General features: G+C 51.8%; 36 protein-coding genes and 2 pseudogenes (1 of these 38 only partly in view). 6 read left to right on the top strand and 32 right to left on the bottom strand.

Annotation, left to right across the window (positions count from 1 at the left end):
• Positions 1 to 416: 416 nt before the first annotated feature.
• The 7 genes from LKD71_RS01180 to LKD71_RS01150 form a co-directional block, all read right to left on the bottom strand.
• Positions 417 to 2,447 carry an LTA synthase family protein gene (locus LKD71_RS01180; protein WP_227614032.1) on the bottom strand — a complete coding sequence of 677 codons (2,031 nt, stop codon included), beginning with the start codon at positions 2,445 to 2,447 and terminating at the stop codon, positions 417 to 419.
• Positions 2,448 to 2,457: 10 nt separating this feature from the next.
• Entirely contained in the window at positions 2,458 to 3,918 is a 1,461-nt protein-coding gene (locus LKD71_RS01175; RefSeq protein ID WP_227614031.1) for a glycoside hydrolase family 32 protein, read from the bottom strand.
• Positions 3,919 to 4,004: 86 nt separating this feature from the next.
• Positions 4,005 to 5,576 (bottom strand): DUF3794 and LysM peptidoglycan-binding domain-containing protein, encoded by a 1,572-nt coding sequence (locus LKD71_RS01170; protein WP_227614030.1) that lies wholly within the window; start codon positions 5,574 to 5,576, stop codon positions 4,005 to 4,007.
• Between the two features lie 88 nt (positions 5,577 to 5,664).
• Positions 5,665 to 6,078, bottom strand: a complete 414-nt coding sequence (locus LKD71_RS01165) for a protease complex subunit PrcB family protein (protein ID WP_178046452.1) — start codon at positions 6,076 to 6,078, stop codon at positions 5,665 to 5,667.
• Positions 6,079 to 6,171: 93 nt separating this feature from the next.
• The gene (locus LKD71_RS01160) at positions 6,172 to 6,942 is read right to left on the bottom strand and encodes an aminotransferase class IV (protein ID WP_227614029.1); all 771 of its coding nucleotides are present in this window, start codon (positions 6,940 to 6,942) and stop codon (positions 6,172 to 6,174) included.
• A 5-nt stretch (positions 6,943 to 6,947) separates the two neighbouring features.
• Positions 6,948 to 8,528: an aminodeoxychorismate synthase component I gene (gene pabB / locus LKD71_RS01155; protein WP_227614028.1), complete on the bottom strand. Its 1,581-nt coding sequence runs from the start codon at positions 8,526 to 8,528 to the stop codon at positions 6,948 to 6,950.
• Complete coding sequence (locus tag LKD71_RS01150; RefSeq protein ID WP_227614027.1) at positions 8,506 to 9,108, bottom strand: anthranilate synthase component II; 603 nt, start codon at positions 9,106 to 9,108, stop codon at positions 8,506 to 8,508. The genes pabB and LKD71_RS01150 overlap by 23 nt, the downstream gene beginning before the upstream one ends.
• Positions 9,109 to 9,474: 366 nt before the next feature.
• Between LKD71_RS01150 and LKD71_RS01145 the strand changes: the two genes are divergently transcribed.
• The 3 genes from LKD71_RS01145 to LKD71_RS01135 all read left to right on the top strand — a co-directional run bounded on the left by LKD71_RS01145 (position 9,475) and on the right by LKD71_RS01135 (position 12,468).
• A complete protein-coding gene (locus tag LKD71_RS01145; RefSeq protein ID WP_178046448.1) occupies positions 9,475 to 10,215 on the top strand; it encodes a lysophospholipid acyltransferase family protein in 741 nt (246 codons plus the stop codon).
• 128 nt (positions 10,216 to 10,343) lie between these two features.
• Positions 10,344 to 11,036 (top strand): response regulator transcription factor, encoded by a 693-nt coding sequence (locus LKD71_RS01140; RefSeq protein WP_227614026.1) that lies wholly within the window; start codon positions 10,344 to 10,346, stop codon positions 11,034 to 11,036.
• Complete coding sequence (locus tag LKD71_RS01135; protein WP_227614025.1) at positions 11,029 to 12,468, top strand: HAMP domain-containing sensor histidine kinase; 1,440 nt, start codon at positions 11,029 to 11,031, stop codon at positions 12,466 to 12,468. Before LKD71_RS01140 ends, LKD71_RS01135 begins: the two co-directional genes overlap by 8 nt.
• A 59-nt stretch (positions 12,469 to 12,527) precedes the next feature.
• Here the strand turns inward: LKD71_RS01135 and LKD71_RS01130 are convergent, their stop codons facing one another.
• From LKD71_RS01130 to LKD71_RS01110, 5 genes are all read right to left on the bottom strand, one after another.
• Entirely contained in the window at positions 12,528 to 13,898 is a 1,371-nt protein-coding gene (locus LKD71_RS01130; RefSeq protein WP_227614024.1) for a UDP-N-acetylmuramoyl-tripeptide--D-alanyl-D-alanine ligase, read from the bottom strand.
• Between the two features lie 19 nt (positions 13,899 to 13,917).
• Complete coding sequence (locus tag LKD71_RS01125) at positions 13,918 to 14,955, bottom strand: D-alanine--D-alanine ligase family protein (RefSeq protein ID WP_227614023.1); 1,038 nt, start codon at positions 14,953 to 14,955, stop codon at positions 13,918 to 13,920.
• Positions 14,956 to 15,033: 78 nt separating this feature from the next.
• Entirely contained in the window at positions 15,034 to 16,638 is a 1,605-nt protein-coding gene (locus LKD71_RS01120; RefSeq protein ID WP_178046443.1) for a L,D-transpeptidase family protein, read from the bottom strand.
• Positions 16,639 to 16,841: 203 nt separating this feature from the next.
• Positions 16,842 to 18,128 (bottom strand): PLP-dependent aminotransferase family protein, encoded by a 1,287-nt coding sequence (locus LKD71_RS01115; protein ID WP_178046442.1) that lies wholly within the window; start codon positions 18,126 to 18,128, stop codon positions 16,842 to 16,844.
• 207 nt (positions 18,129 to 18,335) lie between these two features.
• The gene (locus tag LKD71_RS01110; protein ID WP_227614022.1) at positions 18,336 to 18,794 is read right to left on the bottom strand and encodes a hypothetical protein; all 459 of its coding nucleotides are present in this window, start codon (positions 18,792 to 18,794) and stop codon (positions 18,336 to 18,338) included.
• A gap of 237 nt (positions 18,795 to 19,031) precedes the next feature.
• On the opposite strand from LKD71_RS01110, the gene LKD71_RS01105 reads away from it, so the two are divergent.
• Positions 19,032 to 19,898, top strand: a complete 867-nt coding sequence (locus tag LKD71_RS01105) for a YitT family protein (RefSeq protein ID WP_227614021.1) — start codon at positions 19,032 to 19,034, stop codon at positions 19,896 to 19,898.
• A gap of 66 nt (positions 19,899 to 19,964) precedes the next feature.
• On the opposite strand, the gene LKD71_RS01100 is transcribed toward LKD71_RS01105, so the two are convergent.
• The 5 genes from LKD71_RS01100 to LKD71_RS01080 form a co-directional block, all read right to left on the bottom strand.
• Complete coding sequence (locus LKD71_RS01100) at positions 19,965 to 20,405, bottom strand: MarR family winged helix-turn-helix transcriptional regulator (RefSeq protein WP_227614020.1); 441 nt, start codon at positions 20,403 to 20,405, stop codon at positions 19,965 to 19,967.
• Positions 20,406 to 20,488: 83 nt separating this feature from the next.
• The gene (locus LKD71_RS01095) at positions 20,489 to 20,941 is read right to left on the bottom strand and encodes a cytidine deaminase (protein ID WP_227614019.1); all 453 of its coding nucleotides are present in this window, start codon (positions 20,939 to 20,941) and stop codon (positions 20,489 to 20,491) included.
• A 21-nt stretch (positions 20,942 to 20,962) separates the two neighbouring features.
• Positions 20,963 to 21,922 (bottom strand): serine O-acetyltransferase EpsC, encoded by a 960-nt coding sequence (gene epsC / locus LKD71_RS01090; RefSeq protein WP_178045542.1) that lies wholly within the window; start codon positions 21,920 to 21,922, stop codon positions 20,963 to 20,965.
• A gap of 137 nt (positions 21,923 to 22,059) precedes the next feature.
• Positions 22,060 to 22,749 (bottom strand): response regulator transcription factor, encoded by a 690-nt coding sequence (locus LKD71_RS01085; protein ID WP_227614018.1) that lies wholly within the window; start codon positions 22,747 to 22,749, stop codon positions 22,060 to 22,062.
• Positions 22,742 to 24,235 (bottom strand): sensor histidine kinase, encoded by a 1,494-nt coding sequence (locus tag LKD71_RS01080; RefSeq protein ID WP_227614017.1) that lies wholly within the window; start codon positions 24,233 to 24,235, stop codon positions 22,742 to 22,744. Before LKD71_RS01080 ends, LKD71_RS01085 begins: the two co-directional genes overlap by 8 nt.
• A 163-nt stretch (positions 24,236 to 24,398) precedes the next feature.
• On the opposite strand from LKD71_RS01080, the gene LKD71_RS01075 reads away from it, so the two are divergent.
• A complete protein-coding gene (locus LKD71_RS01075) occupies positions 24,399 to 24,593 on the top strand; it encodes a hypothetical protein (protein WP_227614016.1) in 195 nt (64 codons plus the stop codon).
• Here LKD71_RS01075 and LKD71_RS01070 read toward each other — a convergent pair.
• From LKD71_RS01070 to LKD71_RS18645, 10 genes and pseudogenes are all read right to left on the bottom strand, one after another.
• Positions 24,590 to 27,544, bottom strand: a complete 2,955-nt coding sequence (locus tag LKD71_RS01070) for a glycoside hydrolase family 2 TIM barrel-domain containing protein (RefSeq protein WP_227614015.1) — start codon at positions 27,542 to 27,544, stop codon at positions 24,590 to 24,592. The genes LKD71_RS01075 and LKD71_RS01070 overlap by 4 nt on opposite strands.
• Before the next feature lie 12 nt (positions 27,545 to 27,556).
• Positions 27,557 to 28,759: a Gfo/Idh/MocA family protein gene (locus tag LKD71_RS01065; protein WP_227614014.1), complete on the bottom strand. Its 1,203-nt coding sequence runs from the start codon at positions 28,757 to 28,759 to the stop codon at positions 27,557 to 27,559.
• Positions 28,760 to 28,860: 101 nt separating this feature from the next.
• A complete protein-coding gene (locus LKD71_RS01060) occupies positions 28,861 to 30,534 on the bottom strand; it encodes a right-handed parallel beta-helix repeat-containing protein (RefSeq protein WP_227614013.1) in 1,674 nt (557 codons plus the stop codon).
• 70 nt (positions 30,535 to 30,604) lie between these two features.
• Positions 30,605 to 31,531 (bottom strand): carbohydrate ABC transporter permease, encoded by a 927-nt coding sequence (locus LKD71_RS01055; protein WP_227614012.1) that lies wholly within the window; start codon positions 31,529 to 31,531, stop codon positions 30,605 to 30,607.
• Between the two features lie 15 nt (positions 31,532 to 31,546).
• The gene (locus LKD71_RS01050; RefSeq protein ID WP_227614011.1) at positions 31,547 to 32,485 is read right to left on the bottom strand and encodes an ABC transporter permease; all 939 of its coding nucleotides are present in this window, start codon (positions 32,483 to 32,485) and stop codon (positions 31,547 to 31,549) included.
• Positions 32,486 to 32,506: 21 nt separating this feature from the next.
• Positions 32,507 to 34,111 carry an extracellular solute-binding protein gene (locus tag LKD71_RS01045; protein WP_227614010.1) on the bottom strand — a complete coding sequence of 535 codons (1,605 nt, stop codon included), beginning with the start codon at positions 34,109 to 34,111 and terminating at the stop codon, positions 32,507 to 32,509.
• A 405-nt stretch (positions 34,112 to 34,516) separates the two neighbouring features.
• A complete protein-coding gene (locus LKD71_RS01040; protein ID WP_227614009.1) occupies positions 34,517 to 36,457 on the bottom strand; it encodes an AraC family transcriptional regulator in 1,941 nt (646 codons plus the stop codon).
• An 86-nt stretch (positions 36,458 to 36,543) separates the two neighbouring features.
• Positions 36,544 to 36,894: an Hpt domain-containing protein gene (locus tag LKD71_RS01035; RefSeq protein WP_227614008.1), complete on the bottom strand. Its 351-nt coding sequence runs from the start codon at positions 36,892 to 36,894 to the stop codon at positions 36,544 to 36,546.
• A gap of 20 nt (positions 36,895 to 36,914) precedes the next feature.
• Positions 36,915 to 38,243, bottom strand: a pseudogene (locus LKD71_RS18650) (response regulator); the annotation flags it as partial.
• A 552-nt stretch (positions 38,244 to 38,795) separates the two neighbouring features.
• A pseudogene (locus LKD71_RS18645) lies at positions 38,796 to 41,105 on the bottom strand (EAL domain-containing protein); the annotation flags it as partial.
• Positions 41,106 to 41,440: 335 nt separating this feature from the next.
• Between LKD71_RS18645 and LKD71_RS01025 the strand changes: the two are divergent.
• Positions 41,441 to 42,838 (top strand): alpha-L-fucosidase, encoded by a 1,398-nt coding sequence (locus LKD71_RS01025; protein ID WP_227614006.1) that lies wholly within the window; start codon positions 41,441 to 41,443, stop codon positions 42,836 to 42,838.
• Between the two features lie 183 nt (positions 42,839 to 43,021).
• Here LKD71_RS01025 and LKD71_RS01020 read toward each other — a convergent pair whose 3' ends face one another.
• The 5 genes from LKD71_RS01020 to LKD71_RS01000 form a co-directional block, all read right to left on the bottom strand.
• Positions 43,022 to 45,757, bottom strand: a complete 2,736-nt coding sequence (locus LKD71_RS01020) for an alpha-mannosidase (RefSeq protein WP_227614005.1) — start codon at positions 45,755 to 45,757, stop codon at positions 43,022 to 43,024.
• Between the two features lie 332 nt (positions 45,758 to 46,089).
• On the bottom strand, positions 46,090 to 46,710 hold the full coding sequence (locus tag LKD71_RS01015; RefSeq protein WP_178046890.1) for an AAA family ATPase: 621 nt from the start codon (positions 46,708 to 46,710) through the stop codon (positions 46,090 to 46,092).
• A gap of 321 nt (positions 46,711 to 47,031) precedes the next feature.
• On the bottom strand, positions 47,032 to 47,217 hold the full coding sequence (locus LKD71_RS01010) for a hypothetical protein (RefSeq protein WP_227614004.1): 186 nt from the start codon (positions 47,215 to 47,217) through the stop codon (positions 47,032 to 47,034).
• Positions 47,218 to 47,553: 336 nt separating this feature from the next.
• On the bottom strand, positions 47,554 to 48,918 hold the full coding sequence (locus LKD71_RS01005; protein ID WP_227614003.1) for a GH1 family beta-glucosidase: 1,365 nt from the start codon (positions 48,916 to 48,918) through the stop codon (positions 47,554 to 47,556).
• Between the two features lie 84 nt (positions 48,919 to 49,002).
• Positions 49,003 to 49,542, bottom strand: partial view of a beta-mannosidase gene (locus tag LKD71_RS01000; protein WP_227614002.1) — the final stretch only. It continues 1,896 nt past the right edge of the window; only the last 540 of its 2,436 coding nucleotides appear in the window; the start codon falls outside the window, past its right edge; its stop codon occupies positions 49,003 to 49,005.

Genomic DNA, 49,542 nt, shown 5'->3' with positions numbered 1-49,542 from the left:
TGCGGGAGCTGCTTTGCAGCGGAGCAATTCGTAGGCATCAGTTGGGGGCAAAAGACCTTTTGACCCCAACATCATATGATACCAGTGTCAAAAGGTCAAAAAGCTGTTCGTGCTTGCACGATAAGGCTTTTGAACTTGGGACACGCCAAATATGAGAAAGTAGCGATTTACGCAGTAAATCAACGGATTTCGAATATTTGGAGGATTGCGGAAGCTGCGTAGCAGCGTAGCAATCCGGGTATCAAATGAGTGTCAAAAGACCTTTTGACACTCATATCATTATATTCTATATGATACACCAGACAAATTCAAGACTTTCATCTCCAAGAAAATGACATTTTTCGGTCCAAAAACGAAAGATTTTTCAAAAAAATGACTTCCGAAAGCCTTTTCGCTTCGAAAGTCACTTTTTTGCCTTATTTCTTTTCCTCTGTTTCCTCAGAAGCCGCCACATACCGGTACGGTACCGTCGTGCTCAGTTCTGCCTGAGAAACCGTAATCAGGGTGCCGTCCTCTGGTGCCGCCTCGGGAACCACCAGAGTCTCAGGATCCAGGTAAAGGGTGTCCATTTTTTCATCTCCCATATGGACCACACTGTAGCGCGTGAAGTTTTCGCCCCGAACCTTCATGACATGGTCGTAGGTCACGTTCACAGCATCCAGCTGCACCGGCGACAGGCCCATCGTCATATTTGAGGGGTAATAGGGATTCTCGCCGCCATAGCAGATCTGATCTCCGTAGAGAATGTCATACTCCAGCTCCTTTAATTTTGCCAGGTAATCTTCTTCTGTCAGACTCCCCTCCGCCATCTGCTTCTGGCCGTTCTGGTGATAGGCGTTCACAACTCCGTCCGTGATGCCGAGAGCGGAAAGCACCTCAGCCCCCACCTCATAGGCCTCCCGGTCTCCGCCGTCAAAAGTGAGGCCCGTGTTGTTCCAGATGAAATAGCAGGTGTCATAGATCGTTCCGGATTTCAGCATATCATCGGTAAGATCCAGGCTCGGGCAGTGATCCCCGTACATAATGAGGATCGTGGGCTCCCGCCGTTTCCGGAGCATGTTCCAGAGATCTCCCACAAACTGGTCCACTTCGTAGATCTGATTCGCGTAATAATTGATCTGGTTCAGATAATTCTCGTCCTCTATCACACTGCTGGTGGCAGTCACATGATGCTCGTATTCGACATCCGGCTCGGAAGGATAACTTCCATGAGACTGCACAGCAACCGCGAAAACGAAATCTTTTTCCGCTGTGGCGCTTAAGGCCTTCTCAATCTCACCTGTCAGCACGGAATCCTTGGAGCATTCCATCGCAGTGTAATCCTCGGGCCACATATACTCCACAGAATCAAACACGTCAAAGCCCAGATTCGGGTAAACCAGATTCCGCTCATAAAAGCTTCCCTCATGGTCGTGGATCGCATAGGCTTTGTAACCGTAGGATTTCAGGTTGTAGGCCAGAGATTCGCAGGTTTTTTCCTTCAAAACCGTTTTGTAGGGGTACTCGCCGATGCCAAAATCATCGATGTTCATGCCGGTGAGCATCTCAAACTCTGAGTTTACGGTTCCCGCGCCGATGACCGGTACACTTAAGAAACCGGAAGCGCATCTCTCGGAAAGCTGCGTGAAATTCGGCAGGGGATTTTCGGAAAATTCAAGGTCTTTCAAACGGTTCACATCGAAGAAGGATTCCAGCTGAACGACCACAATATTCGGCCGGTTGGAATCAAACACTTCCCCGTCTCCCAGAGCTTCGTCCGTCAGCCCCTCGATGGCCTCGGTGGAATACTCCTCCGGCCGGCTGATGCCCACGTCGATGAGGCTGGCGCCAAAGCAGTAAAGGAAACCATTTCTCTTATAGGACTGGGAAAGTTCCCGGAATTTCGTCTCCAGAAGCTCCGTCTTCTGTCCGACAAAAATGAGTCCCCAGGCAGCCAGGAAGGTGCAGAGAATCGCCGTCACGGAATACGGAAGTTTCGGTCTTTTTTTCACCGCCGGAATACGGAAAGCCAGCACCGCCAGCACGACGATGACCAGTACCAGAAGGGCCACCAGGGCAGCCAGGACCAGAAGGCTTAAATATTTCGAGGCCACGTTTACGCCATCCTTCAGGAGCAGAAGATCGCTGCTGGTAAAAGGCGTCACCCGGAAGATCAGGATCACACCGTTGATGATTCCCAGAGTCAGCCAGAAAAGCGTAAACAGAACCAGAAGGCTCTTCTGTTTCCTAAACAGCAGAGCCAGGGAATAGCTACAGCCCACGATCAGCGCATTGACCAGAAAGGAGTAGGGGTGCTGAAAAAGGAACAGAATCCCGGCGATCAGGGAATGGCGGCAGATGCTCTCGACGACCAGCACTGTCACCACCGCATGGAGCGGAAGCAGGATCGCCGGATTTTCCGGCAGACGCACCTTTTTAAAAGGCAACTTTTTATGTAATTTTTTCATAACAGGTATCTTATTTTTCCTCCAAAACAATCTCTTTGGCAGTCACATCCATGACGGCCTCGCCGTCGCTTTCAAAGAAGATGCCTTCCGCCTCGTTTTCCGTATAGATGAGGGCTGAAAAGACCTTCGCTCCGCCCTCAGCAAAAATCTCCACCGTATAACGGTCCATCAGAATCCGAAGAGAAAGTTCCTCCTCCGCTTTCACCGCCATACTCCGGTTGTGGACGATATTCCAGTGAACGCCGGAGTAAGTCCGGTCAAAAGTAAGAACCTCCGCTTTCCGGTCGTAGGTGATCGTACTGTAATGCTTCTCTCCCGCCGCCAGGTAAAGCGTCCATTTATCGTAAGCTTTTCCCTTTACCGTGACAGAAAGATCGATCATTCTGCCCTGTATACAGGTCAGCGCCTGTTTTTTCCCGATGGAAACGTCTGTATACACGGCTTTTTCCTTCAGGTAATTTTCCAGTTCCCGTACCGGGCGCTGGCAGAGACGGCCATTTTCCAGAAACAGCTCTCTCGGGATGCTTAAGATGCCGCACCAGGGGAAGCCCTCCGGCAGGAAAGCCTTCTCGCAGGACTGCATCCAACCGATGATAACTCTTCGGCCATCCGCCGTTTCCATGGTCTGGGGCGCGTAGAAATCCAGACCGTAATCAAGGCTTCTGGCTGTCTCCCGTTCAAACTTCATTGTTTTCGGATCATAGGTCCCGGTGAGGACAATGCAGTTATTTCCCGGGTGAAATTCCAGGCCTTCCGCCTCCATTCCAATGGGAGAAACTGTCAGAATCCACTTATCTCCCAGCGGGAAGAAATCCGGGCACTCCCACATGATGCCGAGCTTCCCGTAACTCTTGTCCAGAATCGTCTCGAACTTCCAGTTCCTAAGATCCACGGAGCTGAAAAGAGCTGCCTCTCCGCCGTTTTCCTCCGCACAGCAGCCGACAATCACATAGTAAAGATTTCCGTCCTTCCAGACCTTGGGGTCTCTGAAATTCCTCTGATCGTAGCCTTCCGGCAGAAGGGAGGCCGGAATCACCGGATTTTCCGGAGCTTTCTCGTAATTCAGGCCGTCTCCCACAGCCAGGCACTGGGTCTGATGTTCCTCGCCGCCGATAATTTTCACGCCCGTGTAGAGCAGATACTGCTTTCCGTCTTTTACAATGGCGCTTCCGGAGAAAACGCCGAAATCGTCATAGTCCTGATCCGGAGCCATGGCTGCGGGCAGATACTCCCAATGGAGAAAATCGCTGCTCTTCGCATGACCCCAGTGCATGCTGTTCCACCGGGTTTCGTAGGGGTAATACTGGAAAAAGAGATGATGCTCTCCTTTATAATCGGAAAAACCGTTGGGATCGTTCATCCAGCCCACGGGATTCGTAAAATGAACCGCCGGCCGGGGAACACCGCCCTCCTTTGCTTTCTCCAGGGCACGTTTTTCCTGTTGTCTCGCCTTCTCTAATAATGTACTCATATGCCTTTTCCTCCACACAAACGGCAGCGCCTCCTTACCGGACGCGCCGCCCATTGATACCAATATAATGGAAGTTCTTCTCAGAGTCAAGACCTCTGAACAGGGATATTTTTCAGAATGATGAGACGGGTTCCCGGCATGGCTTCCTCTGTCTCCAGATGGTTCCACTCACGGATTTTTTCCGGCGTCGTGAGGCAGGAGCGCGCGATGTCCCAGAGCGTGTCGCCCTCCTGGACAAGATACCCCACAATACCCGGCATTTCCTGGATTCTGGCGAGATCCAGCTCTTTTTCCTGAACGTCTGTCAGGAAAAAGCCCTTCTCCTCCCGGGCCACGAAAGCATTGAGACTGACCCCGGCCTTCACCTCGATCTCCTCGCTGTCGATCATGGCGGCGGAGAGCTGTTCCAGACCGGCGTGGAGGCTGAAGCGACAGTTTCCTCCGGCGTTTTCCACCTCGATCAGATGAGAAAAAGGCACATCTCCTTCCATGACCGCGAAGGGCATACTGTCGTCGGAAGTCACATAGAGAATCGAGACCTCCACGGCTCCCTCCACCTGGATGCCCTGATCCGTCATCCAGGCTTCATCAATCCGGACCTCCCCCTTACTGTGGCAGAACTGAAGCATCCGCGGGGCCTCCGGATTCATCCGGATCCGGTCAACTGCCCGGCATTTGGAGAAATTTCGGATGGCCAAGCTCTCGTAGGCCTCCTCCCGGCAGACCGGAAGCAGCTCCTTTTCCGGGGTGTAGACATCTTTTAAAATCTCCACCGTGTCTTCCTCGTAGAGGCGGATGTTAACGTTCAGGACCGCCTCCGCCTGGATGTTCCGCTCTTCCCCGTCGTAGTCGGGAACAGCCTCCAGATGAACGCTCAGAAGCGAAACCTCCACATCCGGAAGCTGCCTCGGACTCGCGCCGGAGCACTCCAGACTCTGCTGGAAGGGAAGCGAAGCCTCCATCCACTCCCGGGACTTTTTCTCCCCGTCCGCCTCATAGAGAAGGAAGAGGAAAAGTTCGCCCCTGATATCCAGAGACCCTTCCTGAACCCGCACATCCGCGCCCCGAAGCTCCACGCTGTCCCACAGAATCTCGCCGATGTTGGGCTTGCTGGATGGAAGGGAAAGTTCCTCCTTCACCCGGATGATGTCTTTGTTCCGGACTGCCAGGGAAATGGGCGTCACCCGCGTGCTTCTCGTGCTGATCGAGGCTTCCCCGTGAAGCTCGACTCCCGCCTGCACATCGTAGAGCTCTTCCAGCTCCGCCTCAAAGGAAATCAGGGCCTGCACACTGAATTTCCTAGAATTGATAAGCCTTACTTTGAGATCCTCCAGCTCCTGCCGCACATCCACACTGTCGCCGGCCGCCGCCCCGGGAAGCAGTAATTTTTCTTCAAAGGGAAATTCCGCCTGGATCCGACAGAGCCTCCGCTCATCTCCTTCGGACACATACAGGATATGTACCTCCAGAGTTCCGGAAAGCTGCACCTGGCCTTCCGTGGTCCGTACCTCCTCCAGCTTCACCTCGCCCCGCTTCTGGATCAGCCCCGCGGCATCCGGCTTTTTGTCGGGAATGTTGAAATCCTCCGAGAGGGTCATCCGGTTCTCCCCGTACGCCTTCCGGCGGCTCATATGAATGTTTTTCTTCAAAAGTTCCACAAAAAAACCTCCCCTGCATCTAACGTGCTCCGGAAAATGCTCTCCGGAAACCGTTACAGTTTATGCAGAAAAGGTTTTTCCTATGACCTCAGTCGAAAAACACTTCCTGTTCAAGCCAGGGAAGTTTGACCACCACATAAGGACAGGAGGGTTCTTTCGGGATCTCTTCTCCCGCATCCGGTCCCATGAGGGTGGAAGAAAAATGAATGCCGTCCTCCGCAAGGATCAGCTGATCCACGGCGATGCTGCAGCCCCCGGTCTCCTGCTTCCCGTAACCGCGAATGATGTAAAGATAATCGCCGATCCGGTAGCTGATCATCATCTCGGATTCCTTGTTGGCCTCGAGGATCGTCTTCAGCTCATCCGGAACATCCTCCGCCGGTACCACCGTGAAATCCAGGGGCTCGCCGGTAATCTCCTTTTTCTCCGTCAGTGTACAGCCCGCCAGAAGGAGTGTCAGGCCTAAGCTTAAGGTAAAAAGCCAGGTAAGCCATTTTTTCAATCAAAAAACCGCCTTGTCTTGTTTTCTTTTCAGAGTATGCGGATGGGGGAGATTCTATGCGCCAGAGAGACAGCTCCGAGGTCTGCTCAAAAGCTACTCTCGCTTGTAAGCGGCTTTGTATACAAAATCCTCGTACTTCGCCATCCAGCTTTCTGTCACCTTCCGGCTCTGAAATTCCACTTCTCCCAGCGCCGTCACCGGCATGATGCCCATGAGGGAATTGGTCACGAAACATTCCTCGAAATCCTTCACATCCTCGGGCAGGATCCGCCGTTCCACCACCGGTTTTCCCTCTTTTTCAGCGTTTTCCAGCACCCAGCGGCGCAGAATTCCTGGCAGGAGGCCGGAGTCCACTTCCGGTGTATACAGAATTCCATCCTTCACAAAAAAGATATTGGAGGTGGCGCCCTCAGCGATCTCCCCTCTGGTATTCAGGAAAATCGGCTCCTGGATTTCCGTACCACGAACCGCCCTTTTCTCCAGAATACAGTCCCCGTAGTTCAGGGATTTCCGGTAGGTGAGGGGCGAGGTCTCGTTTCTCCGGACTTTGGAATAGGCCAGGCGGAAGCCTTTCTCATAGTCCGCCGGGCCATAGTGGTTCTCTCTCGTGAGAAAAAGGATATTCTCCGAGGAGGCCACGATCTTCAGCACGCCTTTTTCCGGGCAGTCTTTTTCAGAGAGAATTTTTTCCACATTTTCGGCGCTGCAGGGAAAAGTTATCCCCAAAAGGCGACAAGAATCCACCAATCTTTCCAGATGCCAGTCCAGAAGAAGGGGCTCTCCCTTCTCCACAGCGATGGTCTCAAAAAAGCCCAGGCCGAAAAAGTAGCCCTCATCCGGAGTAAAAGTCTTGTTTTCCTCCATTGTCATCACTCCATGGCCTGAAGAAGGGCTTTCGCCTTCTGCAGGGTCTCTTCATATTCAAATTCCAGGTCCGATTCACAGGTAATGCCGCCGCCCACGCCCAGGTGATAAACGCCGTCCTGGTAGACCGCGGTCCGGATCACGATATTGAGGTCACAGTCCCCGGAGAGGGAGAGATAACCCATGGATCCTGTATACAGGTTTCTGCTGCTGTGCTCAAGCTCATCAATGATCTCCATGGCCCGAAGCTTAGGCGCGCCGGTGATGGAACCGCCCGGGAAAGCCGCCTCGATGAGATCCATCACCGTGAGCTCCGGCTTTAAATCTCCCTCCACGTTGGAGATGAGGTGGAAGACGGTGGCATACTCTTCCACAGCGAAGAGCTCTGTCACCTTCACGGAGCCCGGCACGGAAACCCGGTTGAGGTCGTTCCGCTCCAGATCCACGATCATCAGAAGCTCGCTCTTGTCTTTCTCCGAGGCCTCGAGCTCTGCCCGGAGAAGAGCGTCCTCCTCCGGTGTCTCGCCCCGTTTTCTCGTGCCCTTGATGGGCCGGGTGACAATGTGATGGTCCTTTACCTTCAGAAAACGCTCCGGTGAGGCCGCCACCACCTGGAAATTGCCGTAGTTGAAGAAGCCGCCGAAAGGGGAGGGGTTGTTTTTCCGGAGAGTTCTGAAAACTTCATAGGGAGCTTTTGGGCTCTCGATCGCCAGCTGGCGGGTCATGTTGGCGATGTAGATGTCGCCCTCGATGATGTACTGGATCATCCGGTCGATGGCACCTTTGTAGTCCTCGTGGGTGAAATCCGGGGTGATTTTGAGGTGCGGGTGGGAGACGTGAGGTATAGGTGTTTCCTCAACTAATCCATCGCCTCTATTCTCACTGTCGGCATAAGCATTCCCAGACACCGCATGAGCCTGTTTCGGATCTGCCATACTGTCAGTTTCATCACATACCAGGTCAGCTAAAGTCGAATCCTCTCTAGAACCAGACTTTTCAACTACAATCTGATTTTCGCGCAATCTGAAAGCTTCGCCCGTATTAACGTTTTCTATCACACAGCCAGCATTATCACCAGCCAGCCCGGCTGCCCCTCTCACCAGCTCTTCCACCTCCGCCAGCGCCTTCTCCGGTTCCACACTCTCCCCATTGGCTACTGTATACAAGACCTTCTCCCTTGTATCCTCAATGAGAAACACATCATAAAACACAAGCACCGCATCCGGCATATCCACGCCGTTCTTGTGCCGTGTTTTCACGTCCTCTTTTTTTCTGCCATATTCATAGGAAAAATAGCCGATGGCTCCCGCCGTCAACGGTAATTCCGTTGGATTCTCCTGCCGGTGTTCTTTTAAATAAGTCCGCACATACTCCTCGAAGCCGATTTCACTTTCCACGCCATTGACGGTGAATTTTTCCCCTTTCACCAGCTTGAGATAAGGCTTTAAGCCCAGGATCGAATAGCGCCCCAGCTCATTTTCCAGGGAGGAATCAAGGAAGGCCGTGTCTTCTTTTTCATAAAAACGCCCGCAGGCAAAGATCTCTGCCAGGGGAATATAGGTTTCAAGCGCTCTTAGTAACTGCATGCTCTTCCCTCCATTCCTCTGCGATCTTCACAAAATTTTCCAGAAGTTCGTGGCCATACTCGCTGAGTACCGCCTCCGGATGGAATTGTACACCGTATACAGGAAAGCCCGTATGCTCCACCGCCATAACGTCCCCGTCCTCCGAGCGGGCCGTCACTTTGAGGCAGGAAGGAAGTTCTCCCTTCGCCACCAGGGAATGATACCTGGTCACAGAGAATTTCTCCGGCAGTCCCCGAAAGATTCCCTCTCCCGTATTGATGATCGGTGTCACTTTTCCGTGCATGGGGCGGGCTCCCTTTTCCACCCGGCCGTCGTATTTCTCCACAATGACCTGATGGCCCAGGCAGACACCTAAAATAGGGATTTCACCGGCGAACCGGTCCAGAAGCGCGTGGGAGAGATGGGCCTCGGAGGGCTTTCCCGGACCCGGGGAAATGATAATCCCCTCGGGGTTCATGGCCTCCACCTCTGCCACCGTGATCTGGTCGGCCCTTTTTACCAGGATTTCCCGTCCCAGCTCTTTCACATAAGCGGACAGGTTGTATACAAACGAATCATAATTGTCCAGCATAAAATACATAGACTTATCCTCCTTTTCTGGCTAAACGCAGTTTTTTCCGAGTCGTTTATCCTTCAAGAAGGTCCGTAACTGGAATCTTTCCTTAGAATACCTGTTTTGGCTTTTGCTGTCAACCTTTCATTCTTTCCCTTGAATCCCGCTTGCTCATAAGGTATACTGGATAGGATAGCATATTTTGTAACTATTCAGAGCCGCACCTCGATTTCGCTTCGCTTCATCTCGTTGTGGCTTCTCGCCAAATAGATTTCCAGTCAAAAGTGTTCGTTCATGCAAGCATGACTCACGCTTTTGACTGAAAATCTGCTTGGCTCTGAATAGTTACCATATTACTTTGTGCGGCGGATTCCGCACAGAAACGGAGGAAACATGATTCGTTTGATCCTTGTCCTGTTCGCGGTGGTGGCTTTTCTGATTCTCTCCATCCCGATTCTCATTGTGGAATGGCTTATCGGCAAGAAAAACCCGAAGCTTCGTGATGAAAGCTCTCTTCATATCGTTCAGTTTATGTTCCGGCTGATCCAGTGGCTTGCGGGAACGAAGGTCACTGTCATCGGTGAGGAGAATGTCCCGAAAGATATCCCGGTGCTCTACATCGGAAACCACCGGAGCTTTTTTGACATTGTCATCACCTATGCCCGCTGTCCCCGGCTCACCGGCTATGTGGCCAAAGACAGCATGAAGAAGGTTCCCCTTCTCTCCGTCTGGATGGAGCGCCTCTACTGCCTCTTCCTGAACCGCACCGATATCAAGGAAGGCTTAAAGACCATCCTCACCGGCATTGAGCAGATCAAAAACGGCATTTCGATGTGTATTTTCCCGGAGGGCACCCGAAACAAAGGCGACGACGAGACCAAGCTTCTCCCCTTCAAGGAAGGAAGCTTCAAGATGGCTGAGAAGACCGGCTGTCCCATCATCCTCATGAGCATGAACAACACGTCCGCCATCCTGGAGGACCATTTTCCCTTCATCCGCTCCACCCATGTGGTACTGGAATACAGCAAGCCCATCTATCCGAAGGAGCTTTCCAAAGAGGAACGGAAATTTCTGGGCGCCTACTGTGAGAAACAGCTCACGGAAATGGTGACACGCAATCAGAAACTGCTCTGATCCGACACATTTATGTCAAACTTTTCAAGTATACTGTAGACAAGAGTGCTCTTTTTACGGGCAAGAATCCTGTCATAAAAAACGAGCCGAAAAGCTCGTTTTTTTATTTCGGGGAAAGGGAGGTTTTTATGAAAAACACAAGAAATCTCATTCTGATCGTGGAGGACGATGAGAAACTCCGGCAGACCCTCGAGGACTTTCTTACAGCCAATCATTTTGCCGTGCTTACCGCTGTCGACGGAGAACAGGCGCTTACCTTATATTATGCGAACAATCATCTCATCGATCTGATCCTTCTGGACGGCATGCTGCCGGGGATGGACGGTTTCGAGGTCTTAAAGACCATCCGCCAGTACTCCGACGTGCCCATTATCATGCTCACCGCCAGAGAATCCGAGGAGGACCAGCTCACCGGCCTCACCAACGGGGCAGACAATTATATCACCAAGCCCTTCCGTCTCCGGGTTCTCAAGGCACACATGGACGTGCTTCTAAAGAGAAACAACCGGGCGGCTGCAGGCGAAATCGAGGCCGGGAAGCTTCGTCTTGAGCAGGCTTCCCAGCGGGCCTTCGCGGATGAGGTTCCCTTAAATCTCACCCCGAAGGAATTTGCTCTTCTCCTCTATTTCGTTCAGAACCGGGATCTCGTGCTGACCCGGGAGGTCATTCTCGACGCGGTCTGGGGCTTCGACTATCAGGGAGATATCCGCACCGTGGATACCCTTGTGAAGCAGCTTCGGAAAAAACTTCCCGATTCCTGCCCTTATATCCAGTCCATCTACGGCGTGGGCTATCGCTTTGAGGTGACGGACCATGAATAAACTTCGCGCCGAGATCGTTCTCTTTATCGACCTTTTTCTCGTCCTTCTTCTGGGCGGGATTCTGCTTTTTTACAGCCTTTTCGCGGACAACTATTATATCTCCCGAAAAAAGCACCAGATCAACGAGGCCTATGCGTTTATTGAGACACTGGATCTCAGTGAGCTTGGCAACGAAGATGAGGAAACCTTTCTTCCTCTGGCAGAGTCCTCCTACACAGTCATCATCTGTGACGCTGCTTTCCAGACGCTCTACAGCTCCAATGCGAAGTCCAACGGTTCCATGCTTCAGGACCAGATCCGGAAAAAAGCGGACTCTTACACGGAAAAAGCGGAGGCCGGCTATTTTCCCGAGCTGACCGGTCAGCCTATCTCTCTTCGCGGCCTTATCAGCCAGGATGACGGTACTTTTTACGTTCTAATCCATGAAAACACCAGAACGCTTCACAGCGGCATCCGTTATGCCAGACAGATTCTGGGGGATCTCCTCCTTCTTGCGATTTTCTCAGGAACGATCTTTGCCCTGTTGCTTTCGGAGTGGATCACCAGGCCTCTGGCCCAAATCCGTCAGCTTATCCAGCGCATGATGAATAACGACTTCTCCAAACACCTTCCCGAGCAGAGCCGCCTCAACGAGCTTGGAGAACTTTCCTCGGAGATCAACCTCATGGAGGACAAGATCCAGCAGAATATCAACGACCTGAATAACTACAACTATCTTTTGCTTCGGCAGAACCGGGATATGGCTGAGTTTGAAGATATGAGGAAAAAGCTCGTGAGCAACATCACCCATGAGCTGAAAACGCCCCTCGCCATCATTTCCAGCCAGGTGGAACTCCTCCAGTACGAATACGACGAGACGAAAAAGGACTACTATTTCACTTCGATCCTGGAGGAGACGGACAAGATGAGCCGCCTTATCAGCTCGATTTTGCAAAATTCCAGGATGGAAAACAAAATCCAGCAGGCTTCCCTTCGCTGGACCAGCCTCTCGGACCTTCTTCTCGACCTGAAGCCCAAGTATGAGAGCTGGCTCGCCTCCCTCAAAATCCGGTTCACCGCTTTCATTGAGGAGGACTGCATGGCTTATCTTGATCCCCAGCAGATCGAGCAGGCCGTCAACAACTATATGATGAACGCCACCCGCTACACGAAGCCCGGTCGTTCCGTACGCCTAAGCCTCTCTTCCACGGAGGACAGTTTCTACCTCTCGGTATACAACGACGGTCCCCGGCTTCCGGAGGCAGAACTTACCAAGGTCTGGACCGGTTTCTATCAGAGCGGCGAAAAACGGAAGAATGGCTCCACGGAGATCGGCATGGGGCTTTACATTGTCAAAGATATCATGAACCATCACCAGGGTTCCTGCGGCGCGCTGAACCGGGAAGCCGGAGTTGAATTTTGGATGTGCTTTCCGAAAAATCCCGTTGTATAAAAAAAGTCCACGGATCTGCAGTTTTTATCCCGCAGGTCCGTGGATTTTTTCCATTTGTCTTATAAGGTCTGAAGCTTCTCCACGACTTTCTCAAAGTGCATCGCGTGGGAGGCTTTCACGAGGATCGTATCTCCGGTCTGAACGAGCTTCGGAAGGGTCTTAAGGAGAGCGTCGAGAGTCGGGATCGAGAGGACTTCGCCGCAGCCGCCTCCCTCAAAGGCAGCCTCGGCCATGTGACGGCTCCGCTCGCCGACGCAGATCAGAAGATCGATCGCGTTCTGGGAGGCATGGGCGCCGACGCCTGCATGAAGCTCCAGCTCGTTTTCGCCCAGCTCAAACATATCGCCGAGGATCGCAACCTTTCTGCCCTCTGCATCCATGAGGATATCGAGGGAGGCCATCATGGCCACGGGGCTTGCGTTGTAGCAGTCGTCCACGATGAGCATGCCGTTGTGCTCGATCATATGGAAACGGCCGTTCAGAGCCTCGACTTTCTCAATGCCGCGCTTGATCTCTTCGAGAGAAAGACCAAGCTCCAGGCCCACTGCGGTGCCTGCAAGGGCGTTCATGACCATATGGCGGCCCGGAAGGGGCACATGGACTGAGATATTGCCCTGGGGTGTATGAATCTGGCAAACGGTGCCTCTGAGGCCTTTGGAGACCAGCTCATCGGCACAGATCTCTCTTCCGGATTCCAAACCGAAGAAAGTGGGTGCAATTCCCTTCACCTCATGAAGCGTGGAAAGCTTGTCATCGTCGCCGTTCAGGACAATTTTTCCATCCTCAGCGATGAAATCGAAGATCTCTGATTTCGCCCGGAGGATGCCGTCCCGGTCATGGAGAAACTCCAGATGGCACTGGCCGATGTTTGTCATGACACAGATGTCCGGTCTCGCGATTTTACTCAGACGGTGCATCTCGCCAAAATCGCTGATTCCCATCTCGAGAACGGCGATCTCGTCCTCCTCTGTCAGGCGGAAGACCGTGAGGGGCAGGCCCAGTTCATTGTTAAAGTTTCCGAGGGTCTTTAAGACCCTGTATTTCTCGGAGAGAACAGAGGCGATCATCTCTTTCGTGCTGGTCTTTCCCACGCTTCCGGTGATGCCCACCACCTTGGCAGAGAGCTGCTGGCGGTAAAACTCCGCAATGTCCTTGATGGCCTGCAGGGTGGATTCCGTGAGAATGTAGTTTCCTTTCGCCTCCGGAAGCTCCTGCTCGGACAGCACGCAGAGGGCGTCTTTTTCAAAAACACTGTCCACGAAATCGTGGCCGTCCACTCTCTCGCCCCGGATGGCGATGAAGAGACAGCCCGGCTCTGCCTTCCGGCTGTCTGTGGTGATGGAGAGGACTTCTTTGTTCTGATCTTCTTCGTTTCCGTGATAGGTTCCGCCGCAGGCAGCAGCGATGTTGGCAAGGGTCATGTTTTTCATGGATTTTTCCTCCTGTCTTTTACTGACGTCTCACTCTTAAGGATACCTCGATGAGTTTCTCGCAGAGCTCACCGAAATTCATGCCCAGAACCGCTGCTTCCTGGGGAAGAAGGCTGGTGGGTGTCATGCCCGGAAGGGTGTTTGCCTCCAGGCAGTACATGCTGTGGTCCTCATTCATCATGAAGTCCATGCGGGCGTAATTCTCCAACTGAAGGGCATGGAAAGCTCTCACGGCATATTCCTGCATTTTGGCGGTGTCGGTCTCGGAAAGCTCTGCCGGGCAGGTTTCGATGGTGCTTCCTGCCTGATATTTGTTCTTGTAATCGTAGAAGCCGTGGATCGGAGCGATCTCGATGATCGGGTAAGCCACACCGTCCACAACGCCGACGGAGAACTCACGGCCTTTGATGTACTGCTCCAGAACCACTACATCGTCGTAGGTGAAGGCTTCCGCAAGGGCGGTCTCATACTCTTCCTGAGTATTGACAATGTAAACGCCGACGCTGGAACCGCCGCAGCTTGCTTTCACCACGCAGGGAAGGGAAAGACCGTACTCCCAGAGCTCTTTCGTGGGCTCGCCTTTTTTCAGGATTGCACCTGCCGGGGTCGGAACGCCGCTCTCCAGGAAAAGTTTTTTGGAAAGGCTCTTATCCATAGCGATGGCGCTTCCGAGATAGCCGCTTCCGGTGTAGATGATGCCGAGAAGATCAAAGGCAGCCTGGACTTTTCCGTCCTCGCCGTTCTTTCCGTGAAGCCCTAAGAATACAACGTCTGCGGCCTTGCAGAGTTCCAGAACTTTTGGTCCAAAGAACTCCTTGCCGGATGCCTGCATCTCCCTGATCTTGTCGTCAAAGCTTCTCATATAGGCGGCAGCGGCGTCCACGTCGTACTCGCCCTCAAAAGCAGTCGCCGGATCCAGAGTGTCATTTCCACAATATACGTCCACAAGGATGGCCTGATGGCCTCTCTCTCTTAAGGCCTTGCAGATTCCGGTTCCTGATACGATGGAAATCTCTCTCTCTGTGCTGGTTCCTCCTGCTAAAACTACAATCTTCATAATATCCTCCTAAAATTCCTTTCTATTTTACAGACACTCAGCCGGAAGTGAGACACCTCCGGCTGTCATTTCTCTTTGTCAGTTGATGGTCACTACGCCGTCTCCATTGGAATCGTAGCTTCCTGTATTCTCGTCCCAGGTCGTGCCGTCGCTGCCTGTGCTGTCCCCGGCTGTGGTTCCATCCGTGGTTCCGGAGGAAGCGTCCGCCGTTCCGGCGAGCTCCTGCTCCACGTTCCGGGTCTCCGCCGGCTGCTCGTAAGCCTGCGTGCCCTGACCTAAGTTCGTCCCTGCATTATAGCACACAATGGGCGTTCCTGCATCAATATTTTCATAGATCGTCTTGGCATTGGCCCAGGGCGTATTGATACAGCCGTGGGAACCGCTGCTCTGGTAGAGGTTTCCGCCGAACGCGCCGCGCCACTTGGCATCATGGATTCCCACGCCGCCGTAGAAGGGCATCCAAAAATCCACCGGAGTCTTGTAATCCTCACCCTTTAAGATCGCGTTGGTTTCTTTATAATAGAGAGCGAAAATGCCCACCGGGGAACCCATATCCTTGCTGGTATTTCCGGTCACGACCAGTGTGTCCACCAGAAGCTGGCCATCCTTATAAAACCACATGCGCTGGTTCGTGTAATCGATCTCCACATAGGTATCTCCGATGCCGTTGGAGGTTCTGGCGACACCCATCTTGAGCCACAGCGGCTCTCTCACCACAGACTCGCCTTTCAGCAGAAATTCTTTTAATTTCTCTACCTCAGAAACCTGATCCAGCTCCCAGCCGTAATCACAGCTGTTGACCGTGATTGTCTCTCCGAGGGCCGTTGTGAATGGCACGTCTTTTTCATAGGTGTCATATTTCTCCGCGAGTCCTGCCACATAGTCACTGATCCGCTCGTCGCTGAAGGTCACGTCTCCATTGTCAGCCACGGTCATCCAGCTCTTGATTGTCGAGGCATCCAGAACCTCTCTGCTGTCACCGAAAGCATAGGTCACGGTCATCTTGGAATATTTCACCAGCGTGTTATAGCGGGCCACAAGATTTTCATCCTTGGAGGTGATGGACGGCTTCTCATAGCAGTCTCCCGCCTCCAGATCCACGCTCTTGAGCCCCTGGCTGGCTGCCTCGGAGAGAAGCGTCAGCACTTTGTCTTTGTTCAGGCGGTTTCCTTCGACCTCCGGAACCAGCTCGTAACTTGTGCCGTTCTCTTTGATATAGGCATCCTCGGGATCGGTGATATTCGCTTCCTGGAAGCATTCCAGCTTGTCCATGGCCATTTTCAGAAAGCTTTCGTCGTAGGAAGTTTCCACCACCATGGAGTGATCCTCCGGATGGAAAAAGGCGTACATCCAGTTGAAGGAATTCTGCGCCTCCTGAAGCTCCTGCACCGCTCCTGTGGATACATAGGAAAAATCAATGGCAGAACCGTCGATGACTTCCTCCGCTCCGCCCCGCTCCGTGATCGTGATCTGGTAGTCCGTCACAGAATCGGCGATTCTTTTTTCCACTTCATCCACGGTCATTCCCGAACAGTCCTCCCCGTTAATATAGGAGCCCGGGAAAAACCGGTCTTTATAATATACGCCCACGGCCAGGTAAGCCGCGGCCATGATCAGTAAAAAGATACTGACAATCAGGATAAAAATCCTCGATCTTCTTGCGTGTCTGGCTGATCTTGTCATGCTTTTTTCTTCTGCCCCTTTTCTTTAGAATAGTCCCCTCTTTTCTCTACGAATTGCTCCGCTGCTATGCAGCTCTCGCAATTTTCCGGAAATGCTACGCTTCTTATTCTAACATGTATCCCCGAAATGTAAATACTCTGTAACAAATTTCAGATTTTCTTAAGCAAACAAAAAGCCCGGAAACCCGGGCTTTTTGTACAGTCTTACTTTTCTTCGAGGATCTTGTCGATGCTCACCAGTTTGACGCAGAGAACGAAGAGCTCCACAGCCACAGCCAGCTCCTCCGGTGTCGGATAGGAAGGAGCGATACGGATGTTGCTGTCCTGTGGGTCCTTTCCGTATGGGAAGGTTGCTCCTGCAGGAGTCATCACAAGGCCTGCCTCTTTTGCTTTCGCCACGATGGCTTTCGCACAGCCCGGAAGCGCGTCAAAGGAGATGAAGTATCCTCCGCGGGGCTCCAGCCAGGAACCGATCTCCAGGCCACCCAGCTCGTTCTTCAGACCATTTAAAACGGTCTCGAACTTCGGTCTTAAGATATCGGCGTGCTTTCTCATATGAAGCACCATGCCGTGGATATCCTTGAAGAAACGCACATGACGCAGCTGGTTCAGCTTGTCATGGCCGATGGTCTGAATCGTCATCTGCTGTTTGATGAAGTCGATATTTCTCTTGGAAGCGCCGATGGCTGCCACACCGGAACCAGGGAAGCTTACCTTGGATGTGGAACAGAACTTGAAGACCATATCCGGGTTTCCTTCCTGCTTGCAGGCCATGAGGATCTCAATCAGGTTATCCTGCTTGTCCTCATAGAGGTGATGGATGCCGTAAGCGTTGTCCCAGTAGATACGGAAGTCCTCTGCTGCCGGTTTCAGTCTGGCGAAACGGAGCACGGTCTCATCGGAATAGGTGATACCCTGCGGGTTGGAATACTTCGGCACACACCAGATTCCTTTGACTGATGGGTCGTTGTTGACATACTGCTCTACCAGATCCATATCCGGGCCGCTCTCGGTCATCGGAATGTTGATCATCTTGATGCCAAAATACTCGGTGATGGCAAAATGACGGTCATAACCAGGTACCGGACAGAGGAATTTTACCTCGTCCAACTTGCACCAGGGAGTGCTTCCGCACACGCCATGAGTCATGGAACGGGCTACGGTATCGTACATTACGTTCAGACTGGAGTTTCCGTAAATGATGATATTGTCCGGTGAAACCTCTGTCATATCAGCCAGAAGCTCTTTTGCCTCCGGAATACCGTCCAACACACCGTAGTTCCGGCAGTCTACGCCAACGGAGCATCTCAAATCTGTCGTGCTGTTCAGTACGTCCATCATTCCCATAGACAGATTCAGCTGGGCCTCGGAAGGCTTACCGCGAGACATATCCAGTTTCAATCCTTTTCCCTTGATCTCCTGAAATTTTGCTTCCAGAAGCTCTTTTTCCTGTAACAGTTCCTCTCTTGACCGGTCTTTATATGCTGTCATTTTCGTCCTCCTCTATCGTTCTTCTGTGTCGCCATGTAAAATACAGCTGTCCGATGCAGACGCACTTTTCCACATGTTCACTAGCTGTCATTTTAGTACGTCACAGTAGTCACGTCAAGACTTTTGTGTTTATGGTGACGAATTTTCAGCGTTTTTTATAATAAGGAGGAACTTTTACGGAATCCTCTGTCTTTTTTTACATACAGTTCAGACGTAGTCCTCCACCACACACAGCCGGTTCTGGTCCGGGAAATAGAGAAGGAAAAGCTCCTTCGTGCTGCCCCGTTTCACCAGGGTAAAATACTGGTACTCCCCGTTAAAATTTACCTCATACCCTTTGGCGATATCCATATCCCGGAGGAGTGCGTCGATCTTCCGCTCCACCAGCATATTTCTTCCCCGGTGCCAGGCTACGGCCTTCTGTATCTCTGAAGTATTCTGGTACCGAAATACATGGTAGCGGACGCCCTTCCCGGCGAAGCTGGAACCGATCGCCTCGTTGTAAACTTCCCATTCTGTGGCAGGAAGAATGATGCCCCATTCCTCCCGGATGCTCTTGATATACGTTTCCTTCGGAGTGTATGCCCTCGAAAGCACTGCCATCGCCAGCACGAGGATCACGCAGGCTCTCAGCATAAAAATTCTTCGTCCCCTTACCATAATCATAACGCACGCCTCCTTTCTTCAAGGCTGTTTGTCTGTTGCCCGTTCTGCCTATATTTTACTGAATTTCAAGTCCCAAAGTCCGCACCGGCGTGTAAACAAGCTGTAAACAAAATCTTAGCTTTTTCCGAAGACAGGGCTTCTTTCTTAAGAAAATGTGGAGACGGTGGTTTTTTACCATGAGATGTATTATAATAAAACGCAGTGAGTGCAAAAACAAAAGAAGAGAGGGTAACTGTTATGTTCAAGCAACATCCAAAAGTGTGGAGTGCCGTCCGTGAGTACGGGATTATTACCGTGGCGACGCTGATCATGGTAATCGGTATCTATGTTTTCAAGTTTCCAAACAACTTTTCCTTCGGAGGGGTCTCCGGTATGGCCGTCCTTCTGGCGAAGCTGACCTCCATCAGCGCCGGAAACTGGACCTTTCTCCTGAATATGGCTCTCTTGGTGCTGGGCTTCCTTTTTCTCGGAAAATCCTTCGGCATCAAGACCGTCTATGTCAGCGTGCTGATGTCCGTGGCCTTGAGCGGCATGGAAAAGATCCTGCCGATGTCCCATCCCCTGACCACCCAGCCTGTGCTGGAGCTGATCTTCGCGATCTTCCTGCCGGCCTTGAGCGCAGCCATCCTCTTTGACATCGGCGCTTCCGGCGGCGGTACGGATATTCTGGCCATGATCCTGAAGAAATATACCAGCTTCAACATCGGTTCCGCCCTTTTCGTGGTGGATCTTCTCATCACCGTGGCCGCCTGTTTCATCTTTGACCCCACGACCGGTCTTTTCTCTTTCACCGGCCTGATGGCGAAATCCCTCGTTATCGACGGCGTCATTGAGAACATCAACCTCTGTAAATATTTCACGATCGTCTGTGACGAGCCGGATCCCATCTGCGATTTCATCCACGACGCCCTGAACCGAAGCGCCACGATCTTCAAGGGTGAGGGCACCTACACCCATCAGCAGAAATTCATCATCCTGACAGTCATGAAACGAAGCCAGGCCGTCCAGCTTCGGAATTTCCTGAAAAAGAACGACCCCGGCGCTTTCATGATGATCACCAACAGCAGTGAGATCATCGGAAAAGGCTTCCGCGGCTTCAACTGAATCGTTTCCTGTAAAAAAAGAACAGCCCTTCCGCTTGAAACGGAACTGACTGTTCTCTTTTTATCATTATGTCGTCAGATTTTTTCTTATTTTTCCCAGAAGGAAGATTAACTGGTCTATCTCTTCTTCGGTCATTCCCTGCACCAGCAGTTTTTCCATGGTCTGGATATGATCCCGAAATTCATAGTAGAGAGCCTCGCCCTGGTTCGTGAGAAGGATCTGCTTCAGTCTGGCATCCGTCGGAACGGAGACCCGGACGATATAGCCCTTCTTCTCCATCAGCTGGAGGATTCCGGTCACGGTAGAACGGGTGATGTTGAAATCACGTTCCAGATCCCGCTGGCAGATCTCCTGCCCCTTATGATCGTGGAGATAACGGATCACCCAGGTCTGCACCGGGCTGACGTCACCCATATTTCGCTGACGTTTCTCTTCATCAATCTTTCTTCCGATCATATTGCTGAGGACGTGGATTTCATGACCCACTTCTCTTCTATCTCTCCCCATGAAATCACCCTCCTTTTCTTTTTTGTTCGGTTACAAACAATATTATTACCGAATTAGAGGATTGTCAAGAGATTTTCCCGAATTTATTTTTTCTTCAGGTTCGCACTTCCAAAGCCCAGCGGCAAAATCTCTTTTAAGGTATAAATCTCATATTTTTCGGGGGTTCCGAGGAGGATCTCGAAGGTCCCGGGATCACAGAACTCCATCATGACCTGGCGGCAGATGCCGCAGGGGGCACAGATGTCGCAGTCCGGGCCTTTGACAGTTTCCGGACCGCCCATGATAGCGATGGCCTTAAAGTTCCGCTCTCCTTCATAGACTGCCTTGAAAAATGCGGTCCGCTCCGCGCAGACACTGGGACTGTAAGCCGCGTTCTCAATGTTGCAACCCTGATAAACTTTTCCCTCTTTTGTTAAAAGGGCCGCTCCCACATGAAAATGGGAGTAGGGGGTGTAGGCGTGATCCCTGGCCTCCATGGCTCCCTTTAAAAGCTCTGCCGCCTGTTCCGGGGTGAGCACTGATTTTGCTTTATCCATAGGAAAATTCCACCTTTCTTTTTAGTCGGTCTCTTTCCGGTTGAAGAAGCCTTCCTGTCCAAGTTCTCCAACCTTTCCGGAACGATCCTTAAACTGAAGCTCCGGGTTCTTAATGCTGACCCTCATATTGGCGGGCACGGAAGAAGTGATAAACGCGTTACTTCCAATGACGGCGCCCTGGCCGATGACGGTCTCCCCGCCTAAGATAGAAGCTCCGGAATAAACGGTCACATTGTCCTCCAGGGTCGGGTGACGCTTCGTATGGCGAAGGCTCTGGCCGCCGCGGGTGGAAAGCGCACCGAGGGTCACGCCCTGGTAGATCTTGACATTTTTTCCGATTTTCGTCGTCTCACCGACTACAACGCCGGTACCGTGGTCGATGAAGAAATATTCGCCAATCGTGGCGCCCGGGTGGATATCTATACCGGTGAGGCCGTGGGCATACTCGGTCATCATACGTGGAATCAGAGGCACACCGAGAAGGAAGAGTTCGTGAGCCAGACGGTTCACAAAGATCGCGTAGAGACCCGGGTAGGAAAGGATGATCTCATCCGTATTGTAGGCTGCCGGGTCGCCGTCGTAGCCTGCCTGGACGTCGGTCATCAGCACCTCCCGGACGGCCGGAATCCGGGCCAGGAACTGATTTACCAGAGAAGCGGCCTCCTCCAGGGCTGCCTCGGGGCTTGCCGGCGGATTTTCTTCCCGGTGCTGCAGGGCACGGGCGGTCTGTTTCGTCAGGTTGTAGTGAATGTCCTCGAGGATCTCTCCCACATGGTAGGACAGAGAATTCTGCTTGAGGTTTCTGGTCTCAAAATATCCCGGGAAAATGATCTTCCGGATATTCTCCAGGATCTCCAGAACGATGGCGCGGTTGATGCGGTTGGTAGAATCAATGTTCCGGATCAGCGGATATTTCTCATAGCTGTCCAGAATCCCTTCCACCAGACTGTTTAAGGGACGGTCTAAGATTTCCTTTTTCATCGGGCGATTTACTCCTTTTCTTTGATTTATACGGGTAAAAAAACGCCGGATAGGAACTATCCAGCATACATCGTTTCATCTTCTCTTATTATATGAAAAAGAGCTGCTTTTCGCAACTCTTTTTCTTTTTGCTTTATTCAGATCTTAAACCGATATCCCACGCCCCAGATCGTCTCGATGTACTGGGGTTTGGCGGTGTTTTTCTCGATCTTCTCGCGGATCTTCTTGATATGTACGGTGACGGTGGCGATATCTCCGACGGACTCCATATCCCAGATCTCCCGGAAGAGCTCTTCCTTCGTAAATACATGGTTCGGATTTTCCGCAAGGAAGGTTAAGAGATCGAACTCCTTGGTCGTAAAGTTCTTCTCCCCGCCGTCTACCCAGACCCGGCGGGCGGTCTTGTCAATCTTGATGCCGCGGATCTCGATGATGTCATTTTTCTGGGCGTTGCTGCCTACCAGCCGGTCGTAGCGGGCCATATGGGCTTTCACTCGCGCCACCAGCTCGCTGGGGCTGAAGGGTTTTGTCATATAGTCGTCGGCTCCGAGGCCCAGGCCACGGATTTTGTCGATGTCGTCTTTTTTCGCGGAAACCATGATGATCGGCGTATTTTTATGATTGCGGATCTCCTTGCAGATCTCGAAACCATCCATCTCCGGCAGCATCAGATCCAGGATAAAGAGATCGTAATCCGCCTCCAGTGCACGTTTCAGTCCCACATCCCCCCGGTTCTCGATCTCCACCTCAAAGCCGCTGAGCTCCAGATAGTCTTTTTCCAGGTCTGCAATGGCCTCTTCATCCTCGATAATCAATATTTTACTCATTTATTATAGGCACCTCCTGATATTTTCTAAGTACAAAATACATCACAGTTCCAGCTCCGAGCTTGCTGTTGGCCCAGATCTTTCCGCCGTGGTCCTCGATGATCTTTTTTACAATGGAAAGACCGATGCCGCTGCCTCCTTTGGAAGAGTTCCGGGAGGAATCTGTCCGGTAGAAACGGTCGAAAATGTTCGGCAGATCCTTGGCGGCGATGCCTTTTCCGTTGTCCTCGATCTCCACCTGGATGAAGTCGCCCACATCCCGCACCCGGATGCTGATATAGCCCTTCTGCTTGTCCAGATATTTGATTGAGTTGCTGATGATGTTGTTGATGACACGCTTGATCTGCTCCGCATCGGCGATGACCAGCGTACCCTTGTCCACATAATTAAAATAGGAAAGCTCAATGTTTTTCGACTCCAGCTCCAGTCCCACATCCTCCACACAGTCGTCAAAATAGTCGGAAACATTGATCTTGGCGAAATTGTAGGGAATCCGGTTCGTGTCGATCTTGGAGTAAAAGGTCAGCTCATTGATGAGCCGGTCCATATCGTTGGCTTTGTTATAGACGGTCCTTATGTATTTGTCCATTTTCTCCGGCGTATCCGCCACGCCGTCCATGATGCCCTCCACATAGCCCTTGATGGCTGTGATGGGGGTCTTCAAATCATGGGAAATATTGCTGATGAGCTCTTTGTTTTCCTTGTCGTAGGCTTCCTTTTCCGCATTGGAATCCCGAAGGCGCTGGCGCATCTCCTCGAAATCCCGGCAAAGGCCGCTGAACTCATCCTTGCCCTCCACCTTCAGCTCAAAATCCAGATCGCCGTCCTTGATATGCTGGGTGGCCTCCCGAAGCTTCTGCAGGGGAGTGTTGATGCCCCGGTAAATCCAGGCCGACAAAAGCGCTCCTGTCAGCACCAGGATCATCAGAATGGCAATCAGCATATCCCACACCAGCTTCTTCAGCTCCGGCATTGTATTGCTCACGGAGGTGATGATAAAGGCACTTCCCTGATCCCCATCGGAAAAGATCATATCTACCTGTTTCACATAGGCCTGCACGTCCTGAGCGATGTAGGTTCCGTCCGCCTTGTAAACGGAGGCCCCGTAAGAGGGAAGCTCCCGGAAAAGCCTCAGGTTCGCATCGCTGGCTCCGGAATAATAAAGGCTCTTGCCTTTTCGCACGATCAGATAGGAGGACTTGTCCTGCAGTTCCGCGTTCAGCGTATCGAGATAGGTAGTATCGAGATAGGCGTCCGCATTCTCCTCCGCCTTGATCGACATCTCATCGAAAACGTCCTCTGTCGCTTCATTGAGCATCTGCAGGGTATTCGCCAGACTTTCATAACTGATATCTGTAATTCCAAGCTTCGCTTTCAGCGCATTAACCTGTATATGACTGAAACCGGCGAAGGCGAGCAGGGCCAGTATCAGCGGAACGCAGGCAATCACGAAAAAAGCGGTTATCAGTCTTGTTTTCAGCTTCATGATTCTGCCCCTTTCCAGTCTGTTATTCACTTTATTGCTTATTTTAACATACCTCCGCTTTCATTTCATCTAAACAAAAGGGCGGAAATATGAAATTTTTCTAAAAACTTGTTTTGACCCGGCTCCCTTCCTGTGATACACCGAGAAAGAGGGGGAGTTTCTCATGAAAAAACGGATAAAAAAACACTTTGACTTTGATGCCCGTCATGAACGAACACCTGGCCAAGCCGCTGGATTCCGGCCAGCTCATCGAAAAACTGAAATTATACGCTTCCAGAAAACAGGTATAAAAATAACCGCCGTGAGCTTTGATAAACAACTCACGGCGGTATTTTTATGTTTTCACTGTACTGATTAAAGTGCTTTCACAGAGAAGCCATAAGAAAACTCTTTCTCACTCAGGCGGTACTTCGGATCAAGGTCCGGGCCGCAGCTAGCGGAACCGATGCCGCTCACCTTATAGTCGATGCGGACGTTGGTGTTGGAAGGCTCCAGCTCGTAGGAGTGGCCTTTCCGGGTCAGCTCTTCCTTCGTGTAGTGAGAGGTCTGGAACTCCACTTCGCCCTCGGTACGGAAAGCGATGCCGTCTCCGTTTGCCGGATCAACGAGGCTCACTTCTTTCACATGGGTGTGGTTTCCGTTCTCCTGTGGCATGATGTAGGGAACGTATTCCTCGGTCACGCTGGTGGTGAAACGGCCAACCTTTGCGTGGTGGCAGAGATCCTGATAGTTCTCGCCCGGGCCCATTCCGTAGTATTCTACCTTTTCCACAGCGGTGGGAAGGGTGAACTCGTAACCGAATCTCGGAAGCCAGATGGCCTTCGGATGAACCTTGGACTGAACGGAAATGTGAAGCTCGGGATCGCCGTTATCCAGACGGTAAGTCACTTCGTAGTGAAGGAGCGGACTTCTGGCTACGCCGGCGAGACTGCCTGCGCTGACAAGCTCGATGCAGTCTTCGGTCTCTTTCCAGGTGAAGGAATAGCATTTATCGAAGAGGCGGTTCATGTTCCAGCCGCTTAAGTTGTCCTCGAAAAGGCCCCAGGTCATCTTGATATGGCGGTCGTTGTCAGTCGGAGCTCGCCATACGTCGAGGTGAGCCGGATTAACGAGAATGTTCTTTCCGTTTTTCAGGATTCCGGTCAGGGTTCCGTGAACCTTGTGGAAGGTATAGCCGATGGAAGCAGTCTCGTCTGTCACAGTGACAGTCAATTTGTCCTCAGATACTTTCCAGGAGCCTTCGCCGTGTGTACGCTCTGCAGTCACAATCTCTACCGGAAGCTTCAGCTGAACCATACCGGTCTCATAACCGGCCTCGGCCCATTCGGTTGCTTCTTTCTGGTGCAGCGTCAGGGTCACATAAGCGCCCAGAGCACAGATCTTCGGAAGGTCTGCCGGGATCGTAAGGAGAGTCTTCTCTCCTGCTGCCAGCTCCAGATTCTGTGTGCCGGAAGCGACAGCCACGCCGTCCACCTCTACAGTCCACTTGAGATCATAGTTCTTAAGGTCAGTGAAATAGTGGCGGTTATGGATCTCCACGGAGATCTCTTTCTCTCCCACCTCTTTTAAGGAAGCGCGGAAGGGCTGGAAGACTGCTTTTGCTTCCAGAGAGCCGGCTTTTACTTCACGTTTTGCAGAAACCAGGCCATCCACGCAGAAGTTGTTGTCGTGAGTCAGCTCGTCGAAGTCGCCGCCGTAATAGTATTTGCCGTCTTTCAGCACCGTATGGTCGGCCCACTCCCAGATGCAGCCGCCGATCAAGCGCGGATATTTATCGAAAAGTTCCTGATAATCGTTCAGGTCTCCCGGTCCATTTCCCATGGAATGGGCGTACTCGCAGAGGAACAGCGGACGGCTGTCGTCCTTCTCACCGTCTGCAATCAGATCGGAAAATTCGCGGTACATGTGGCTCTCCACATCGTACATGGTGGGGGTGTTCAGCATGTTGGCGCGCTCGTAATGGATCAGGCGCTCCGGATCACGCTGCTTCGTCCAGCGGCACATATCGTCGTAGTGGCAGCCGTAGCCGGACTCGTTTCCGATGGACCACATGATGACGCTGCAGGAGTTCTTGTCCCGCTCTACCATACGGCGCATACGCTCCATCAGAGCCTCGCCCCAGTCGGGATGATCGGTGGGCCAGGTGCGGTCGTACATATGGTAGCTCCAGAGGGTCTCTCTGGTGACAAAGCCGTGCATCTCAATATCAGCCTCATCCACCACATAGAATCCCAGGCGGTCGCACTCGCGGATAAATTCCGGAGCAGGCGGATAATGGGAGGTACGAACGGTGTTGATGTTGAGCTTTTTCATGAGATAGAGGTCTCTGCGGATATCCTCAAGGCTCATGACATGGCCTTTCACCGGATCGGTGTCGTGATGGTTCACACCCTTCAACTGTACGGAAACGCCGTTGATCAGAAGCTCACCCTTCGGAGAAATTGCGATTGTGCGGAAGCCTACGGGAACCGGGATAAACTCGCCAAAGCCCTCCAGCACCAGGGTGTAGAGGTTCGGAACCTCTGCGCTCCAGGGTTTTGCATCGGGTACGGTAAAGTCTGCCTTTCCGTCGATGACCGGCTGTTTCTGGATGCAGGTATCGCCGTCATAGAGGCAGGCGGTGAGATCTCCGGCCGGAGCGGTCACTTTCACGGAAAGCTCGGTGAGGTTTGCGTGGATCTCCACATCCTGCACATGCTCTGCGGGACGGGTCAGCACATAGACGTCGCGGAAGATTCCTGTCATACGGAAGAAATCCTGATCCTCCATGTAGCTGCCGTCGCACCATTTGAGGACTTTCACGATAATCTCGTTTTTGCCCTCGTGAAGGTACGGGGTCACGTCAAACTCAGCGGTGCAGTGGCTGCACTGGCTGTAGCCGATCTCCTGACCGTTGATAACAAGATAAAAACAGGGGTTTACACCCTCGAATACCAGGTAAGTCTTTTTCGTGAGGTCCGCGCAGTCAAACCAGGTGCGATAAACACCGCAGGGGTTCTCGTCCGGCACATAGGGCGGATCTACGGGATAGGGATAGTTTACGTTGGTGTAGTAGGGAGGCTCAAAACCTTCCATCTGCCAGTTTGCGGGAACCGGAATTTTTCCCCATTCGGTAATCTCTTCCGGTACCTCATAGTAAGCGGGATAGTAATTGAAATCCCAGATGCCGTTCAGAAGCTGAAACTCGCCGGATTTCTCTCTTTCTCCGGCCAGAGCCTTCTCTGTGTTCTCAAAGGGAATGTAGTAAGCTCTCTCTTTTTCCCGGCCTTTTTCCAGGAAATGAGGATCCTGCCATTCACGACTGTTCATTCTTACGCCTCCTTATTTTCTCTTGATCCACATGCCGTTGGTGAAATCGGGAATTGCCACCGGCTGTCCGCCGAGAGCGATGGACTGCTCTGCCAGAGCGGAAATGCTCATCCAGGCTGCCAGGTCATAAACGTCGATGGGCACATCGGTCTGATCCTGTACACTCTTGATGAAGTCACAGAATACCAGCCAGTCCATGCCGCCGTGACCTTCCTTGACGCCCTCTTCCATGTATTTTTTCCATACGGGGTGATCGTATTTCTCACGGTATTCTTCCACATTGCCCCAGTGCTTTTTCCACTCGAAATGATCTTTTGCGTGCTCCTCGCCGTCGATGAAGAGGGACTGGTTGTCCTCGAAATACATACCCTTGGTTCCCTGTACGGTGAAGCCTCTGGAGTAGTATCTCGGGAGGGTGGTGTCCAGAGTCAGAAGAATGGTCTCGCCGTTGGCACAGGTAATGATGGTGTTTACCACGTCGCCCTGATGGAACTCGGTGTTCATCAGCACTTCGTCGTCTGCCTTGTTGTTTTTGATGTATTCCTTCAGGCCTGCTGCCTTGGAAGCCATGGAGGTCAGGGTCAGCATGCGGTTTCCGCGGTTGATGTGGAGAACTTTTGCGATGGGTCCCAGCTCATGGGTCGGGTAGTTCTCGGTATTTCTGTGGATATAGTTGTCCAGACGGTAATGACGGTTCTCTCTTCCGAAAGCAACCTCGTCGCGGAGGTCATGCTTGTAGCCGCCCTCGCAGTGAACGATGGTTCCGAGAACGCCCTGCTCTGCCATGTTGTAGACCATCATCTCATCACGGCCGTATACGCAGTTCTCCATCAGCATCACCGGCACATGGGTCCGCTCGTAGGCCTCAACGATCTTCCAGCACTCCTGTACGCTGTAGGCGCCGCCGACCTCACAGCCCACATATTTTCCGGCTTCCATCGCCTCGATGGCGATGTTCAGATGATTCTCCCAGGAAGTGCAGAGGATCACAGCGTCCACCTCAGGCATTGCAAGAATCTCTTTATAATTCTGTGTGGTCAGCGGACGGGGACGGCCTGCTTCCTCGACGGCCTTGGCTGCTTCCTGGCAGCGATCCTCATAGACATCGCAGACAGCTGCAAATTCCACATCCTCATGATGCACAAAAACCAGTTTCAAAAGGCCCATGCCACGGCCTCCGAGACCGATCAGACCTAATTTTATTTTTTTTCCCATGATAAGTCCTCCTCTTTTCAGTCGGTTATGACGCTATCGTATCATACCTTTTTTACAAAAAAAATGTCACAATAAGCATATTTTTTATAACATCGGACAGGTTATTTGTTCCGGTATTCTCCTATGTCCTCCAGCTTCACCCAGGTCTCTTCACTGCCCGGCGCGGTGACTTTGTTTCCGACGAAAATGACCGTCTGGATGTTCTTCACATTAACAAGTTCCCCGTCCACGCTGGTAAACTCGTTATCCCGGATCTCGAGATACTGATGGAGTTTCCGATCTGTACCGATCTCGCGCACCGGTGTATCCACCTGGATCACGCCCTGGCCCCAGCATTTCACATGGTCGCAGTCGTTGAAACGGTTCTCTCTGATCTCGATGTGTCTCGTGGAACCGGATTCAAACCAGTCGGCCGCGTCTCCCGCCACCAGGATTGCCGCTCCTGAGGTGTGAAAATCATTGTCCCGCACAATCATCTTTCCGGCGCAGCCCAGAAGGAAGCCTCTCGCGCGGTTATTCCGTACCCTGCAGCCCTCGATAAGCACATCGGGCACATAGCTCATATTTTCGATGCTGTCCTTCTCCTTGATGTCCCGGGGCAGCCGATCCTCGAATTTCACATAGGTAAAGTCTTTATTCAGTCGGACAATCTCCTCCGCCCGGCTCTCGCCCATGGAGAAAAGCGATTCATAATTGACAAAGGAAAACGTATCTCCCACCGTGCCCACGGGTACGCCCTTCTGCTGATGATGAACCAGCTCCACCAGAAGCTCGTTTTCGCTCAGGATCTTTTTCACACGAGCGAAAATGCCATGGATGTTCACCGCGTCATCCAGCTGGCGTTCAAAGAGACAGTCTTTGATATGAATAAGTCCCCGGCAGTAAACGAAATGCGTCGCGTCGGCAGCCAGGGAGAACCAGTGGCCGTTGCCAGGCTTTCCGGTGATTGCCACGCGCTCCAGCGTGATATTTTCCGTAAACTGGGCAATCACGCCCATACCGGCACAGTGATAGATCTTCACATCGCGGAACGTAACATCTTTGCTGGCCGTCACATAGGCGGCCGGATAACTTCTCGGATGATGGCGAAGGACGATGACATGACCCGGCGTATAGCCCTCAAAACTCTTCAGGTCGCCGGTTCCCTCCAGCGTCACCTCCACCAAGCCTTCCTCCAGCTCTTTCCAGATTCCGTAGTTGGAATCCGGCCGGATATCAAAGCCCGTCTCGTAAGGTCCCTCGGAGGGCTCGCCTTTTTCCGGGTCCACTTCCATCCAGAACGGAATCTCCTCGCAGAAATTTTCCCCTGTGAAAAAGATCCGCTGATGGGCTACATAATAAGGAAAGCGCTCTTTGTCGATCCGAAGCTGCATGGAGGGGCCGTTCACGGAAACAATCGTTCCCTCGGAGTAAGCCGGACGCTCGTAGTCGATGGAAAAGCCCTCCAGCGTAATGTCCTCGCCGTGCTCGAAATAGAAGGCCAGAAGCTCCGTATGGAAAATGAAATCGCTGTTTTTTCCGCTAATAGTAAGGTGCGTGCAGTTCGTGAGGTCGAAAGCGATCCGTTTGATCGTGTCCTCGTCGTGGTTGGAGATGCACAAAGTCCGCTCAAAGGCGAAATCCGGGTAAAAATGATAGGTTCCCTCCTCAAAAAGGATCTCCACCGGTTCCTCGTTTTTGCGGCACTCCTCCAGAACGCCCCTAAGGCGCAGCATGTTCATACGGTCTTTCTCTCCGGGAAGAATTCCATAGTCTCTTACATGAAATGTTTTCATCGTCGTTTTCCTTTCTTTTTCCAGTGTAGTCAAATACCCCGCTGCAGGCAACGGGGTATTTTTATTCTTTTTATTCTTTTACGGAACCTACCAGCACACCTTTTACGAAATATTTCTGAAGGAAAGGATATACCAGAAGGATCGGCACGGTGGTGACGATGATGGTGGCGTACTTGATGATCTCCTGCAGAAGCACGGAGTCTGCGGTTACGCCGACGCTGCTGGAGAGCAGAGCATCCATATCTTCCTGTTTAACCAGAAGCTCACGGAGGAACATCTGCAGGGGATAGAGGTCTCTTCTCTTCTGAAGGTAAACCAGAGCGTTGTACCACTCACCCCATTTTCCTACTGCGTAGAAAAGGGTGATAGTAGCCAGAGCCGCTTTGGAAAGGGGCAGGGTGATCTTCGTCAGCATCGTGAAATGGTTCGCTCCATCGAGAGCCGCCGACTCGTAAAGGCTCTCGGGCACGGACTCAAAGGAGGTCCGAAGAACAATCATATTGTAAACACTGAGCATTCCGGGTACGATCATGGCCCAGATGGTATTGGTCAGGCCCAGTTTCTGGACTACCAGGAAGGTGGGAACCATACCGCCGCTGAAGAACATGGTGAAAATGATAAACAGCATGATGGGTTTCTTTAAGAGAAAGCCCTTTCTGGACAGCGGGTAAGCGCCCAGGATCGTGATGCCCATACTGCAGGCCGTTCCGACTACCACATAAAAGATGGTGTTCCGGAAGCCCAGCCAGATATTTGCTGAATTAAGTACCGCTTCATAGCCTCTGGTGGAAAAACCGGCGGGTTTCCACAGAAGCCCTGTCACTTTTCCAAATTCTACCGGGTCACTCAAGGAGGCGAACAGTACATACAGAAGGGGGTAAAGCGTGATCAGCATCAGAAGTACCATGAAGCAGTTGTTCACTACCCGGAAGATTTTCTCTCCCCGGCCCACGATCATGCGTCCGCTCTCCTCCGTTTCTTTATTTTTTCTTCTCATTGTAAGGTCCTCCTTTTACCAGAGACTGTTTCCATTGATCTTCTGACTCAGCTTGTTGGCGCCTGTCAGGAGAATCAGGTTGATCACGGAGTTGAAAAGTCCAACCGCCGTGGAGTAGCTGTAGTTCATCTCCTCGAAACCTTTACGGTATACGAAGGTGGAAATGATATCGGAGGTCTCGTATGTAACCGGTGACTGGATCAGGAAGGCTTTCTCCCAGCCAATGTTCATCAGACCGCCCACAGCCATAATAAACATGATGACGATGATCGGCAGCATACCCGGAAGGGTTACATGCCAGATCTGTTTCAGCTTGTTCGCTCCATCGATACGGGCTGCCTCATAGAGCTGCGGGTTGATGCCGGTAATGGCCGCCAGGTAGACGATGGAACCCCAGCCGAAGCTCTGCCAGATATCGGAGATGATGTAGATTGCCCGGAAACAGTGCGGATCCGCGATCAGGCTTCCCTGATGTCCCGTGAGGGAATTGACAATCTGTGTGATAAAACCATCGCTGTTGGTGAACACCAGTATTAAACTGGCAATCACCACAGTGGTGATAAAGTGGGGCAGATAAGTAATGGTCTGAACCACTTTTTTGAAACGCATGTTTACGACTTCATTTAAGAGAATCGCAAAGATAATCGGAGCGCTGAAGCCGAAGAGAAGATTCAATCCACTGATCATCAGTGTGTTCTTCAGCGTCCTCCCGAAGAATACGGAGCCTACAAACTCTTTGAAGTATTTAAGACCTACCCAGTCACTTCCCAAGATACCAAGTCTCGGTTTAAAGTTTTTGAATGCGATGATAACTCCGTACATCGGGGCGTAACAGAAGATGATCAGATAGATCAGTACCGGCAATAGCATCACATACAACAGCCAGTTCTTCTGAAAATCTGTTTTAAGTCTCTGAGAAAGCGGTTCTGCTTTCTTTTTCCGACTGGATTTCATGACATCAGCGCCCCCTTTTTCTTATCTTGCGTTGTAACGATCCAGTGCAGCCTGCTCAACAGCGATCAGGTCTTCAATGTGCATGTCTTTCAGATTCTGCTGGAAGGTCTCGAAGTTGTCGAGAGGCTCTTTGCCCATAACGAATTTCAGCAGGCTCTCTTTTACATAGGTATCAACGTCTGCCTGATAGGAGCTTCTGGTCTCAGCCTCTTCAGTGTTGTAGAGGATGAAGTTAGACAGAGTCTGGGAAGTTCCCTGCTCTTTCCAGAGGGTCAGCGCATCCGGCTGGCAGCCTTTGTTGTATTTCTTGGTCAGGATGTAGTTGAGGTCAGCATCTTCGAAGGTGTGCCACTGCTGCGGAGCTGCGCCAAGGAGCTCATCGGTGGAAGCGTCACTTGCCATAGCGTTGATTACAGGAACACCATCTTCCATATGATAGCCAACGCCCTCTTCGCCGTTTGCCAGCTCAAGGTCGATGTCATCCAGATACAGAGCATCCAGAAGAGCGATGCAGGCTTCTACGTTCTTGCAGTCTGCGGTGATGTATTTGTAGTCGCCCAGGCTTCTGCTGCTGCTGCGAAGTGCTGCCTGAGTGTCACCCTCGTTCAGTACGGGAGCCGGAGCCGCGATCAGAGCTTTGCTCTCATCTTCGCTCTCAGTGGTTACATAATAGGTAGTTCCGTAGGTGTAAAGGTGAGTCATAGCGGTTCCTACTCTGTCGGAGGAATCAAGGGACATGATGTCGTTCTCGGTCTGAGTTGTGAAGTCCGGATTGATGTAACCAGCCTCATACCACTGATTTAACAGAGTCAGGTAATCTTTGTAGGAATCCTCGTAAGGTCCGAAAGCAACGGTTCCGTCATCTTTAATATAGTAGTCATTCGCTGCAACGCCGTAAGCGGAAGAGAACATGTTGGTGGTGAACAGCGGGCCTAAGTCGTTTCCGCCGGAAGCATGAACAGCCAGCGGGTACTCAACGCCGTTGTCTTTCATAGCCTGGAACAGAGCTGTCCACTGATCAATGGTGGTCGGAACGTCCATGCCGGTTGCTTCCAGATAATCTTTCCGGATCAGGGGGCCGGTGAAGGTCAGGTCTGCTTCTTCGCTTCCGCAGATCTTAGCGCCCAGACGGATGATACGGCCTTCGTCATCGGTAACGGCCTTTTTCAGGAACTCATCATCTTTAATAAGGTTGTAGAAGTTCGGGGTGTACTCTTCTCCGATATAATCGGTATAATCAAAGAGAACGCCGTCTGCGTATGCCATCTCAACACCGCCGGGATAGTAGCTATCGATACCGCCGCAGAAGATCATATCCGGGAGAGTGGAGTCAGCCATCATAATTGTGAAGTTGTCTTGTGCCTGACCTACCGGCGGATGGATGAACTCAAATTTGCAATTGAACTTTTCCTCAATGTCTTTGATCACATGGTACTCACCCATATCACTGGTAGCCTGTGCGTTGTTGCTGGTCATATTAAACCAGATCGTTATGGTCTCCCCGCCGAGATCCGGATACCCCTGCTCGTTTCTCGGACACGGATCTGCGGAAACTGTTCCTGCAAGGCTTCCTACTGCCATGAGAGCTGCCAGTACGCTGGCGGTGACTTTCTTTCTTCTTACCATAATAACTTCCTCCTTTTCATTTTCGGCTCCTTTTTGTTCGAGCCGCCCTGTTTGTTGGTGAGTCCACTATAGCATTTTCTGTTCTCATTCGTAAATAAACACATTTTGCACAGTTTTATCACTTTTTGAATACGTTTTATAGAGCATTTTTGCTAAAAGCTCTCGTTTTTACTTTCATTTTCTTCCGGGCGTCCTGATTTTTTGCCGAATTCCCCTGTTTTTTCCTTATATTATTTTATGCACTTTCTACAGCCAGATGGCGTATTTTTGCCAGATTGTCAACAATTTCTGACATAAAAAAGGAGAATATCAGAAATTGATCATCCCGATATTCTCTCTTTTTGCTGTTCTGACCGGCTTACCCGGGTAAAAATTCACTCTTTTGTGCAAACTGACAAGGCTGCTTCAGACCTCTGTTTTTGCCCCCAGACTCTCCCGGTACTGGCCCGGCGTCATGCCCTCATACTTCTTGAACACCCGGATAAAGGTGGTGATATTGCAGAAACCGCTTCTCACTGCCACATCCCGGATCTTGACCTCCGGGGAATTTTTCAGCATATCCTTGGCCAACTCCACACGGCTCTGATGGATGTACTCCAGCACGCCGGCGCCCATCTGATGTTTGAAATATCTGGAGAGATGGGATGGGGTCACGCCCACCTGCTCCGCGATGCCGTTGACCGAGAGGTTCTCATCGGAAAGATTTTTCCGGATGATCTCCATGATCCGGTCAATCGAGCAGATCTCATTTTCTTCTGTCTTATCCTGAATCTCTTTGTTGACAAATTTAAGCCGTACTTCCTCGTAGCCCTTATGAACTGCCTCCAGGCTCTGGCCGCTCTCGCTTAGGTAGCAGTTGCAGAAGATCTTCTCCTCCTCGGCCAGGATCTCTTTCATCCGGTCACGCTCCCCGGAAAGCAGCTGGCGGAAGCTCTCGCCCGTCTCACTGTCCCCGTTCAGCACACAGAAGAAGCCGTCCTTTCCTTCCAGCACATAGAACTGCTTAAGCTCCGGGAAACATTCCTGGATGTACTCCATAAGGATCTCCCGCTTATCAGCCTCCTGTACCACAGTCTCCAGAGCCTCACTGTCCACTTCTGTCTCCTCGAAGACGCAGAGAAGCACCGCATAAAAGCCGCCGCCAAAGCCCAGCTCCTGTTTCAGCTCTTCCGTCTCAGGCAGACTGCCCTGGAAGAGAAGCTGTCCCAGGTGAAGCTCCTTCATATTCGCCTCGTACTGGCGGATTTTTTCGTTCATCTCCTGCCGGGTCCGGATCGTCTTTTTCACATAGATCTCCAGATCTCCCAGCTCATCCATAACCCCGCTCTGTTCCAGCTCCTGATCCGAAGCTTTTACGGTATTGAGAAGATACTGGATCGGCAGATAGTTCCGCTTGGCCACCAGGAAGGACAGGATCACGAGAAGCGCCGCTCCCAGAACGGAAAGGGTGATGCCGAAGCCCTTGGCAAAAGCCGTGGCCGAATAGCTGACACCCTTCAGCGTCGCATAGACCAGGGTAAGACCTGTCTTCGCCGACCGGGAAAAGGAGAGCTTGTAGCCTTTTTCCCCGATCTGAATCTCGGAAATATTATTTTCCTGGCAGTTCTGGAGCTCCAGCGCCAGCTCGTCGCCCTGACCCGAGAGGGTTCCGATGACCAGGCCGTTATCGGAGAACACGAAAGCTTCCTCGCCGCCGCGAAGGCTCAGACCTTTCAGCAGGTCCTCCAGATAATCGTTGCTCAGCACCACCACCGCTCTGGCCGTATTGAGGCTTCCCGTATTGCTCGGCTGGGTGGAGATGATATTTTTCTGCTCTCCGTCCGCGCCTTTAATCGTCTGAAAATGGCCCATAATACCGCTGTTCAGGGCCTCCAGCCATTCGTCGTAGCTGCAGGCATATTTGTCCGCCTGGAAATTTTTGCTCTCTTTTCCGCCGTTTGAGCTGGAAATCACATATTCATATCCCGGAAAATAGAGATAGAGTTCTTCTATATTATTATAGCCGGAAATGATCGCCCGGAGCCGGTCGAAAACCTCCCACTCGCTGTAGTAATTCCGCTCAGATTTTCTCACATAGGAAAGGATCGTCTCGTCGGACTTGAGCTTCGTCGTAACCATGTAGGCCTGCTGGAAATCCTGGTCCACCTGGTTTAAGACCCTGCTGACCGTCCGGCTCTCAAAGTCCTCAGCCAGCCGGTCCATCATATGCAGGGACGCCACCTCAGCGGCGACGATGATTATGATGGAGACCGGCAGAAGCATCAGGATCGATTTGAAAATCGAACGGAAGGTCTTGGAGCCTAATCGCAGCTTCTGATTCTGCCTTATGGCTTTTTCTTTGTTCATACATATTCCCCCAAGAAGTTGCTTTTTCATAAGAAAAGACACCGGAAACAATCCATCCTCTGTCCCGGTGTCTCCTTTTTTTACGCTTATTCCACCTCTGCGATCAGACGGATGATTTCCTCATAATCCTTCTTGATCTTCTCAAAGGCTTCATCGATGCCCTCGCTACCGCCGTGACGTGTGATCTCCACGAGAACCTGGGTGTGCTCGAAGAGGGGCTTCAGTCCCAGATTGGCAGCCACGCCCTTGAGGGTATGGGACTGGCGGAAGATCATCTCAATATCCCTGGCCTCCATAGCCTTCTCCAGCTCACTGAAGGTTTTATCCGTGCTGAATTTCTTCAGGAACCGTAAAACCAGAGCCTCGCTGCCTGCCAAGCGCTCCAGTACCTCTTCATAATTCTGTCCGATGGTTTCATAAAATTCTTTTGCTGTCATCTTCACATTCCCTTCCTTTATCAATATCTGCCGCTCCAGGTCATTTCTCCCGGATTCTGCTCGTGGCTGCGGATCAGTTCCACCAGTGTGCGGAACAGCCGCTTGGGGTCGATAGGTTTCGCCAGGTGGGCATTCATTCCGGCCGCCTTACTCTTGTACACGTCGTCGTCGAAGGCGTTGGCCGTCATGGCAATGATGGGAATGTTTGCCGCATCTTTATTACTCAGGTTCCGGATGCTTCTGGATGCTGTGAGGCCGTCCATGATCGGCATGCGGATATCCATAAGAATCGCGTCATAGTAGCCTTCCTCGGATTTGGCCAATTTTTCAAGAGCCCGAAGGCCATTCTCTGCCACATCCACGTCCGCTCCCTTGCTCTTTAAGAGAAGCTGGGCTACCTCAGTATTGATGGCGTTGTCCTCCGCCAAAAGGATACGCTTGCCGGAAAGATCAAATTCTTCCTCCTCCGGTTCTTCTTTTTCCGCTTCCTTGATTCCCAGGGCCTGATTGAAGGCGGAAATCAGGGAAGAACGGAACATCGGCTTGTTCATCAGGAGGTTAACGCCGGCCAGCTTGGCCTCCTGCTCAATGCTGGCCCAGTCATAGGCCGTCATAATGATGATCGTCACGTCAGCGCCCACAACCTTGCGGATTTCTCTGGCGGTCTCGATGCCGTCCATGCCGGGCATTTTCCAGTCGATCAGGATCATATCGTAATCCTTGTGCTCTTTCCGGTAAAATTTCACCCGTTCCACGGCTTTCTGGCCGCTGTCCACCCACTCGGCGGTGACGCCCATATCGTGAAGGGTTGCCACGGTGCTCTCACAGACTGCTACATCGTCGTCCACAACGAGGGTTTTCAGCTTGGTAAAATTGTATCCCTGCCTGCTTTTTTTCCCGTACTGTTTCTCCTCGTAAATACAGTCCGCCACAACCTCGTCTTTGCCGAGGGACTGGGCCGCGATGGCGCTCATGCCAATGATCGCGTTCATCGGGGTACGGATCTCGTGGCTCATCCGGGACAGGAAGTCGGATTTCGCCGCGTTGGCCAGCTCCGCTGCTTCGAGAGCCGCAGCCAGCTCCTGCCGCCGGCTGTTTTCCTGTACCGCCACGTCGGTCACGTCCACGCGGGACATGCCCACACGCTCCAGCTCCCTGGAAATATAAAAGAGCTGATACTTTTTCGTCCGGCGGATGCCTTTTTCATCGGTCATCTCCAGAAGGAAACTGTAGCTCTCCTGATGTTCCAGCTGCTTGCGGATGTTGTCAGGCGACAGATTCTTAAGATAAATACTCCGATTCTCCTCGTCCATGAAACGGTCAGCCACCTTCCAGATCTCATCGGCGAAAACGCCTCCGCTCAAGGCATTTTCCTTACACTGGTCACTGACTGCCACAACGCGATGCCGTCCGGTCTTGAGATCGATGTCGCAGATCAGGTCGTACTCCATCTCCGTCACTTTGCGGAAAAGAAGCTCCTGCGCCTTCTGCTCGGTCACATTCAGCGTGTAGAAGAAGCAGATCACATCGCCGCCCTCCGGATTCAGACAGAGGCGGAAATCGGTGCTTCCGTAAAAGACCGTATTGTTGTCTCTTCTCCGCTGGAACTCAAAATGGTAGTCCTGCTTGCCGGTGTAAAAGCTCTCGAGAACTTTTTCCCGCTGCATGATCTGACGCACTCTCATGCGGTCCGCCGGATCCACAGCCGAGTCTGCAAAATGCTCCATCGTGGTCTCGAAGCTCTCGCCAACCTTGGCCGGAACCACGTCAGCGGTCATGACACAGCTCTCCATCCGGTCCGCAGTGAGGTTGATGCGGCCCTGAGCGCCGCCCTCAGAGAAGGGAAGAAGCGTAAAATAGCTCAGTTCCTTTTCGTAGAGCTCTTTCTCCTTCTGTTCCCGCTTCTTATCCTCGGTGATATCCATGCAGACCGCCATCCGGCCCTCCCGGCCGTCCTCGGTCTCGATACAGCAGCCCGTATCATGAATCCAGATATAGGTGCCGTCCTTCTTCTTCATCCGATAGTCCGTGGAGTAACGGCCCTGTTTGTTGAGCCCTTCTTCCACCTGGTGCTCCTTGAACTGATTCTCCCGGGCCTTATTGTTGAGATAGGTCTCGTCTGCCCGCTCTCTGCGGAGCATCTTCTCCACACGGAGACGGAAACTTCTGCCCAGCCGGGTATCGAAGACAAAATCGTCCGCCCCCATCTCCAGCGCTTCCTCCTCCGTATGCTCATTCTCATCTCCCATGACGAGAACCGGCGTCTTCCAGACCTTCTTTTCCCGCTGGATGCTCTTCCATACGGAGTTGTCCCGTTCGCGGACAGCTGCCATGCTGACGAGGAAGGCGGAAATCCGGTTTCCAAAGCCCTCTATATTCCGCAAAACTTCTGCCTCGTTGACAGCAGTCACCAGTTCATAACTGTCTTCAAAAAGCTTTTCCAGCTGCTGCCTCTTCTCTTCCCGGTTATCCACCAGAAGAAGGATGCCTTTTTTCTCCTTTTTCTCGCCGATGAGCTGGAAAGTCTGGTCCTTTTTCTCCTGCTCGGGGATCTGCTGACGAAACAGCTCCTCAAAATCAGCCGGATCCATGGGCTTCGCGAGATAATAACCCTGAATATAATCGCAGCCCAGATTTCGTAAATGCTCCAGCTGCTCCTTCGTTTCCACGCCCTCGGCAACAACGCTTAGATTCAGCCAGTGAGCCAGACCGATGATATAGCGTAGGGTTCTGCGGCTTTCGGGCATCTCCATCTCCGTCCGGATAAACTGCATATCGAGCTTCAGGATATCCATCGGCATCCGGTTCAGCATATTTAAGGAAGAATAACCGCTTCCGAAATCGTCCATCTCCACAACGAAACCTTTTTCCCTCAGTCTGGTTACGTTCTGGATAATGTCCTCCGGGCTTTCCGTGTACACGGACTCTGTGATCTCCAGATGGAGTCTTTTTGGCGCGATATTGTAACGCTTCACCAGATCCAGCAGGGTATCCACAAGATTTACATTATAAACGTCGGCCCTGGAAACGTTGATCGAGATATTGACGGGCTCCAGGCCATCTTTGTCCCACTGCTGCATCAGCTGGCAGACCTTTTCCCACACACACTGGTCCAGCTTGGTGATGAAGCCGTTTCTCTCAAAAAGCGGGATGAAAACCGCTGGGGACTGCATGCCCCATTCCGGATGACACCAGCGCACCAGAGCCTCGGCATCGGTGAAAAGGCCTCCGGCCGCCTTGTATTTCGGCTGGAGCTTCACCTGGAACTGTCCCTGCTCCAGCGCCTCCTCCATGCAGTCCAGGATTGCCTGATCCCGAAGCATCTCACTTCTAAGCTTATCATCATAGAAGGCATAATACCGGCCGTACTGGCCCTTGATGCTTCTCGCCCCCTGGAGCGCCCAGTCGTACATCTGCTCCACGGAAATCTTCCGGTCTCCGGTCTGATAGATACCCCACTTGATGACGATGTTGCTGATGCCGCATTTTTCCCTGGTCTCTGCCGTCAGAGCCTCATACAGTTCGTCACTGTATCCTTCCGTATGCTCAATCATGCTGACAAACTGATCCGCATGGAAACGGCTGCAGATACCACCTAAGGTATCCGTGGACTTCTGACAGATCCCGCCCATGGTCTTCAGCACTTTGTTTCCGCCCTGCATGCCGAAGGCATCATTGATCAGCTTGAAATTCTCCACATCCGAACAGATGATATCGTAAGTTTTGTCCGGATTGGAGCGAAGGATTTTCTCCGCCTGCTGACAGAAATATTCCTTGCTGAGAAGCCCGGTGGTCCGGTCCTTCTGGAAAAGGTTGAGCATCGTCGCATTTTCCCTCAGATGGATGATGCTGGCCACACGCCGGAGGATCACCTTCGCCTTATAGGGCTTGGCCACGAAATCCGAAGCGCCGCACTCCAGAGCTGCAATCTCGTCATTTTCTCCCTCATTCTGGGTCGTGACAATAACCGGAATGGACGCGATTGCCGGATTTGCTTTCAATGCATCCAGGAACTCATACCCATTCATCACCGGCATCACGATATCCAGAAGAATTAAAGATACCGCTTCTTTCTCTCTTTCCAGGATCTCCAGGCCGACTTTTCCGTTCTCTGCCTCCAGAGTTTCATATTGAGAAGACAGGATCTCCACCAGAAGTGCCCGGTTAAATTCATTATCCTCTACTATTAAAATCTTTTTACGCAAACCCATGCTCTCTTTCCTTTACCTGTTTTTATCTGAATAACTTTCGTCCACCTATTCTGCCTGTTTGTTTTCGAGGCGAAACCTGCTCCGCTCCACATCAAGGTTTTATTCTAACATATTTAAAACTATCCGTCACTGAAAAAAGTAAAAAAATGTCAGACGCGAGAAATTTTTCCGTTTTTTGAACATTCTAATGAACATAGGGCAAAATAATTGAACATATTTTTGAAAATAGTGAATGACTTTTTAACACATCTATGCTATGATGCAAGTGACTCGCTTTCCGCCATTTCCGCGGAAAGCTTTACCTGAAAATATGATGTGTAAAGGAGTTTACGAAAATGAGTACAACCGAGAACACCGAAGAAAAAGAGCAGGACATCGTCGTTCAGGGTGTCCATAACTACAGCGCTGCCGAGACCTACTGCCGTCCCGAGGAGCCGATCCTTCAGGAGAAGCTGGAATGGTTCCAGGATCAGAAGCTGGCCCTCATGATGCACTGGGGTCTTTACTGTGAGCTGGGCATGGTTGCTTCCTGGGCTTTAAGCGACAAGGATGCTGACTGGTCCCGCCACCAGGTCAACTGGACCGACGACGGAGAGACTTTCAAGAAACAGTATTTCGGTCTGAACAAATCCTTCAACCCCGTGCGTTTCCAGCCGGAGGAGTGGGCACAGATGGCTGAGGACTGCGGTTTCCGCTATCTTCTTCTGACCACGAAGCACCACGACGGTTTCTGTCTCTGGGATACCGCCTACACCGATTACAAAGTTACCGCTGAGGACTGCCCCTTCCACGAGAACGAGCATGCGGATATCGTAAAATCCATGTTCGACGCTTTCCGTGAGAAAGGCATCGGCATCGGCGCTTACTTCTCCAAAGCAGACTGGCACTGTCAGGATTACTGGAATCCGGAGCTTCGCAAAGACGGCCTGACTTCCCGCGGACCTTCCTATGATCCCAAGGATCATCCGGAAATGTGGAGCCGTTTCCAGGAGTTCACGAAGAATCAGGTTCTGGAGCTCTGCAAGAACTACGGAAAACTCGATATCCTCTGGTTCGACGCCGGCTGGGTATGCAAGGATAACGGCCAGGACATCGATCTCGGCGGCATCGTGGATGAAGCCAGAAAAATTCAGCCCTGGGTTCTCTCCGTCGACCGTACCATCGGAGGCCCCTACGAGAACTATGTGACACCGGAGCTCTGCATTCCTGAGGAGCCCTTATTCGTGCCCTGGGAGAGCTGCCTGACTCTGGGCGCTGATTTCACCTACGAGTACGGCGACCGCTACAAAACTCCCCGTGAGCTGGTCAACCTCCTTGTGAACATCGTTGCCAAGGGTGGAAATATGGCCCTCAACGTAAGCCCGCAGCCCGACGGCCGTATCCCGGTTGACGCCAGAGAGAGCCTCTTTGGTTTCGGTCAGTGGATGAAGACCTACGGCGAGGCCATCTACGGAACCAGAATCTGTGCTCCGTACCAGAGCGGAAACCTGTCCTTCACTCAGAAGGGTGACAAGGTCTATGCGATCCGTCTCTATCCGGTAGCTCAGGAATCCGTGGAGTCCAGAATCTTCGTTCCCTACACCGGAAAGATCTCCGAGATCCATATGCTGGACAGCGGAAAAGAAGTTTCCTTCACCGAGACTGAGGGCGGCCTGACTCTGACCGTTCCGGCAGGATACCGTCAGGGTACCGCTCCGATCGCTCTTGTATTTGAGATGAAAAAAGCAGAGTAATATATGGTATGAAAAAATCCCGTCAAATTGACGGGATTTTTTTGTAACTATTCAGAGCCAAGCAGATTTTCAGGAAAAGTGTGAGTCATGCCTGCATGAACGAACACTTTTTTCTGGAAATCTATTTGGCGAGAAGCCACAACGAGATGAAGCGCAGTGGAATCGAGTTGAGGCTCTGAATAGTTACCGGCGCAGGATCAGGGTCAGGATCTCGTATGGGCGGAGGGTATGTTTGTAGGCGGAAATTTCGCCGGTGGATTCCGTTTCCGGGAGTCTTTCGAGCTCTTCCTCGATGACGTTACTCAGGAAAGCTTTTTCTGCCCAGGCCGGCTTCGTCACAGTGAGGCGCTGGGGCTTATCGCTGTGGTTGACGAAACGGAGAACCAGATCGTTTTCTCCCTCAGGCATCCTCTCGCTCTCTCTTGCCTTGAGGGCGGTGAGCTCGATTCCTTCTCCGCTCCAGCTGAGATTGCTGTATTCTGCGGGAAGGCTGCCTTTGTGGGCGTCGGTCACGACCGCCAGAAGGCTCGTCTGGAACTGTGCTCCCTCTTTTATCGTCTCATAGAGCTTTCCTTTTTCAAAGGGGTAAATTCCATAGCGGGCGGTATGAGTTCCCGGAAGCTGGGCCTTCGGCGTCGGGAACACGCCCCAGTCTCCCATCTCTCCCACAGCCCGAAGCAGGGTGATGGCGATGGCATTGTCTTTTTCCGGCAGGATCTCGTACTCATAGAGGCCGAAGTTTGCTGCGAGAAGGCCGCCCTTCTCATCCTCCATAGCTGTGAAACGCTGCTGATGCTCACAGCCGCTGGAATTTTTCCACCCGGCACTGTGATGATTGTTCCGTTTCACAAGCTCGAAGGGGCAGTCTGCGAAGTGCTGCTCCGTGGCAAGACCGGTGGGCAGAATCACCCGTACCCGATGATCTTTGGCCAGATTCTCGAAGGTAGTCTCGGCACTGACGCCTTTTCCGTTCTTCTCAAGGGAAAGCTTTGTGGTGAGAACGAGGGGCACCGTTTTTTCGCTGCGGCCTGCTTTTCTTCCGAAGAAGTCGCTGCAGCGTCTCCGCTCCTCAGCCAGAGTCTCATCGGCGCTTTCCGGAATCTCGACGCGGCTTTCGATGCGGTAAACAGCCCGGTACGGCAGATCCTCCTCCAGCGTGATCTTCGCCGGAGTGCCCTTGGTCACAATGGGAGTCGTGTTTTTCGGCTGCACATAGAGGTACTCGTTTCCGATGTCCCCGGTGTCCTCAAAATAGCCCAGCGGACCGTAGGTTCTGCCGGAATTTTTCTCCGTCAGGGTGTAGGTGCCGTCTTTCAGAATTTCTACTTTGAGGAAGGCATTTTCCATCGTGTTTTCGCCGGTGACGAGGCTGGTCTTCTCTTTCGTCGGCGCGGCTTTCTTCAGCTGATAGAGGCGATGCCCCAGAGCCGGAACCTTCTCCGCCTCGAAGGTCACGCGAAGCTGTCTTGCCATGTAGGGCTCGCGGAAACGGTCGTCCGGCAGGAAGTAACCAAAATTCGCGCCCAGATCCTCCACCTTCGCCGGGATCTCGTTTCCATCGGCGTCTTTCAGGACAAATTCCGGAAGGGACAGAGCCTTCATCCGGTCATAGCCATTCCAGATGAAACGGTCGTAATCCAGCTCATAGTCAAGAATGGCTTCCACGAGGCCGCTGCGCTCCCAGCCGCTGGGATTGAAGACAATAAAAGGAAGGCCTCCGGCGTTTTCCGTATCGATCTGATCTGCCAGATATTTCGCGCTCTCCTCCGTCACGGTCTCGGCCACCTGGCGGCTCTTGTCGAAACGGGTCTTCATCTCGTCGTTGTCCGCGTCCACACTGCAGCCGCAGATGCTGTCATGAGGATGGTTCTGCATGAGCTTTTTCCAGCTGTAGCGCAGAAGATCCTCGGGATATTCCTTACCGGCCAGGGCCGCCAGAGCTGCCAGGGGCTCCGCCTCTTTTTCGAGGGCAGCCTCGCCCCGGCGGTTCTCTTTTTTCAATTCCACATGGGAGGAGCAGGTGTTTACCAGAGTCCAGAAGCCGTCGGTTTCCTGGCTCGTGAGCTCGCCGCGGACCGTGGAAAGACTGTTTGTGGGATTTTCTTCCAGATCCTTTTCTACTGCCTGAACGTAGGTCTCAAAATCGGAATGGATAAAATCGATATCGGGATAGAGTTTCCGGGCCGTCTCGATGGCGTCTCCCAGATCCTTCTGCACAGGCTGATGGTCGCAGCCGTTCATGAAGAGAAGCTGGCTGGTTCCGGCAAAGTGCTTCGCCGCCTTGAAGCGCTGATCCCAGTATTCCTTCGCCTCCTCCGGCTCCACGGGAATCTCCGCCCCATTGTTGTACCAGTTGGCGAAGAGGATGCCCAGAAGGCCGCTGCCGTCCATGGACTCCCAGTTCATCTCGGAATAGGTGGATTCGTAAGCTCCGCCCTCTTTCGCTTCATTATTAAATCCCACAGGCTTCACGCCGCGACCGAAAGCCACCGCCTTCATGCCGGCCTGCTTGAGAAGCTGGGGCATCTGACCTGCGTTTCCGAAGGCATCCGGGAAATAGCCCACCGGGCAGAGGCCGCCGAACTCTTTCGCCTCCCGCATGCCGGTGAGGAGGTTTCGCACGGCCGCCTCACCGCTGGTCAGGAACTCATCCTGAAGGATGTACCAGGGGCCCACATGGAAACGGCCTTCCTGCACATATTTTTTCAGTTTTTCCCGGTTCTCCGGGTGGATCTCCAGATAGTCGTCCAGAACGATGGTCTGCCCGTCCAGATGGAAATTCCGGTAACGCTCATCCTTTTCAAAAAGCTCCATGGCGTTATCCATCAGTTCGATGAGTTTGACTCTGTGTTTCTCAAAAGGTAAATACCACTCCCGGTCCCAGTGGGAATGAGAGATGATGTGTACGGTTGTCTTCATATGATCCTCGCTTTCCGTCCATCGTTTTTCCGGCGGCGTTATGATATTGGCAGTCCCTGCAAATCGTTTTAATACAAGGCCGCCTGTGCAATTTCGCATCGTGCTGTCAGTGTAACACAGTTTTTGGTCTGCGTCACCCAGTTTTCTGAAGGAACTTTTCGCTCCTGCTTTCGGATAAAAAGTCTTATTTGCAGGACTCTCCGGCGCAATGCGATCCTGCTCGGATTTTTTTGTGTAACAAGTAATTCCAATGGATTTTCCTGTTAACAAGAAAACCCCGGAACTGTAGCTTTCTCAGCCACAGTTCCGGGGTATATATTTTTTCAAATAATTCAGCCTACCTGCTGAAGGGAATCCTCGTTCATGGTTTCATCCAGAATGGAAACACATTTCTTCATGGAATTCTCAAATTCTTTCTCATTGTTATTCTTAAAGATAATAAGGGAATCTTTGGCTCCCGGACGTTTGAGATTCTCCGGAATCTCAAAGTTACAGCCTGCGATGTACTCATCCCAGTGCTCCAGCTTCCAGGTATCTCTGTCAGAGTTTCTGTCGATCATGCGCTTATGAACGATCTCCGGAGAGGTCTCAACCCAGACAACCACGAGGGTGGCGTTTTTCTCAGCGAGCTTTTTCTCCAGGCCTTTGATGTAGTCCATATCGCGGATCTCGCGGGTAAAGGGAGCATTGATCAGCACCTTGTCCTCATAATCCAGAGCTTCCAGAGCCAGATCCACAACACAGTCATACTCGTAATCGCGGATGTTGTCCTCGAAGAACTGGCTGCTGCGGTTGTAGGGCTGATTCGCCACTTTAAAAATCTGCTTGGAAAGGGTGATGAGCGTATCTTTATCCAGATATACTACATGCTCCAGACGTGCTGCAAGTGCTTTTGAAATGTAAGTTTTTCCGCATGCGGGCGGAGAAGTAACCAGTATCAGTTTCTTAACCATTGTAATGTCCTTCCTTCGTAATAATAGCAATGCCCGTAGTCCTGCACCATGCTGCTGCTCTCTGGCACCGCAAATATATGTCAAGGCAGATACGCTAAGCCTTCCCGTGTCTGCCGCTTATCATGGTTATCGAACCGGAAGCTTCCAACTCAGGTTCCACCCTCCCCAGTGTAAACCTGTAGGCTCAAAAAAATCATCAGGAAATCGTTTTCCGAATTCCTGAATAATCTATTGTTCCCTGCTTCTTTTGTTCTTGCTATGTTATAGCACTTGATTTTTCCGCTGTCAAGCAGAAGAAATGGATTTTTTGTTAAATTTTTGTTAATCTCGGGGTTCCGACCCATATACCTGTCCCGTGGAGATTTTTTCCACGGTCTCCATGGAAACCCCTGTGATGGCAGAAATCTCCTCCAGCGAATATTTCCCCGTTTTCATCATGTATTCTACGATGGACTTTTCGCCCTGCTCCATTCCATTCTGAAAAATCATCTCCCCAAAACCTGTCATTGTTTTTGCCTCCTTCCGAAAGGATTCTGACCACTGAATCTTTGAATAGCCTGCTATTTTCTCTACATCAGAAGTTTTCTGCTTCTGCTGTGCCGAGGAGGCTCTGCTTTTCTGCCTCAGAAGTCTCCTCTGTTTTTGTTTGTCTGTTCTCGCATTGGAAATTTCTAAGACTGCGAACGCAGCGAATAAAGAAATGAGAGTGTCTCACAAAGAAATGTTTAGAAATAAAATGCTTATATATATCATAACATGTTTTTTGCAATTTTTCACGCAATTTTTTCAAAAAAAGACAGCCCGCCGCAAACTCATTCTTGCCGCAGGCTGTCTCTTTAAATCTTACAGAATCTCTCCGTTGGAAGCGATCACATTTTTATAGAAGAGACCGGAATCTTTCACGGTGCGTTTCTGGGTCTGGTAGTCTACATAGACCATGCCGAAACGCTCGGAGTAGCCGTAGGCCCACTCAAAGTTGTCCATGAGGGACCAGGCAAAGTAACCGCGAAGGTCTACGCCGTCGGCGGCTGCTTTTTTGAACTCTCTTAAGTAGCGGTGCATGAAGTCCACACGGCTCGCGTCATGAACCTTTCCGTCCAGGGATACCCAGTCATGGGAGGACATGCCGTTCTCGGTCACATAGAAAGGTTTCTGGTAACGCTCATAGAGGAATTTCGGAGCCCAGTAGAGAACTTCCGGAGTCACCGGCCACTGGATGGCGGTCTTCGGGAAGCCCGGATAACGGTCCACACGGACCGGATTGCCGTTTTCATCTGCCCGTACCGGTACGGCGTTGTAGATGTTCTGTCCGTAGAAATCCAGCGGCTGGGAAATCAGCTCCAGATCCTTCTCCGCATTTTTCGGGAAATACTGGCCGAAGCTCTTCATGATATCCTCCGGATACTGGCCTAAGAAAACCGGATCGGCACAGAAGGCCACATCCCAGCTTGCTGCACGGATATCTGCCTCGGGAAGGGAGAAGTTTGCTTTTCTCGCTGCCTCGATATCCTCCTTGGAATCGGTTGCCGGATAATAGAGGGCGCCGCAGGGAGCCATTCCGATTTCCACCGGGCGGACTGCTGCCTCACGGATGGCCTGTACGCCGCGACCATGAGCCTTCAGAACGTTGTGCCAGATACTGAAGTAATCATAAGGGCCAACTTTCAGTCCCGGTGCATGCTCGCCGGTCACATAGCCCAGGCCGACGGTACACTGGGGCTCGTTGAAGGTGAAGAAATGGCTGACACGGTCAGAAAAATGAGCGGCCATCAGCTTTGCATACTCATAGAACCATTCCGGAGACTGAGGATTCAGCCAGCCGCCTTTCTGATGAAGGGCGTAGGGAAGATCCCAGTGATAGAGAGTCATATAGGGCTCAATACCGTTCTCGATCAGGCAGTTTACGAGGTTATCGTAATAAGCGAGGCCTTTCTCATTGACTTTCCCGATTCCTTCCGGCAGGATGCGGGCCCAGTTTACGGAAAAACGATAGGCTTTCAGGCCCAGCTCCTTCATGATGGCCACATCTTCTTTGTAGCGGTGATACTGGTCGCAGGCCACATCGCCTGTGTGGTGCTCATAGACATGACCATCCTCTTTGCAGAATACATCCCAGATATTCAGTCCCTTGCCGTCCTCGTAGGCGGCTCCTTCCACCTGATAGGAAGCGGTAGCCGCTCCCCATACAAAATCCTTTCTGAAGCTCATTTGTGTATGTCTCCTTTCTTATCCTGGACAGCTTTCTGTCCTCTTTTTCCGGAGTCAAAAGATCTTTTGACCCCAGCTTCTTTTTTATGCATAAGTATGATATACATCGTAAACGCGAATCTCCGGCTTCACTCCCGGAACAACGCCTTTCACCGGATGCAGGACCTTCGCATTTCCGTCTGTCATAGCCAGGACGTTGCTGTCCCAGATGATATCCTCGTTAACGCCCTCGACCATGCAGTAGGGAGCAAAGCTCTTGGCAGAGATCGTCACAGTGCCGTCCTCAGCGCAGGAAACGGTAAGCTCCGGGTCCTTGAGTTCCAGATGTTTCACGGGAACGAAGGTCTCAAACTCGCAGCGCTCCTCAGTTTTTCCGGTCTCTTTGTCGGTAACTTTGTATTCCATGGTGACAAAGACCTGCTCGCTGCGGCCCTCGATCAGCTCGGAAAAATCCTTCGTGAGAAGGTCCACAGCGGAAAGCGGAGCCACGGTTCCGGAAACGGTCTCCTCATAGAGCACCTTGAAATCCAGATCCTTAAGGCTTACTTTTACCTCCACAGCGGCTTCTTTCAGGCTCTCGTTGGAGATCCAGAAGCCCATGGTATTTCCCTCTTTGCGGATGCT

This window comes from Fusicatenibacter faecihominis (genome assembly GCF_020686945.1).
Taxonomy (GTDB): domain Bacteria; phylum Bacillota; class Clostridia; order Lachnospirales; family Lachnospiraceae; genus Limivivens; species Limivivens faecihominis.
This window is presented reverse-complemented; position numbering and strand designations above follow the sequence as displayed.

Bases quoted from the DNA above. Each gene is read 5' to 3' on its own strand.
- LKD71_RS01070 (WP_227614015.1), bottom strand. From the start codon at position 27,544: ATGAACAGTCGTGAATGGCAGGATCCTCATTTCCTGGAAAAAGGCCGG.
- LKD71_RS01120 (WP_178046443.1), bottom strand. From the start codon at position 16,638: ATGACAAGATCAGCCAGACACGCAAGAAGATCGAGGATTTTTATCCTG.
- LKD71_RS01075 (WP_227614016.1), top strand. From the start codon at position 24,399: ATGAAAAAACGGATAAAAAAACACTTTGACTTTGATGCCCGTCATGAA.
- LKD71_RS01150 (WP_227614027.1), bottom strand. From the start codon at position 9,108: ATGTATTTTATGCTGGACAATTATGATTCGTTTGTATACAACCTGTCC.
- LKD71_RS01130 (WP_227614024.1), bottom strand. From the start codon at position 13,898: ATGAAAAACATGACCCTTGCCAACATCGCTGCTGCCTGCGGCGGAACC.
- LKD71_RS01005 (WP_227614003.1), bottom strand. From the start codon at position 48,918: ATGAGCTTCAGAAAGGATTTTGTATGGGGAGCGGCTACCGCTTCCTAT.
- pabB (WP_227614028.1), bottom strand. From the start codon at position 8,528: ATGCAGTTACTAAGAGCGCTTGAAACCTATATTCCCCTGGCAGAGATC.
- LKD71_RS01125 (WP_227614023.1), bottom strand. From the start codon at position 14,955: ATGAAGATTGTAGTTTTAGCAGGAGGAACCAGCACAGAGAGAGAGATT.
- LKD71_RS01060 (WP_227614013.1), bottom strand. From the start codon at position 30,534: ATGAAAACATTTCATGTAAGAGACTATGGAATTCTTCCCGGAGAGAAA.
- LKD71_RS01105 (WP_227614021.1), top strand. From the start codon at position 19,032: ATGTTCAAGCAACATCCAAAAGTGTGGAGTGCCGTCCGTGAGTACGGG.
- LKD71_RS01145 (WP_178046448.1), top strand. From the start codon at position 9,475: ATGATTCGTTTGATCCTTGTCCTGTTCGCGGTGGTGGCTTTTCTGATT.
- LKD71_RS01050 (WP_227614011.1), bottom strand. From the start codon at position 32,485: ATGAAATCCAGTCGGAAAAAGAAAGCAGAACCGCTTTCTCAGAGACTT.
- LKD71_RS01160 (WP_227614029.1), bottom strand. From the start codon at position 6,942: ATGGAGGAAAACAAGACTTTTACTCCGGATGAGGGCTACTTTTTCGGC.
- LKD71_RS01010 (WP_227614004.1), bottom strand. From the start codon at position 47,217: ATGACAGGTTTTGGGGAGATGATTTTTCAGAATGGAATGGAGCAGGGC.
- LKD71_RS01100 (WP_227614020.1), bottom strand. From the start codon at position 20,405: ATGGGGAGAGATAGAAGAGAAGTGGGTCATGAAATCCACGTCCTCAGC.
- epsC (WP_178045542.1), bottom strand. From the start codon at position 21,922: ATGAAAAAGGAAATCTTAGACCGTCCCTTAAACAGTCTGGTGGAAGGG.
- LKD71_RS01140 (WP_227614026.1), top strand. From the start codon at position 10,344: ATGAAAAACACAAGAAATCTCATTCTGATCGTGGAGGACGATGAGAAA.
- LKD71_RS01085 (WP_227614018.1), bottom strand. From the start codon at position 22,749: ATGAGTAAAATATTGATTATCGAGGATGAAGAGGCCATTGCAGACCTG.
- LKD71_RS01135 (WP_227614025.1), top strand. From the start codon at position 11,029: ATGAATAAACTTCGCGCCGAGATCGTTCTCTTTATCGACCTTTTTCTC.
- LKD71_RS01175 (WP_227614031.1), bottom strand. From the start codon at position 3,918: ATGAGTACATTATTAGAGAAGGCGAGACAACAGGAAAAACGTGCCCTG.
- LKD71_RS01045 (WP_227614010.1), bottom strand. From the start codon at position 34,111: ATGGTAAGAAGAAAGAAAGTCACCGCCAGCGTACTGGCAGCTCTCATG.
- LKD71_RS01055 (WP_227614012.1), bottom strand. From the start codon at position 31,531: ATGAGAAGAAAAAATAAAGAAACGGAGGAGAGCGGACGCATGATCGTG.
- LKD71_RS01015 (WP_178046890.1), bottom strand. From the start codon at position 46,710: ATGGTTAAGAAACTGATACTGGTTACTTCTCCGCCCGCATGCGGAAAA.
- LKD71_RS01080 (WP_227614017.1), bottom strand. From the start codon at position 24,235: ATGAAGCTGAAAACAAGACTGATAACCGCTTTTTTCGTGATTGCCTGC.
- LKD71_RS01115 (WP_178046442.1), bottom strand. From the start codon at position 18,128: ATGACAGCATATAAAGACCGGTCAAGAGAGGAACTGTTACAGGAAAAA.
- LKD71_RS01020 (WP_227614005.1), bottom strand. From the start codon at position 45,757: ATGAAGACAACCGTACACATCATCTCTCATTCCCACTGGGACCGGGAG.
- LKD71_RS01035 (WP_227614008.1), bottom strand. From the start codon at position 36,894: ATGACAGCAAAAGAATTTTATGAAACCATCGGACAGAATTATGAAGAG.
- LKD71_RS01040 (WP_227614009.1), bottom strand. From the start codon at position 36,457: ATGAACAAAGAAAAAGCCATAAGGCAGAATCAGAAGCTGCGATTAGGC.
- LKD71_RS01110 (WP_227614022.1), bottom strand. From the start codon at position 18,794: ATGATTATGGTAAGGGGACGAAGAATTTTTATGCTGAGAGCCTGCGTG.
- LKD71_RS01095 (WP_227614019.1), bottom strand. From the start codon at position 20,941: ATGGATAAAGCAAAATCAGTGCTCACCCCGGAACAGGCGGCAGAGCTT.
- LKD71_RS01025 (WP_227614006.1), top strand. From the start codon at position 41,441: ATGAGTACAACCGAGAACACCGAAGAAAAAGAGCAGGACATCGTCGTT.
- LKD71_RS01180 (WP_227614032.1), bottom strand. From the start codon at position 2,447: ATGAAAAAATTACATAAAAAGTTGCCTTTTAAAAAGGTGCGTCTGCCG.
- LKD71_RS01065 (WP_227614014.1), bottom strand. From the start codon at position 28,759: ATGGGAAAAAAAATAAAATTAGGTCTGATCGGTCTCGGAGGCCGTGGC.